We start from the raw sequence: 56,205 nt of genomic DNA, 5'->3' as shown, positions 1-56,205 counted from the left end.
CCCCGCGCCGGGCATGCTGGAGACCGTCGCCGGCGCGGCCGCGCAGCGCGGCCTGCACCAGGTGCGGACGCAGGCCGGCAGCGCCACGCGGCTGCCTTTCGACGACCGGCACTTCGACGCGGTCGCCACCCGCTACAGCGCCCACCACTGGCCCGACCTGCCGGCCGCGCTGCAGGAGATGCGGCGCGTGCTGAAGCCCGGGGGCTGGCTGCTGGTGATCGACGTCATGGGGGCCGACGAACCGCTGGTGGATACGCACCTGCAGGCGATCGAGCTGCTGCGCGACGCCTCGCACGTGCGCAACCGCGACCTGGCGCAATGGCGCGCCCTGCTCGCCGCCGAAGGCTTCACGCTCGCGCACGAAGCCCGCTGGCCGCTGCGCCTGCAGTTCACGACGTGGATCGAACGCATGCGCACGCCGGCCGCGAAGGCCGAGGTGATCCGCACGCTGCAGCGCGAGGCGCCGGCGGAGGTGAAGGCCGCGTTACGCATCGAGGGCGACGGCTCGTTCACCGCCACCACCGGCCTGCTGCTGGCTACTTGACGGGGATCACCGTGCCGCGATCCACCGGCACGGCGGTCACGCTGTTCTGCGGCGAGCCTTCGATCACGCGGTCGGAGTAGGTCAGGTAGACCAGCGTGTTGCGCGCCTTGTCGACCATGCGCACCACGCGCAGCTTCTTGAAGACGAGGGAGATGCGCTCGCTGAACATTTCCTGTTGCTGCGGGATCGGCTTCGGGAAGCTGATGGGCCCCGTCTGGCGGCAGGCGATCGAGGCCTCGGCCTTGTCTTCCGCCAGGCCCAGCGCACCCTTCACGCCGCCTGTCTTGGCGCGCGACACATAGCAGGTGACCCCGACGACGCCGGGATCGTCGTAGGCGTCGACCACGATCTTGTGGTCGGGGCCGATCCATTTGAAGACCGTGTCCACCTCGCCCACCGGCTCGGCGTGCACGGTGGCGCTGGAAAACAGGCAGGCGGCGGCCAGCACGGCGGCAGCGGGTCGGAGCAGCATCGGAATCGTTCCTCGGCGATCGGGTGCATGCAGCTTAACGAGTCGCGCGGCACGCCTGCGCGGGAGGCGGTCTACGGTGCGTGTTTCGGCGACGATCCGGCCCAGGGTGCCGGTGCGTAGACGGCCTCCTCGCGCCAACCCATCGCCCGCATCTCGGGCACCCGCAGGTGGGCTTCGCTGGGCAGGAGGAATTCATCGAGCTGCGGTGGCGCGACGGCGGTGCCCGAAAGCATCGCGTGCGCCTGGCCGCGGTGGTGGGTCTGGTGCATGAAGAGGTGCGCCAGCACGTGCCCCGTGCGGTCGCGCTGCACGCGGTCGCCGCGGTCCATCACCACCTCGGCATCGCAGCCCGCTTCGTCGAGCCGGTCGCAGAAGGCGACGAGCCGCGCGTCGCTGGCCGCCTGGCGCTGCTGCAGTTCGGCCACCGTATCGGCGGGCACGAAGCGATGGAAGACCGCCGCGCCCTCCGGCTCGCCATGCAGCGCACCGAGGTAGTACAGGTCCACGGCCAGCAGGTGGTTCAGCGTGGCGGCCAGGCTGGGGAAGAAGCCGACGCGCGGCGCGTGGAAGGCCGAGCGGTCAAGCACCTTCATCGCCTCGTGCAGCCGCAGGTTCGCCAACCGGTTGGCGTGCGCCTGGATAGACAAGTACCCAACCAATGTCATGTCAGCGCCTCCTCATGCTCTGCGGGACGTCGGATGCGCGAACGAGATCAGGCAGCAACCGCGGAACCGGCTCCGCCGGGCCGCTGGTTGCGCCCCCTTGAGGGGGTGCGCCGAAGGCGCTGCGGGGGTGGGTCATCAAAAGCGGTCACCGGCCAGCCAGCGCTCGACCTGCGGCTTGCGGTCGTTGCCCCAGAACGGCTCGCCGTCCACCACGAACCAGGGCGCGCCGAACACGCCGGCGGCCAGCGCCTCCTCGTTCGCCTGCTTGAGCCGCAGCTTCCACTGCGGATCGGCCCAGGCCGCCTCCGCGTCGTTGGCATCGATGCCGGCACGTTCGGCCAGCTTGCGCAACGCCGCGGCGTCGTCGAGCCGCACGCCGCCGGTGAAGTAGGCCCGCAGCGCGGCATGCGCCCACGCGGTGGCGCGATCGGCATCCTGCGCATGCAGCCACCAGAAGATGCGCGCCGCGTTCTGCGTCGCGATCGGGAACGGCACCGGCTGCTGGTACGGGATGCCTTCCAGCCGCGCCGAACGCGCGAAATCACGCAGGGCGTACTCGCGCTTCAGCGGAAAGTCGACCGGCGGCCGCAGCCCCGTCGCCTGGAAGGTGGCACCGAGCAGGATGGCCTGCCAGCGCACCGTGCGCCCATGGCGCGCGGCCAGCGCCTCGATCCACTCGGAGGCGATGTACGAATACGGCGACGAGAAGTCGAAATAGAAGGAGACCGGTGACTGCATGGTGGATTCACCGTATCACGCAGGGCTGGCGATGCGCCCCCGCAAAATCCCTGGCGATCCGGCCCGCGGCCGCGGGCCGCGCCTTGCTCAGCCCAACGCACGCCCGATCAGGATCTTCTGCACGTCCGACGTGCCTTCGTAGATCTGCGTGACACGCACGTCGCGGTAGATGCGCTCCAGCGGGAAGTCGCTCACGTAGCCGTAGCCGCCCAGCGTCTGGAGGGCCGCGCTGCACACGCGCTCGGCCATCTCGCTGGCGAAGAGCTTGGCCATCGCGGCTTCCTTCAGGCAGGGCTGGCCGGCGTCCTTCAGGCTCGCGGCATGCCAGATCAGCTGGCGCGCGGCCTCGATCTGCGTGGCCATGTCGGCCAGCCGGAACTGCACCGCCTGGTGCTCGAAGATCGGCTGGCCGAAGGCCACGCGCTCCTTGCTGTAGGCCAGCGCCACCTCGAACGCCGCGCGCGCCATGCCGACGCTCTGCGAGGCGATGCCGATGCGCCCGCCCTCCAGGCCCGACAGCGCGATCTTCAGGCCCTGGCCTTCGTCGCCGATGCGGTTCGCCGCCGGCACGCGGCAGTGCTCGAACAGGATCTGCGCGGTGTCGCTGCTGTGCTGGCCGAGCTTGTCCTCCAGCCGCGCGACGGTGTAGCCGGGCGTGTTTGTCGGCACGATGAAGGCGCTGATGCCCTTCTTCCCGGCAGCCTTGTCGGTCACGGCCATCACGATGGCCACGTCGCCGTGCTGGCCGCTGGTGATGAACTGCTTGACCCCGTTGATCACGTAATGGTCGCCGTCGCGCACGGCGGTGGTGCGCAGCCCGTCGGCCTGCGAGCCGACGTGCGGCTCGGTCAGGCAGAAGGCACCCAGCATCTCGCCGCTGGCCAGCGGCTTCAGCCACTGCTGCTTCTGCGCCTCGCTCGCCCACGCCAGCAGCAGCGAACAGACCGGGCAGTTGTTGACGCTGACCACGGTGGACGTGCCGCCGTCGCCCGCGCCGATCTCTTCGAGGATGATGGCCAGCGCCAGGTAGTCGAGCCCCGCGCCGCCGTACTCCGGCGGCACCGCCACGCCGTAACAGCCCAGCTCGGCCAGGCCGCGCAGTTCGGCCGCGGGAAAGTGGTGCGCCTTGTCCCACTGCGCGGCCTGCGGCGCGATGCGGTCCTGCACGTAGGCGCGCACGGCGTCCTGCACGGCGCGGTGGTCTTCCGACAGCAGCATGGGTCTCGTCTCCGGATCGTTAGGGTCAGCTCACCACGCGATCGGTGTGCCGTCGTGGTCGAAGAAGCCGCCGCTCTGTTCGGGCTTCAGCGCACCGACGGTGCGGCGCAGGTCGGCGGCGCTGCGCTCGGGCGTCAGGTCGGCCTGCGCGCCGCCCATCTCGGTCTGCACCCAGCCCGGGTGCAGCGCCACGCAGGTGGCATGGCCGGCCCAGGCCAGCGACACGTCCTTCAGCACCGAATTGAGCGCCGCCTTGGAGGCACGGTACAGCCAGCCTGCGGTGGCGGTGCGCGAGCCGATGGAGCCCATGCGCGACGACAGCACCGCCACGCGCGCGCCGGGCGCCAGCGCGTCGGCCAGCTGCGGCAGCACGCGCATCGCGCCCAGCACGTTGGTGTGCATCACGGCGTCGAAATCGGCTTCGCTCGGCGACTCGAGCCCCTGCGTGCGCGGGCCGTAGACGCCGGCCACCAGCCACACCTGGTCGAAGCCCGCGCCGTCGATGCGCCAGGCCAGGCCCGCGGCGCTGGTGGCATCGGCCACGTCGAGCGCAAACGCCTGCGCGCCGGCCTGCTGCAGCGCGGCCACGTCTTGCGGGCGCCGCGCGGTGGCGGTGACCTGGTCGCCCGCGGCCAGGCATTGCCGCACCAGCTCGCGGCCCACGCCGCGCGAGGCGCCGATGATCAGGATCTTCATGGTTTCTCCGTCAAGGCCAATCGGGCCGCCAGGCCCAGGAACAGCACGCCGCCCACGCCCTGCAGGCCGCGCCGCACGACCGGCCGGGGCCGGGCGCTGCGCAGCCGCGACGCCAGCGCGACCAGCGCCAGCAGGAAGAGCGCCGACTGCAGCAGCACCACGCCGCCGAGGCACAGGAAGGCCAGCGTCTTGTGCGCCGAGCCGGCGGCGATGAACTGCGGCAGCAGCGCCAGGAAGAAGAGCGCCACCTTCGGGTTCAGCACGTTGCTCAGCAAGCCCTGGCGGAACAGGTGCGCGCCGGTCGCCGAGGCCGCGGCAACGGGCGCCACGGCCGTGTGGGCCCCATCGGCGTCGACGCGCTGCAGCGATGCCCGCAGCATGCCGACCGCCAGCCAGGCCAGGTACGCCGCGCCGATCCACTTGACGACCGAGAACGCCGCCGCCGACCCGCCGAGCACCGCCGCCAACCCGAACGCCGCGGCCACCGCGTGCACCGCGCAACCGGCGACGATGCCTGCCGCCGCGAGCAGCCCGCCGCGCGCGCCGTGCTGCAGCGTGCGGCTGACGGTGAGCACCATGTCGACGCCGGGCGTCGCGTTGAGCACGAACACCGTGGCCATGAAGAGCCACAGGTCGTGGATGCCCAGCGCAGCGATCACAGCAACTCCAGCGCCAGCGCCGTGGCTTCGCCGCCGCCGATGCACAGCGATGCGACGCCGCGCCGCTTGCCCTGCTTGCGCAGCGCGCCCAGCAGCGTGACGACAATGCGCGCGCCCGACGCGCCGATGGGATGGCCCAGCGCCACCGCGCCGCCGTGCACGTTGACGATCTCGTGCGGCAGCTTGAACTCGGCCATGGCTGCCATCGTCACCGCGGCGAAGGCCTCGTTCACCTCCCACAGGTCGACCTGGCCGGCCTGCCAGCCGGCCTTCTTCAGCACCTTCTCGATCGCGCCGGCGGGCGCGGTGGAGAACCACTCGGGCGCCTGTGCGTGCACGCTGTGCGCGACGATGCGCGCCAGCGGCTTGGCGCCGCGGCGGACGGCGTCGCTCTCACGCATCAGCACCAGCGCCGCGGCGCCATCGGAAATGCTGGACGAAGTGGCGGCGGTGATGGTGCCGTCCTTCTTGAACGCGGGCTTCAGGCCCGGGATCTTGTCGAGCTTGGCCTTGAAGGGCTGCTCGTCGCGCGCCACCTTCACGTCGCCGCCCTTGCCGGCCAGCGTGACCGGGGCGATCTCCCAGTCGAAGCTGCCGTCTTCGTTGGCGCGCTTGGCGCGTTCGGTGGAGGCGATCGCGAAGGCGTCCATCGCCTCGCGCGTGAACTGGTACTTGGCCGCGCACGATTCGGCGAACACGCCCATCGCCTTGCCGCGCTCGTAGGCGTCTTCCAGGCCGTCCATCGCCATGTGGTCGTACACGGCGGAGGCGCCGTACTTGATGCCCTTGCGCGCGAACAGCAGGTGCGGCGCGTTGGTCATGCTCTCCATCCCGCCGGCCACCACCACCTCGGCGCTGCCCGCGGCCAGCATGTCGTGGCCGAACATCAGCGCGCGCATGCCGGAGCCGCACATCTTGCTGAGCGTGACGGCACCGGCGGCATCGGGCAGGCCCGCCTTGCGAGCGGCCTGGCGCGCGGGCGCCTGGCCCTGGCCGGCCATCAGGCAGTTGCCGAACAGCACCTCGTCGACGGCGTCGCCCGGCACGCCGGCGCGCTCGACCGCGGCCTGGATCGCGACGGCGCCCAGTTCCCAGGCAGACAGCGCGGCGAAGTCGCCCAGCAGGCCGCCGATCGGCGTGCGGGCGGCGGAGACGATGACGATGGGATCGTGGCTCATGGTCGGGGTCCTTTCTTCAGGCGGGGGAGAGCGCGGCAGCGGCCCGGCGATGGAAGCGCCGCTCGGGTTCATAAGGGAAGACGTCGTGCACATGCCCGGCGGCGATGCGCTCCTTGTGCGACTGCCAGAACGCGGCGTCGAGCAGGTCGGCGTGGTGCTGCATGAACACCTCGCGCACCGCCGGGTTGCCGAGCAGGAAGGGCTCGAACGTCTCGGGGAACACGTCCTTCGGGCCGACGGCGTACCAGACCTCGCCGGACATCTCGTCCTCCTCGTTTCGCGGCGCGGGCACGCGGCGGAAGTTGCAGTCGGTCAGGTACTCGATCTCGTCGTAGTCGTAGAACACCACCTTGCCGTGGCGGGTGACGCCGAAGTTCTTCCACAGCATGTCGCCGGGGAAGATGTTGGCGGCCACCAGGTCCTTGATGGCGTTGCCGTACTCGACGACCGCGTGCTGCAGCTGCTGCGGCGTGGCTTCCTGCAGGAAGATGTTCAGCGGGATCATGCGCCGCTCGATGTACACGTGGCGGATCACCAGCCAGTCGCCGTCCTCCTCGATCAGGCTCGGGCAGAAGTGCTTCAGCTCGGCGACGAGTTCGTCCTCGAAGCGCGCGCGCGGGAAGGCGACGTTGCTGTACTCCAGCGTGTCGGCCATGCGGCCCACACGGTCGTGCGTCTTCACCAGCAGGTACTTGCTCTTGATCAGCTCGCGCGTGGTGTCCTTCTGCAGCGGGTAGAAGTCCTTGATGACCTTGAACACGTAGGGGAACGAGGGCAGGTCGAACACCAGCATCACCATGCCCTTGATGCCGGGCGCGATGCGGTAGCGGTCGGAGCTGTGGCGCTGGTGGTAGAGCAGGTCGCGGTAGAACATGTTCTTGCCCTGCTTCTGCAGGCCGAGCGCGCTGTAGAGCTCGGAGCGGGGCTTGCGCGGCATCAGCGAGCGCAGGAACTGCACGTAGGCGCTCGGGATCTCCATGTCGACCATGAAATAGGCGCGTGCGAAGCTGAACAGCATCTGCAGGTCGTCGTCGCCGAAGAGCGCGGTGTCGATCACCAGGCGCCCTTCGGCGGTGTGCAGGATGGGCAGCGCGAAGCCCAGCTCGCTGAAGCCGTTGATCACCTTGCCGACCAGGTACGCGCCCTTGTTGCGGTAGAAGAGCGACGCCAGCACCTGGATCTGGAAGTTGGCGCGCAGCCGCGCGGTGCTCATCTCGCCTTCCAGCGCATGCACCACGCAGCCGACGTCGCGCGGCAGGTCCTCGAACGGGCGCTGGAGCTGGAAGTTGTCGACGATGCGCGTGAGCGTCTCGTGCAGCGTCTCGCGCGTGGGGTAGTAGGCGCGGTAGGTGGGCGCGGCGGCGGGCTCGTCGTTCTCGATGTACTCGGTGCTGAGCGCCGGCCGCACGAAGATGAAGTCGTTGCGGAAGTAGCTGCGGTGCAGCACCTTCGTGGTGACCGAATTGAAGAAGGTTTCCGCCAGCTCGGGCTGGTGGTGGTCGGTCAGCAGGCCGATGAAGTGCAGCTTGACCTGCTGCCACACGTCCATCGGCAGCGTGTTGGCGTCGAACTCGGTGCGCAGCCGCTCGACGGCCTCGTCCACGCGCATGTCGTAGAACTCGATGCGCTCGCGCTGCGCCCGCTGCTGGCCGTGCCAGTCGGCGGCCTCGAAGCGCTGCTTCGCCTCGGCGCTGGTCCGGCGGAACAGCGTGTAGTGGCGGTCGAAGCCGTCCCGCAACGCCTGCGCGATGTGGAACGCGCGGCCGTCGGTGAGCTGGTGCGGGAACATGGCGCCGGGCGCTCAGTTCATGGCGCGGGGGTGTAGCGCCGGTGGAGGGCCTCGAGCGCTGCTTCGTAGGCGGCCACCACCTCGTCCGGGCCCCCCACGCTGATGCGCAGGTCCTGCAGGATGCCGTTGTGCAGGCCGTAGAACCAGCCGTGGATCACCACCTGCTGGCCGCGGTACCAGGCATCCTTGACGACGGTGGTCTCGCAGACGTTGCGTGCCTGCTCGAGCACGTTCAACTCGCACAGCGCATTGACGCGGTGCTCCTCGGGCACGGTGTCGAGCCAGGCCTGGTGGCGGCTCTTGACGTCGTGCACGTGGCGCAGCCAGTTGTCGACCAGCCCGACACGCAGGTTGTACAGCGCCGCCTTCACGCCACCGCAGTTGGAGTGGCCGACGATCATGATGTGCTTGACCTTGAGCTGGTCGACCGCGAACTGCACGACCGACAGGCAGTTGAGGTCGGCGTGCGAGACCACGTTGGCCACGTTGCGGTGCACGAACAGCTCGCCGGGCGCGAGGCCCACCAGCTCGTTGGCGGGCACGCGGCTGTCGGCGCAGCCGATCCACAGGTACTGCGGCTCCTGCTGCTTCAGCAGGCTGGAGAAGAAACCGGGCTGCCGCTGCTCGACGTCGTGGGCCCAGTTGCGGTTCTTGTCGAGGAGGTCGTCGAGGGGTTCGGTGCTCATGGGAATGGGCTGTGGCTGTGGATGCGAAGAGAAAAGCGGTAACGGGCCTAAGGCCGGTAGATGGCGTACTGCACGCGGTCGATCACGCGGCCGTCCTTGATGGCGCTGCGCGGCATGTCGGCCTCCTTGAGGTAGCCGCATTTGCGCGCCACGGCCTGCGAGCCGGTGTTCCACGCGAAGATCGGGGCGTACAGCCGGGTGATGTCGGGCAGCGCACGCCAGGTCCAGGCGGTGACGAGGCCGAGCGCCTCGGTGGCGATGCCGTGCCGCCAGTGGGGCTGGCCGATCCAGTAGCCCACTTCGGCGTTGCAGCGCAGCGGCCCCTCCTGCGGGGTGACGTTCGCGCAGCCGATCACCTGGCCGCCCACGTCGATCCCCCACACCAGCCCGTAGCGGGACTCGCGCGCGCCGCCGTCGCACCAGGTGATGGCGTCGACCATCGTGTACGGATGCGGGAACCCCTCGAACATGTTGCGCCACACGTCGACGTCGTTGGCGTTGCGCTGCAGGCTGGGCGCATCGGCCACGGTCAGCTCGCGCAGCGAACACCGCTCGCCGGTCAGCGTGGGCAGGGGCTGTCGGTCGATCATGGGGTCTCCCGCAGGCCGGGCGCTTCCGAGCGGCCCGGCTGGTAAGGCGTTGGTCATGCAATGTCCTTCGCGGCCGCCTTGGGCCCGGCCGCCCGGCGGCGGCGCGGGGGCGGCGGCGCCGCGAGCAGGTGCCGGCAACGTGCCTCGTGCTGCTCGATCTCGGCCAGCGTGACCTGCAGGTCCTCGAGCTGGCGTTCGAGCTGCCGGCGGTGCGACGCCAGCATGCCGAGGAAGGTCTCGAGCTGCTGCGTGGTGTCGGACGGCGACTCGTACATGTCGACGAGCTGCTTCACCTCCGACAGGCTCAGCCCCAGCCGCTTGCCGCGCAGCGTGAGCTTGAGCCGCGTGCGGTCGCGGTGCGTGTACACACGCGCCTGTCCCCGCCGCGCCGGCTCCAGCAGGCCCTTGTCCTCGTAGAAGCGGATGGCACGCGGGGTGACATCGAACTCCTGGGAAAGCTCGGTGATGCTGAAGGTCTTGCCTTCAGGGGTAGGACGCTGGGCGGCAGGCATGTCTACACTGACGTTGACGTAAACGTAAATGTAGCTGCCCCGCACGCTTCCTCCAAGCCATGGCCAACCACCTCGAACAGCAACTTGTCTATCCCCTCGGCGACACGTTACCCGAGCCCGGCGAGACCCTCGAGGTGGCGCCCGGCGTGCGCTGGCTGCGCATGCCGCTGCCCTTCGCGCTGGACCACATCAACCTGTGGCTGCTGCGTGACCGGCTCGACGGCCGGGAGGGCTGGGCCATCGTCGACTGCGGCGTCGACAACGCCGACATCCGCGGCCTGTGGGAACAGGTGTTCGCCACACAGCTGCAGGGCCGGCCGGTGCTGCGCGTGATCGTCACCCACATGCACCCGGACCACATCGGCCTGGCGCACTGGCTCACGGCGCGCTGGCAGTGCCGGCTGTGGATCAGCGCGACCGACTACGGCGTCGCCCGGCTGGCGCGCGACACGCGCGGCCAGGGCGGCGACGAGAGCGCCGAGTTCTTCGCCGCACACGGCCTGCGCGACGCCGAGACGCTGGACATCCTCGCGCGCCGGGGCAACCACTTCGCGCAGCTCGTGCCCGCCCTGCCCGACAGCTACCGCCGCCTGCTCGACGGCCAGCTTCTGGCGATTGGCGACGCCCGCTGGCGCTGCATCGCCGGCTACGGCCACGCGCCGGAGCACATCTCGCTGCACGACGCCGCCGCCGGCGTGCTGGTGGCCGGCGACATGGTGCTGCCCCGCATCAGCACCAACGTGGGCGTCAGCAGCAGCGAGCCGGAGGGCGACCCGCTGCCCCTCTACCTGGACTCGATCGCCCGGGTGGCGGCCGAGCTGCCGGCCGGCACGCTGGTGCTGCCGTCCCACGGCCGGCCCTTCCGGGGCCTGCACACCCGCGTGGCCCAGCTGCGCCAGCACCATGACGAGCGCCTGGCCGACGTGCTGGCGGCGCTGCAGGCAGCGCCCGCCACCGCGGCCGAGATGCTGCCGGTGCTGTTCCGGCGGCCGCTCGACGCGCACCAGACCACCTTCGCAATGGCGGAAGCGCTGGCGCACCTGCACATGCTGTGGCACGGCGGCCGGCTGGAGCGCGGGCGCGGGGCCGACGGGGTGTACCGGTTCGCCCGCAGAATGCCGGCATGACGCCCCCTGACGACCCGCACGCCATCCGGGACCTGGCCGCCCTCGAGGCGCTGTTCGGCACCCCCAGCGAGGCCGCGCTGCGCAAGGAAGCCAGCCACCTCCACCCGGTCTACCGGCAGTGGATCGAGGCCTCGCCCTTCGCCGTGCTGGCCACGATCGGCCCCGGTGGGCTGGATGCCTCGCCGCGCGGCGATCCGGCGCCGCTGGTGGCGGTGCAGGACGAGCGCACCTTGCTGCTGCCCGAGCGCCGCGGCAACCACCGGATCGACAGCCTGCGCAACATCCTGGCCGATCCGCGCGTGGCGCTGCTGTTCCTGATCCCCGGCGTGGGCGAGACGCTGCGCGTCAACGGCCGCGCACGCATCACCGTGGAGCCGGTGCTGATGCAGCGCCTGGCGATGGCCGGCAAGCCGCCGCAATGCGTGATCGAGATCGCCATCGACACGGTGTTCTTCCAGTGCGCGCGGGCGATGCAGCGTTCATCGCTGTGGGCCCCGGCCGCCGCCGGGCGCCGGGCCGACGTGCCGAGCGCGGGCGCGATGCTGGCCGCCCTCACCGAGTCGGCCATCGACGGCGCCGCCTACGATCGCGAGCTGCCGGCGCGCCAGCGCACGACGTTGTACTGACGGTCCGCCAGGCCGTCCGCGCCGCCGCGCCGCGCCGCGCCGCGCTTCAGTGCGGCCGCCAGCGGCCGACAACCCTCGAAGCCGTAGCCATCACCCCCTTCCGACGTGAACCGACACCCCGCCCCGACCCTGCTGGTCCTGCTGCTGGCCTGCGCGACAGAGGCCGGCGCAGGCCGGCCGATGCTGCTGGAGGACGCGGATGTCGACGACGCCGGCAGCGCGCAGGTGGAGGCCTGGCATGCAAGAGAGGCCGGCGGCAGCCGCAGCTGGACCGTGGCGCCCTCCTTCACGCCGTGGCGCGGGGTGGAACTGGGCCTGGCCCGCAGCCGCGACACGACGGACCGCACCGACACCACCGAGCTGCAGGCCAAGTTCGGCCTCCCCGGCAGACGCCCGGACGGCGCCTGCCGCCACGCGGTGGTGATCGGCGCCTCGCACACCGGCGGCGAGCGGGGCGCGACGTACCTCGTCAACGGCGCCGCGAGCTGCGATGCCGGGCCGGGAACACTGCACCTCAACCTGGGCGCGAGCCGCGGCCGTTCGGGGCCGACGCTGCCCGGCGCCGGCGTGGCGTGGGAACACGCATTGGGCGCCACCACCGCGCACGCCGAGTGGCTGGTCCAGCGCCATGCCAAGCCCACCGCCAACCTCGGCCTGCGCCGCGAGATCGCCGAAGGCCTGCAGATCGACGGCAGCGTGGGCCGCAGCGGCGGCACGACGCTGTTCAGCCTCGGCCTGGCCTACGGCTTCTGACGGCCGCGGCGCCCCGGGTGCTCAGCGCCCGGCCGCTTCCGTCGTCCGCCACAGGCCCGAGGGCAACGGCGGCCCGCTGCGCAGCTCGGCCAGGAAGATCTGCTCGACCTGCGCGACGATGCGGTCCCAGCCGTGTTCGCAGACCGCCTCGCGCGCCCGCCGCCCGAGGCCCCGCGCGGCCGGCAGGTCGTTCACCAGCCGCAGGGCCTGGCGCACGAAGCTGTCGGCATCGCCCGGCGGCGCCAGCAGGCCGTTGTCGCCGTGGCGGATCAGCCGGCCCGCGGCCGCCTCGTCGAAGGCCAGCACCGGCAGGGCGCTGGCCATCGCCTCCGGCGTCACGTTGCCGTAGGTCTCTGTGAGGCTCGGAAACAGGAACAGGTCGCCCGACGCATAGTGCGCCGCGAGGTCGTCGCCGCGGCGCTCGCCAACGAAGACGGCCCCGGGCAGGCGATGCTGCAGCTCGCGGCGCATCGGGCCGTCGCCCACCAGCACCAGCCGCAGCGCGGGGGCGTCGCGGCGCATCGCCTCGAAGGCACGCGCCAGCAGGTCGAGGTTCTTCTCCGGCGCCAGCCGGCCCACGTACAGCGCGACCGGCTGGCCGGGCCGCACGCCCCAGGTGGCGCGCAGGGCCTCGCTGCGGCAGGCCGGATCGAAGCGCTGCGTATCGACGCCCCGCGGCACCACGCGCAGGCCGCGGAAGCCGGCGGCCTCGAGCGCGCCGCGCAGCGCCTCGGTCGGCACCATCGTGCACCGGGTGCGGTTATGGAACCGGCGCAGGTAGGCCATGATGGGCCGGTGCAGCCAGCCCACGCCGTAGTGCCTGCTGTAGGCGTGGAAGTTGGTGCGGAAGTCCGAGCACACCGGCAGCCCGAGTCGCCGCGCCGCCTGCAGGGCCGACCAGCCGAGCGGCCCCTCGGTGGCGATGTGCACGATGTCGGGCCGCTTCAGCGCCCACAGCGCGGCCAGCGCCTTCCTCGACGGCACGCCCATCTTCAGGTGCGGGTAGCGCGGGATGGGCAGGCCGCGCATCAGCACCTGCTCGCAGCGCGGCTCGGCCTGCGCCTCGCCCGGCGCATCGGCAGCCTGCCGGGGCCGCACGAGCTGCACGGCGTGCTGGCGCGCCCGCAGCCCCTCGACCACCTGCGCGATCGTGCTCGCCACGCCGTTGACCTCTGGCGGGTAGGTCTCGGTGACGACCGCGATGCGCAGCAGGCGCCGCGCAGGCAGGAACTCGTCGACGGCGAGGGCGGATGCGGCTTGCTCGAAGCCTTCGGGGGCGGCGGCCATGCCCGGCATGCTGACGGCGCAGCGCAACAGTTCGATGACGGTTGTGCGGCAGCCCCGTGGCAGTGCCCTGCGGTGACGCGATTCCGACGCGAAGCCGTCACGGTGCGTTCATGGGCGCTGTCCACCATGCGGCCACCTTGTGATCCTGAGGAGGACCTCGCATGAACGGCCTGAACGGTTTCCTGCAAGAGCTGGCCAAGCAGCGCTGGGACGACCACCGCTACTACCACCACAGCCGCATCAACCAGACGCTGCACCTCGTCAGCGCCATCAGCTTCGTGTGCGCCTACGCGTTGCTGTTCGTCGATCCGGCGATGGCCGCGCTGCTGGGCTGGACGGTGTCGATGACGACGCGCCAGGCCGGCCACTTCTTCTTCGAGCCCAGGGGCTACGACCACGTCAACCGGGCGACCCACGCGCACAAGGAAGACATCAAGGTCGGCTACAACCTGCGCCGCAAGGTCGTGCTGATGGCGCTGTGGGTGGTGCTGCCGTTGCTGCTGTGGGTGCAGCCCTCGGTGTTCGGCCTGATCGCGCCGGCCACCGACTTCGGCGGCTACCTGCACGACCTCGGCCTGGCGTGGCTCGCGCTCGGTGCCGGCGGCCTCGTGTTCCGCACGCTGCACCTCTTCGTCATCGCCGACATGCGCACCGGGCTGGTGTGGATGACCAAGATCCTCACCGATCCCTTCCACGACATCTGGCTCTACCACAAGGCCCCGCTGGCGCTGCTGCGCGGCGAGCGCATCGACCCGATGCACCACGTCTGAGGCCGGCGCGGCGCGCCGCCGCGGGGCGGGCGCCGCCGGTTCAGGCCCCGCCGAAACGCCGCGCGAGCATCTCGCGCAGCAGCCCACGGCGGATCGCGCGGTTGGTCAGCTTCTCGTCATGCCACCACCATCCATCGGCCTGCATCGCCGTCGCGGCAGCCACGAAGCGCTGCACCACCGCATCGAAGTCGGCGTCGCCGTAGTTGAGGCTGAAGATCAGACGCCCGCTGCCCACCCAGCTCAGCGCCAGGCCGTGCGCCCGCAGGTAGAACTGCAGCATCCAGTTGTAGCGCGAGGGCTCGGTGTAGGTCACCGTCCAGATCGACGACAGGTGGGCCACGCGCACCGGCACGCCGGCCGCCTCGAGCTGCGTGTTCATTGTCGCGGCGCGCCGGTGCCAGCGCTCGTCCAGGCCTTCGTAGATCGCCTGCACCTCGGGCGTCTCGATCTGTTCCAGGAACACCTGCATCGCGCCCATCACGTAGGGGTGCGTGTTGAAGGTACCGCGGGCGAAGCAGATGTCGGCCGGGCGGTCGTCGCGGTAGCGGCGCATCAGCGCCGCGCGGCCGCAGACCACGCCCACCGGCAGGCCGCCGCCCAGCGTCTTGCCGTAGGTGACCATGTCGGCCTTCACGCCGAAGTATTCCTGCGCGCCGCCGGGCGCCAGGCGGAAGCCGACGAACACCTCGTCGAAGATCAGCACGATGCCGCGCTCGGTGCACACCTCGCGCAGCCGTTTCAGCCAGCTCGTATAGGCGATGCGATCAAAGTGCGCGCGCCGGCCGCTGTCGACCAGCGACGAATCGCCCGGCGCACCGCTGTTCGGGTGCAGGCCCTGCAGCGGGTTGACCAGCACGCAGGCGATGTCGCGGCGCGTGCGCAGCACCTGCAGCGTGCGCTCGTCCATGTCCTTCAGCGTGTAGGTCTGTCGCGGCGGCAGCGGGTTGCCGGGGCCGGGCTGCACGTCTTCCCACCAGCCGTGGTACGCGCCGCAGAAACGCACCAGGTGCGAGCGGCCCGTGTGGTAGCGCGCCAGGCGCACGGCCTGCATCACGGCCTCGGTGCCCGACATGTGGAACGACACCTCGTCGAGCCCGGAGATCTCGCGCAGCCGCTGCACGTTGGCGGCCACGCAGGGGTGGTAGGCGCCCAGCACCGGGCCGAGCGCCTGCACGCGCGCGCTGCCTTCGGCGATGCAGTGCTTGTAGAAGTCGACGCCGAACACGTTGACGCCGTAGGAGCCGGTCAGGTCGAAGAAGGTGTTGCCGTCGAGGTCGGTCACGGTCACGCCGTCGGCACGCTGCACGAAGCTGCCGATCTCCAGGTGCTCGCGCAGGAACGCGCCGTACTGGAACGGCACGCGGTACGCCGAGGTGAACTGCATGTCCGAGATGCCGGGCTTGGCCTGCGCGGTGAGCGCCGCGGTGCGGGGGTGGCGCTGGCGGTACAGCGCCGACAGCGCCGCGAAGCCCGCACGCCGGCGGGCCACCACCTCGGGCGGCGCGTCGTCGGAGCCAAAGAAGCGCACCTCGTCGTACGCGTAGCCCGGCACCCACGACGCGATGCGCTTGGCCATGCGCGAGTGCCCCGCCAGCGAGCGGTGCTTGGCCTTCGACAACGCCAGCCGCTGCTTGGCGCGCGGCAGCACAGCCAGCGCCGCGAGGGCGGCGGCCGCCAGGGTGGTCATCACAAATGTTTCGTTCATGGGCTCGCCGAAGAGTGAAGCCCGCTGTCTAACCGTCTGCTTTGACAACCTCATGAACATGAAGACCCTGAGAGACCGCGTGCTGATGCAGGAGGACCTCAATTTCCTGCTCACCAACCGCGTGCCGCGCATCGCGCTCACCCGCTTCATGGGCTGGTTCAGCCAGCTGCGCAGCCCGCTGGTGCGCGACACCTCCATCGCCATATGGAAGCTCTTCGCCGACCTCGACCTGAGCGATGCGAAGAAGCAGCGCTTCGAGAGCCTGCACGACTGCTTCATCCGCGAGCTGCGGCCCGGCGCGCGCCGCGTCGACGCCGACCCGGCGGTGATGACGAGCCCGAGCGACGGCATCGTCGGCGCCTGCGGCCCGGTGGAGGGCACGCGCGTGTTCCAGGCCAAGGGCTTCCCGTATGAGCTGGAGGAGCTGTTCGGCGGCGGCCCCGGCGGCGGCAACGTGCAGGCCCGCGAACTGGCCGAGCGCTACCGCGACGGGTGCTACGTCACGCTGCGGCTCACGTCGAGCATGTACCACCGCTTCCATGCGCCGCACGACGGCACGGTGGAGCACGTCACCTACCTGTCGGGCGACACCTGGAACGTGAACCCGATCGCGCTGAAGCGCGTGGAAAGGCTCTTTTGCCGCAACGAGCGCGCGCTGATCCGGCTGCGGCTGGATGCCGGGCAGCACCTCGTCACGCTGGTGCCGGTGGCGGCCATCCTGGTCGCCAGCATCCGGCTGCATGTGCTCGATGTGCTGCTGCGCATGAAGGCGCCCGGCCCGCACCACTGGCGCTGCCATGCGCCGCAGGCCAAGGGGCAGGAGATGGGCTGGTTCCAGCATGGCTCGACGATCCTCGTGTTCGCGCCCCGGGGCTTCAGGCTGGCCGAGGGCATCGAGAACGGACGCACGATCCGCATGGGCGAGCCGCTGATGCGGCTGCCGGAGGCGGCGTGGTGAAGACGGTCGACCTCGTCTACTTCGACGCCGGCGGCGGCCACCGCGCCGCGGCCCATGCGCTGGAAGCCGTGATGCGCGAGCAGCAGCGGCCGTGGAATGTGCGCCTGGTGCACCTGCGCGAGGTGCTCGATCCGCAAGGCCACTTCCGCAAGGTCATGGGCTTCGACCCGGAGGACTTCTACAACCAGCGGCTGGCGCGCGGCTGGACGATCGGCCTCGCGCAGGAGCTGAAGCTGCTGCAGGGCCTGATCCGCATGGGCCACGGGCCGATGCTGCGGCTGCTGCAGCCGCACTGGGCCCGCACCGAGCCGGACCTCGTCGTCTCGCTGGTGCCGAACTTCAACCGCGTGCTGTGCGAGAGCGTCGCGCGGGCGCTGCCCGGCGTGCCCTACCTCACCGTGATGACCGACCTGGCCGACCATCCGCCGCACTTCTGGGTGGAGCCCACGGTGCCGCAGCACCTGGCCTGCGGCACCGCGCACGCGCTGGCGCAGGCCCGTGCGCAGGGCGTACCGGCGGCGCGGCTGCACGCGGTGTCGGGCATGCTGCTGCGCCCGGGCTTCTACGCAGCGCCGCCCGCCGACCGCGTGGCGGCGCGGGCCGCGGCCGGGCTCGATGCCGATCGACCCGTGGGCGTGGTGATGTTCGGCGGCCACGGCTCGAAGGCGATGCTGTCGATCGCGCGGCGGCTGCCCGACACGCCGCTGATCCTGATGTGCGGCCACAACGCGGCGCTGGCGCAGCGGCTGCGCGACCAGCCGGCGCGGGCACCCCGGGTGGTGGTCGGGTTCACGCGCGACGTGCCGCACTGGCTGGACCTGGCCGACTTCTTCATCGGCAAGCCGGGCCCGGGCAGCCTGAGCGAAGCGGTGCAGCGCGGCCTGCCGGTGATCACGGTGCGCAATGCCTTCACGATGCCGCAGGAGCGCTTCAACACCGACTGGGTGCGGGCGCAGGGGCTGGGGCTGGTGATCGAGCGCTTCGGGCAGGTGGCCGGCGCCGTCGAGGCACTGACAGCCCGGCTGCCGGCGCTGCGCGCCGCGGTGCAGCAGGTGGAGAACCGGGCGCTGTTCGAGGTGACCGATCTGGTGGCGCACCTGCTGGGCGAGGCAGATGGGGCGGTGGGGTCGGTGGACGGGCTGTTGGGGGCCGGGGCTGTGTCGTCGGGCGTGGTGTGAGGTTGGGTTTGGGTTTGCGTTTGGGTTGGTCGGGCAGGGCGCGGCAGGCGGAGCCCGGTGGGGGCTCATGCTGGGGTGGTCGGCCCGCTGGGCCGACTCCGCTGCGATGCTCGAGCCGAGGTCGTGCCGCAGAACTCGCTTCGTTCACTGACGTTCACTGCGCTCAAACAGGCTGCGGCCAGTCAGAGGTTGAAGCGCGCTGCGCGCGCCGACCTCGGCCCTGCGCTTCTCGCCACCCCAGAAATCGCCCCACCGGGCACCGCCTGCCGCGCCGGCACCGGCGGTTCTGATGGCGGAGAACCCCCTTCGTGCGCTCTGGGGTATACGAGGCGCAGCGAGTTCGCCAGCCGCCCAGGCGACCGAGCAACGCAGGGCAGTCGGCGCTTTGCGCCGACCGCCTCGGTCGCACGCCCCGCCCAGCCCGCACACCCCGCAGCACCCGCCGAGCACAACCAGAAGCACCCTAACCAACCCACCCTCGCACAGCAGCGACAATCCCGCGGATGTACGCCCTGTTTGAAGAATCCGGCAAGTTCCTGGCCGGCCGTGTGATGTCCGAAGCCGAAAGCTCGATGCAGATCGAGCTCGACTCGGGCAAGCGTGTCAAGGCCAAGGCCGCCAACGTGCTGCTGAAGTTCGACAAGCCCGCACCGGCCGAGCTGATGGCCGCGGCCCAGCGCCTGGCGCCCGACATCGATCTCGACCTCGCCTGGGAGTTCGCGCCCGAAGGCGAGTTCGGCTTCGCGGACCTGGCACGCGACTACTTCGATGCCAAGGCCGGCGTCGAGCAGCAGGCCGCGGCGCTGTTCCGGCTGTTCGAAGCGCCGCACTACTTCCGCCGCCTCGGCAAGGGCCTGTTCAAGAAGGCGCCCGAGGAGACGGTGAAGGCCGCCCTGCTCGGCATCGAGCGCAAGAAGCAGCAGGCCGCGCAGATCGAGGCCTGGGCCGCCGAGCTGGCCGAAGGCGGCTGCCCGCAGCCGATCCAGGAGCAGCTCTACAAGATCCTCTTCAAGCCCGACAAGAACGGCCCCGAGTACAAGGCCGTGGTCGAGGCCTCGCGCCGCTCGCAGCGCGCGCCGCTCGACCTGCTGAAGGCGGCCGGCGCGATCCGCAGCCCCTACCAGTTCCACTGGCGGCGCTTCCTGTTCGAGCAGTTCCCCAAGGGCACCGGCTTCCCCGCGCTGGAGGCGCCGGCCATCGCCGAGCCGCTGCCGCTGGCGCCGGTGCAGGCGTTCTCGATCGACGATTCGGCCACGACCGAGATCGACGACGCGCTGTCGGTGCAGGGCCTGGGCACGGGCACCGTGGTGTTCGGCATCCACATCGCCGCGCCGGGCCTGGCCATCGCGCCGGGCGGCGCGATCGACAAGGTGGCCGCCGAGCGCCTGTCCACCGTCTACATGCCGGGCTGGAAGCTGACGATGCTGCCGGACGAGGTGGTGCAGCGCTACACGCTCACCGAAGGCCAGGACTGCCCGGCCGTGAGCCTGTACGTGACGATGGACGAGGCCACGCTGGAAGTGCGCGGCAGCGAGACGAAGCTGGAGCGCGTGCCCATCGCCGCCAACCTGCGCCACGACCAGCTCGACGACGTCGTCACCGAGGCCTCCCTCACCGGCGAGGCTCCCGCGGGCTATGCGTTCGCGCCCGAGCTGGCCTTCGGCTTCCGGCTCGCCCGGCACCTGAAGGCGCAGCGCGAGGTGGTGCGCGGCAAGCCGGAAACCTTCAACCGTCCCGACTACAACTTCAGGCTGGAGGGCAACACCGCCGAGCCCGAGGGCAGCGAGACGGTGAAGATCAGCACCCGCCGCCGCGGCGCGCCGCTCGACCTGATCGTGGCCGAGGCAATGATCCTCGCCAACAGCACCTGGGGCGGCTGGCTGTCGTCGTGCGGCGTGCCGGGCATCTACCGCAGCCAGGCCAGCCTGGCGCCCGGCATCAAGGTGCGCATGGGCACCAAGCCGGCACCGCACGCGGGCATGGGCGTCGCGCAGTACACCTGGGCCACCTCGCCGCTGCGGCGCTACGTCGACCTGGTGAACCAGTGGCAGATCATCGCGTGCGCCCGCCACGGCCGCACCGCCGCGCTGGCCGCGCCGTTCAAGCCGAAGGACTCGCAGCTCTTCTCGGTCATCTCGTCGTTCGACGCGGCCTACGCCGCCTACAACGACTTCCAGCACGGCATCGAGCGCTACTGGACGCTGCGCTGGCTGGAACAGAACGGCATCACCGAGCTCGACGCTGCGGTGATGAAGGACGGCCTGGTGCGCGCCGACACGCTGCCGCTGGTCTTCCGCGCGCTGGGCTGCGAGAACCTGCCCCGCGGCGCGCACGTGCGCGTACGGCTCACCGGCACCGACCTGCTCACCCTCGACCTGCACGCCACGCTGGTGGCCCGCCTCGACGACACCGTGCCTGGCGTGGCCGCCGAATCGGAAGCCGAGGTCGACGAGGAACTGGCCGAGGCCGCGCCGCTGTCGCTCGCGATCGACATGGCCGACGGCGAGGCCGGCGACGCAGCGTCGGGCCGTTCGGAGGACGCCGCCTCGCCGGCGGCATGAGTGCACCGTGGCGGCGCAGCGCGATCGCGGCGGCCGCCGCTGGCGTGCCCGGTGGGGCGCCCTCCACTGGGCCCTGCTGGCCTCGGTCGGCGTGCACGCCGGGCTGCTCGGCGTGCAGGTGGCGCAGCCCTCGGCGTGGCTGCAGCGCATGGGCGATTCGCCGCTGGAAGTGATCCTCGTGAACGCCCGCGCGCCCGAGCCGCCGGCGCAGGTCCAGGCCCTCGCGCAGGCCTCGCTGGCCGGCGGCGGCGACGCGGCCCGGGGCCGCGCCACGTCGCCGCTGCCGCCGACGCTGCAGGTGGAGCCGGGCGACGCCTCGGACACCCGCCAGCGCCGCATCCAGCAGATGCAGACGCAGCAGCAGCAACTGCTCGCCGAGGTGCGGCGTGAACTCGCGCTGCTGCCGCCGCCCGACCCGCGCCGCGATGCCGGGACGCAGGACGGCGACGCGCAGGACGAACGGCGGCGCCAGATGCTGCGGCTGCTGGCCGAGATCGAAACCCGCATCAACCAGCAGAACGCGGAACCGCGCCGCCGCTACATCAGCCCCGCCACGCGCGAGGTGACCTACGCCACCTACTACGACCGGCTGCGCCGCCGCATCGAGGAACGCGGCACGCGCAACTTCCCCCGCTACCAGGGCCGCAAGCTGTACGGCGAGCTGACGATGAACGTGACCGTCGACGCGCTCGGCCGCGTGGTCGACGCCGAGGTGCTGCGCTCCTCGGGCAACCGGCAGCTCGACCAGCGCGCCGTGGCGATCGTGCACGCCGCCGCGCCCTTCGGCCGCTTCAACCCCGCCATGCAGCGCGAGGCCGACGAGATCGTCGTCACCTCCCGCTTCCGATTCACCCGCGACGACGGGCTGGAAACGACACTCTCCGCCAAGGAGCCGTCGAACCGCGCGCCCGCCACCCGACCATGACCGCACCCGCCTTCGACCTCTACGCCGTGATCGGCAACCCGATCCAGCACAGCCAGTCGCCCTTCATCCACGCCGCCTTCGCCCGGCAGACCGGCGAACGCCTTGAGTACACCCGCGTGCTGAGCCCGTTCGACGGCTTCCGCGCGACCGTGGAGGCCTTCGCCGCCCAAGGCGGGCGCGGCTGCAACGTGACGGTGCCCTTCAAGCTCGAAGCGCCGGGGCTGGCCGCCCGCGTGAGCGACCGCGCGGCCCTGGCAGGCGCCGCCAACGTGCTGGACCTGCGCGCCGACGGCTGGCTCGCGGACAACACCGACGGCGTCGGGCTGGTGCGCGACATTGACACCGCCGGCATGCCGATCGCCGGCCGTCGCGTGCTGCTGATCGGCGCCGGCGGCGCCGCGGCCGGGGTGCTGGGTCCGCTGATCGAGGCCCGCCCGCACGAGATCGTGGTGGCCAACCGCACGCCTGCGAACGCGGTGTCGCTGGCCGGCCGGCATGCAGGCTGGGCCACCCGCCACGGCGTGGCGCTGCAGGCGGGCGGCCTGTCCGATCCGCAGGGCCGGTTCGACATCGTGCTCAACAGCAGCGCCAGCAGCCTGCAGGGCGCCCCGGTCCCGGTGAGCGCCGGCGTGCTGGCACCGGGCGCGCTGGCCATCGACCTGATGTACGGCGCGGCGGCGCAGCCCTTCCTCGACTGGGCCCGGGCCCACGGGGCGCAGGCGCGCGACGGGCTGGGCATGCTGGTGGAACAGGCTGCCGAGGCCTTCCACTTCTGGCGCGGCGTGCGACCGCAGACGGCGCCGGTGCTCGCCGCGCTGCGCGACGCGCTGAACGCCGCCGCCAAGCCATGAAGCACCTGGGCCGGCTGCTGGGGCTGGCAGTGGTCTGCCTGATCGCGCTGCAGCTCTACTTCGTGCTGCGCATCGCGCTGATGGCCGTGGTCGACCCGCAGTCCACCAGCTTCCAGCGCAGCGAGGCGCGGCGGCTGCTGGGCGAGACGGGCCGCATCGAGTGGAGCCAGCAGTGGGTGCCGTACGACCGCATCGCGCCGTCGCTCAAGCGCGCGGTGATCGCGAGCGAGGACGCCAGCTTCGTCGACCACGGCGGCGTCGACTGGGACGCGATCGAGAAGGCCTGGGACCGCAACCTGCGCGCCGAGGCCCGTGCCGAGAAGCTCAACCAGCAGTTGCAGCGCCAGGGCAAGGCCGCCGCGCGCACGGCGGCGCCCGCCCCGCAGCCGCGCATCGTCGGCGGCTCGACCATCACCCAGCAGCTCGCGAAGAACCTGTTCCTCTCGCCCGAGCGCACCACGCTGCGCAAGGGCCAGGAACTGGCCATCACCTACATGCTGGAGACCTTGCTCGGCAAGCAGCGCATCCTGGAGATCTACCTCAACAACGTCGAGTGGGGCGAGGGCGTCTTCGGGGCGCAGGCCGCGGCGCGGCACTACTTCCGCGTCGACGCCTCCCAGCTGGGCACCCTGCCGGCGGCGCGCCTGGCGGTGATGCTGCCGGCGCCCAAGCGCTTCGAGAAGCGGCCCGGCTCGCCGTACATCGTCGGCCGGGCGGGGACGGTCGCCGCACGCATGGGCGCGGTGGATCTGCCCTGACGGGCGCAGCCGCGGCACCGTCCCTATGATGCGCGGTCGCCGACCCGGCACGAGGAAACGCACGCGATGAACGAATCCCTGTCCGCCGACATCGCGGCCACCGCCGCCCGCCTCGTCGTCGAGGAGGGCATGGAGTACGGCCCGGCCAAGCGCAAGGCAGCCCGCACGCTCGGGCGCAGCCGCCCGTCCGACCTGCCGAGCAACGACGCGGTGGAAGACGCGGTGCGCGAATACATCTCGGTGTTCTGCGCCGACACCCAGCCCGCGGAACTCGCGGCGCTGCGCGGCCTGGCGCTGCGCTGGATGGAGCGGCTGGCCGAGTTCCGCCCACACCTCTCGGGCGCCGCCTGGCGCGGCACGGCGACGCGGCTGTCGGCGCTGCACATCGACCTCTACTGCGACGACCCGAAGGCCGCGGAGATCGCTCTGGTCAACCAGGGCGTGGACTACGACGTGGGCAGCCTGCCCTCGCCGCGCGGCGGGCAGATCGACGTGCTGTCCGTCGCCAGCTTCTGCCCCGTGCTGCGCGAGCAGGTGACGCTCTTCCTCGCGGTGCGCGACCTGGACGACGTGCGCGGCGCCCTGAAGCCCGACGCCACCGGCCGCACGCTGCGGGGCGACCTGGGCGCGCTGCGCCGGCGCATGGCCGAGGACGCCGGGGAGCCTGCGGCCGGGGGGACAATCACCGGATGAACCGACGCACTACCTTGTTCGCCGGCGTGGCGGCCGCCGCCGCGGCGGCCGGCGCCGGCTTCGCCTGGTGGCGGCTGCAGCCGGGGCCGGTCTCGGCCGAGGCCGGCGCCCTGTGGAACCTGCGCTTCGCCCAGCCCGACGGCGGCGAGCTGGTGATGGCCTCGCTGCGCGGCCAGCCGCTGGTGCTCAACTTCTGGGCCACCTGGTGCCCGCCCTGCGTGAAGGAGCTGCCGCAGATCGACCGCTTCCATCGCGACTTCTCCGGCCAGGGCTGGCGGGTGGTGGGGCTGGCGGTGGACGGCCCCACACCGGTCCGGGAGTTCCTGCGCCGCCAGCCGCTGGGCTTCCCGGTGGGGCTGGCCGGGCTCGAAGGCACCGACCTCTCCCGGCAGCTCGGCAACAGCACCGGCGCCCTGCCCTTCACGGTCGTCTTCGACCGCCAGGGCCGCCCGACGCGCCGCAAGCTCGGCGAAACCAGCTACGAAGAGCTTGCAGCCTGGGCCAACGCCTAACATCCTTTTATTTTTCGTCAACACCAGGCAACAGTGGATAAAGCGCGTAAAGTTCGCTCCCCGCGTCCTGTTCCCGGCCCTGTTGTGCCGATGCCACGCGGAAGGGCCGAACGCCGGTGATGCCGGCCAGATCGCCTCACAACCCGACTTGATCGCGCGTGAAGCCGGCAAACGTGCTGGATGTCGCTGCAGGAGAACAAACACATGGATCTGCGCAAGCTGAAGACGCTCATCGACCTCGTGTCCGAGTCGAACATCTCGGAGCTGGAGATCACCGAAGCCGATGGCAAGGTGCGCATCGTCAAGGCCGACCCGCGCGCCGCCGCGGCAGCCGCCGTGCCGCTCGCCGCGGCACCGGCACCCGCACCGGCCGCCGCCCCTGCTGCGGCCACCGCGGCCGCGCCGGCCCCGGCCGAAGCACCGGCCGAGCCGGCGGGCCACGTCGTGAAGTCGCCGATGGTGGGCACCTTTTATTCCGCGTCGAGCCCGGGCGCCAAGCCGATGGCCGAGGTCGGCCAGCAGATCAAGGAGGGCGAGGCCCTCTGCATCATCGAGGCGATGAAGATCATGAACGAGATCGAGGCCGACAAGAGCGGCACGATCACCAAGATCCTGGTCGAGAACGGCCAGGCCGTCGAGTTCGGCCAGCCGCTGTTCATCATCGAGTAAGGCTCGCTCGATGTTCAAGAAACTGCTCATAGCCAATCGCGGGGAGATCGCCCTGCGCATCCAGCGCGCCTGCCGCGAGATGGGCGTGAAGTCGGTCGTCGTCTACTCCGAGGCCGACCGCGACGCCAAGTACGTGAAGCTGGCCGACGAGGCGGTGTGCATCGGCCCGGCGCCCTCGGCGCAGAGCTACCTCAACATGCCGGCGATCATCTCGACCGCCGAAGTCACCGACGCGGAAGCGATCCATCCCGGCTACGGCTTCCTGTCGGAGAACGCCGATTTCGCCGAGCGCGTCGAGAAGAGCGGCTTCGTGTTCATCGGCCCGACGCCGGAATCGATCCGCATCATGGGTGACAAGGTCTCGGCCAAGCAGGCCATGATCAAGTCGGGCGTGCCCTGCGTGCCGGGCTCGGAGGGCGCCCTGCCCGACGACCCGAAGGAGATCATCAAGATCGCCCGTGCGGTCGGCTACCCGGTGATCATCAAGGCCGCCGGCGGCGGCGGCGGCCGCGGCATGCGGGTGGTGCACACCGAGGCGGCGCTGATCCATGCGGTGCAGACGACGCGCAGCGAGGCGGGCGCGGCCTTCGGCAACCCGGCGGTGTACATGGAGAAGTTCCTCCAGAACCCCCGCCACATCGAGATCCAGGTGCTCGCCGACTCGCACCGCAACGCAGTGTGGCTGGGCGAGCGCGACTGCTCCATGCAGCGCCGCCACCAGAAGATCATCGAGGAGGCGCCGGCGCCGGGCATCCCGCGCCGCACGATCGAGCGCATCGGCGAGCGCTGCGCCGCGGCCTGCAAGAAGATCGGCTACCGCGGCGCCGGCACGTTCGAGTTCCTGTACGAGAACGGCGAGTTCTACTTCATCGAGATGAACACACGGGTGCAGGTCGAGCACCCGGTGACCGAGATGGTGTCCGGCGTCGACATCGTGCAGATGCAGATCCGCGTGGCCGCTGGCGAGAAGCTGCCGTTCGCGCAGCGCCAGATCCAGATGCGCGGCCATGCGATCGAAGTGCGCCTGAACGCCGAGAACCCCTACAACTTCGTGCCCTCGCCGGGCCGCATCACCGCCTGGCACGCCCCCGGCGGCCCCGGCGTGCGGGTCGACACGCACATCTACACGAACTACTTCGTGCCGCCGAACTACGACTCGATGGTCGGCAAGATCATCGTGCACGGCGATACGCGCGAGCAGGCCCTGGCCCGCATGCGCACCGCGCTCGACGAGACCGTGGTCGAAGGCATCCAGACCAACATCCCGCTGCACCGCGAGCTGATGGTCGACGCAAAGTTCGTCGAGGGCGGCACCAGCATCCACTACCTCGAAGGCTGGCTCGAGGCGCACAAGCGCTGAGCGCCGCGGGAATCCTGCGATGCATGAACTCGTCCTGCGTGCGCCGGAAGCGTTGGTGGAAACCGTCTCCGACGCCCTGATGCTGGAGCTGGAGGCGCTGTCGGTCTCGGTGGAGGACGCGGACGCCGACAGCGATGCCGAACAGGCCCTCTTCGGCGAGCCCGGCATGCCCGCGCCCCGGCCCGGCTGGCAGCGCTCGACGCTGCGCGTGCTGTTCCCCGACGAGGCGCAGGCCACCGAAGCCGCGACGCTGCTGCTGGCGCAGGACTGGGCCGCCGGGGTCCATGTGCAGGGCCTGCAGCCCGTGCCCGACGAAGACTGGGTGCGGCTGACACAGTCGCAGTTCACGCCCGTCGAGATCACGCCGGCGTTCTGGATCGTCCCCAGCTGGCACGAGCCGCCGGCCGGAGCGCAGCAGGTCATCCGGCTCGACCCGGGCCTCGCCTTCGGCACCGGCACCCATCCCACCACGCGCATGTGCCTGCGGTGGATCGCACGGCAGGCGCACGGGCGCAGCGCCGGCTGGACGCGCGTGCTCGACTACGGCTGCGGCTCGGGCATCCTCGCCATCGGCGCCGCCCTCCATGGCGCCCGCGGGATCGACGCGTGCGACATCGACCCGGCGGCCGTGGTGTCCACCGAGGCCAACGCGCAGGCCAACGGCGTGGCGCTCCAAGCCGGCCTGCCCGACGTGGCCCGGGGCAGTTATCCGCTGGTGCTGGCCAACATCCTCGCCACGCCGCTGAAGCTGCTGGCGCCGCTGCTGTGCGGCCATGTCGCGCCGGGCGGCGACCTGGTGCTCGCCGGCATCCTCGAACGCCAGGCCGACGAGCTGACCGAGGCCTACCGCCCCTGGTGCACGCTGGCGGTGCAAGACCACGAAGACGGCTGGGTGCTGATGACCGCCCGGTTCGACCGTTAGATGAGCCACCGGAGCTAGCCGATGAGCCTCGCAACGCGCTGCGGCCAGTGCGGCACGGTCTTCCGTGTCGTCGAGGACCAGCTCAAGGTCTCCGAGGGCTGGGTGCGTTGCGGACGCTGCGAGGCGGTGTTCAACGCACTCGAGTCCCTGTTCGATCTGGACCAGGAGGCGCCGCCGCCGTGGCCGGGCGCCGCGGAAGAGCAGGCGCCGCAGGTGCCGACTGCGGCGCCACCGGCCGTGCCGGCGTGGGCCGGCGAGCCGCCGCGCAGCGCGGCGGTGTCGCCGCTCGAGCCACCGCCCTTCGCGCCCTCCGACATGCCGGACGACGGACTGCCGGCGTCGGCCCGCCTCGACCACCGCCCGCTGCTGCACGAGCCTGACGACGACGCCTTGCACGGCGATCCGCGCTTCGAGCCGACGCATGTGCCGCAGGACGACGCCTACGGCGAACTGGACGAGCCGCCGCTGCCGCCGCGCTCGGCTGCGCTGCCGCTGCGCGAGTCGCGCCCGGATGTGCCGCCCGCGCCGCCGCGCCCGCCCGCCTCCGTGCCGGACCCCGCACCCGCCATGCGTGCGCCCGCCGCGGCGCCGGCAGCCGCTGCGGCCTCGTCGCCGCACTTCGTCCGCCAGGCCGATCAGGCCGCGCGCTGGCGGCGCCCCGGGGTGCGCACCGCCCTGGCCGTCGCCGCAGCGCTGCTGGCGCTGCTGCTGGCAGGCCAGATGGCCGTGCGCTGGCGCGACACGCTGGCGGTGCGCTGGCCCGAATCGGCGCCGATGCTGCGGGCGCTGTGCGGCATGGCCGGCTGCGCGGTCGAGCCGCTGCGCCGCGTCGACAGCCTGGCGGTCGACAGCAGCGGCCTGGTGAAGCTCGAAGGCACCGGCAACCACTACCAATTCAGCGTCGCCCTGCGCAACCATGACCGCGTGCCGGTGATGGTGCCGGCCCTGGAGCTGACGCTCACCGATGCCCAGGGGCAGGTCGTGTCGCGCAAGGTGATGCAGGCGGCCGAGATGGGCAGCACGCGGTCGACGCTGCCGGCCGGCGCTGCGATGAACCTGCGGGGCGTGCTGGCGGCCGGCGATCGCAAGCTGTCGGGCTACACCGTCGAGATCTTCTACCCCTAACCGTCAGGAACCCCATGGCCGCCCTCATCTGCGGATCGCTCGCGTTCGACACCATCACCAACTTCCCCGGCCGCTTCGCACAGCAGATCCTGCCGGAACAGGTGCACATCCTCAACGTCTCGTTCCTCGTGCCCACGCTGCGGCGCGAGTTCGGCGGCTGCGCCGGCAACATCGGCTACACGCTGCGTGCACTGGGCGGCGACGCGGTCGTGATGGCGGCCGTCGGCACGGACGGCCAGGACTACGTGGAGCGCCTGCAGCGCCTGGGCATCGACACCTCCTGCATCCGCACCGAGGCCGAGACCTACACCGCGCAGGGCATCTGCATCACCGACCAGGACAACAACCAGATCTGGGCCTTCCACCCGGGCGCGATGAGCTTTGCGCACCGCACGGCGGTGCCGGCCCGTGCCGACCTGAAGATCGGCATCATCGCGCCCGACGGCCGCGACGCGATGCTGCAGCATGCCGAGCAGATGCATGCGGCCGGCATCCCCTTCGTGTTCGATCCCGGCCAGGGCCTGCCGATGTTCGACGGCGCCGAGTTGCGCCGCTTCGTCGACCAGGCATCGTGGGTGACCGTGAACGACTACGAAGCCCGCATGCTGTGCGAGCGCATGGGCACCGACGTGGCGGCGCTGTCGCGCTCGCACCTGAAGGGCATCGTCGTCACGCTGGCGGACCAGGGCTGCGAAGTCTGGCAGCAGGGCGAACGCACCCATGTGCCGGGCGTCGCGGCAGCGGCGGTGCTCGATCCCACCGGCTGCGGCGACGCGTTCCGCGGCGGCCTGCTGTACGGGCTGGAGCGCGGCTGGGCGCTCGACCGCTGCGCGGCGCTGGGCAATCGCGTGGGCGCGCTGAAGATCGGCAGCCAGGGCGGCCAGAACCACACCATCGACCGGTCGACGCTGGACCTCTGAGTCGGGCGGACGAAGAAAAGCCCGGCACGGGGCCGGGCTTCATGGTGTCGGGGCAGCGGCCCGAAGGCCGCCGACCTCAGGGCTTGTTGCCGGTCGGGAACGGCCAGGCGGCCGCAGGGCTCAGTGCCGTCTTGGCCGCAGGGGCAGCAGGGGCAGTGGGCGCGGCGGGCTTCTTCGCAGCCTTCTTCGCGGCGGCCTTCTTCGCAGGCGCAGCGGCGGCCTTCTTGGCGGGCGCCTTCTTGGCGGCAGCGGCCTTCTTCGCCGGAGCGGCCTTCTTGGCCGGTGCCGCCTTCTTCGCAGGCGCCGCCTTCTTGGCCGGTGCCGCCTTCTTCGCGGGCGCTGCCTTCTTGGCCGGTGCCGCCTTCTTCGCAGGCGCGGCCTTCTTGGCCGGTGCCGCCTTCTTCGCAGGCGCGGCCTTCTTGGCCGGTGCCGCCTTCTTCGCGGGCGCCGCCTTCTTGGCCGGTGCCGCCTTCTTCGCGGGTGCAGCCTTCTTCGCCGGGGCCTTCTTGGCCGCAGCCTTCTTCGCAGTTGCCATTTCAATCTCCTTGATCAAGTTGCAAACAGCACCATGCCGCTCGAGTTACAGCACGGTGGCCCACCGTCCGGAGTCTTCCAGCCTCAGGCTGGCCGCCCCGGTTCGGTGAACGGGGTGGCGACCCGTGAGCCCGGCTTCTGTGGCCTGGCTTCCCGTGTCGCGGATCTTGATCTCTTCACACCATGGAACTGTCTGCCGATCGAGGCGACGTTCAGTCCCAGCTCAATGCGCCACCGGATTGGTACTCGATGACGCGGGTTTCGAAAAAGTTTCGCTCCTTCTTCAGGTCGATCATTTCGCTCATCCACGGGAACGGGTTCTCCTCGTTCGGGAAGAGCGCATCGAGGCCGATCTGCACCGCACGCCGGTTGGCGATGTAGCGCAGGTAGCCCTTGAACATGGACGCGTTCAGACCCAGCACGCCGCGCGGCATGGTGTCTTCGGCATAGCGGTATTCGAGGTCGACGGCCTTGTTGAACAGGGCGGTGATCTCGGCCTTGAACTCCGGTGTCCAGAGGTGCGGGTTCTCGAGCTTGAGCTGGTTGATCAGGTCGATGCCGAAATTGCAGTGCATCGACTCGTCGCGCAGGATGTACTGGTACTGCTCGGCGGCGCCGGTCATCTTGTTCTGGCGGCCCAGCGCGAGGATCTGCGTGAAGCCGACGTAGAAGAAGAGGCCTTCCATCAGGCAGGCGAAGACGATCAGGCTCTTCAGCAGGGTCTGGTCGGCCTCGGGCGTGCCGGTGACGAAGTTGGGGTCCATGATCGCGTCGATGAACGGGATCAGGAACTCGTCCTTGTCGCGGATCGACTTCACCTCGTTGTAGGCGTTGAAGATCTCGCTCTCGTCGAGGCCCAGCGACTCGACGATGTATTGGTACGCGTGCGTGTGGATCGCTTCCTCGAACGCCTGGCGCAGCAGGAACTGCCGGCACTCGGGCGCCGTGATGTGGCGGTACGTGCCCAGCACGATGTTGTTGGCGGCCAGCGAATCGGCGGTGACGAAGAAGCCGAGGTTGCGCTTGATGATGCGGCGCTCGTCTTCGGTCAGGCCGTTGGGATCCTTCCATGTCGCGATGTCGCGCGACATGTTCACCTCTTGCGGCATCCAGTGGTTGGCGCACGTGGCGAGGTACTTCTCCCATGCCCACTTGTACTTGAAGGGGACGAGCTGGTTGACGTCGGTCTGGCCGTTGATGATGCGCTTGTCTGCAACATTGACACGGCGCTTGGCGGCAACCTCCGTGCCCGCGGCAGAGGCTGCTGCGGTGCGTGGGGTGGTGGTTGCGGTGGTGGAGGCTTGCACGGTTTGCAGGGCCGGCGATGCCATTGCTGCGCGGCTTGATGGAGCCATCGCGTCAGCAGTGTTCAGGGCTCTTGCGGGAGCCTTGGCTTCAACCGGTTTGTCGTCTTCCCAGACCAGCATGTAGGTACATCCTCAGGAGTTGAAATTATCCGAGTGTTGTGTTCAAACACCAAGCACTTATTGACACCGAAGCGATGACGATGTTGCCGACTTGCATCGACTTCATCGCATCGCGTTCGATACCGAAGCGTCTTATTGGCAGGCTTCGCAGGTCGGGTCGTCGATTGCGCAGAACTTGATGTCGGTGGCGGGCTCGCTGGCAGCCTGCGCGCGGGCTTGTGCAGCGGCCGCATCGAGGGCCGACATGCCGCCCTGGCTGCCCGAGCTCACCGCGTTCATCGAGCCGGCCTTCACCGTCGACTTCTCGGCATGCGTGGCCCCCATCGTGCGCAGGTAGTACGTGGTCTTGAGGCCGCGCACCCAGGCGAGCTTGTAGGTCTCGTCGAGCTTCTTGCCCGACGCACCGGCCATGTAGATGTTGAGCGACTGCGCCTGGTCGATCCACTTCTGGCGGCGTGCCGCGGCCTCGACCAGCCATTGCGTCTCGACCTCGAAGGCCGTGGCGTAGAGCTGCTTCAGGTCCTCGGGCACGCGGTCGATGCGGCGCAGCGAACCGTCGAAGTGCTTGAGGTCCATCACCATCACGTCGTCCCACAGGCCGAGCTGCTTCAGGTCACGCACGAGGTACTCGTTGATGACCGTGAACTCGCCCGACAGGTTCGACTTGACCGACAGGTTGCCGAAGCAGGGCTCGATCGATGCATCGACACCGACGATGTTGGAGATCGTCGCGGTCGGGGCGATGGCCACGCAGTTGCTGTTGCGCATGCCGTGCTGGGCGATGCGGGCGCGCAGCGCGTCCCAGTCGAGCGTGGCGGTGGTGTCGGCCTCGACGTAGCCGCCGCGCTCTTCGGCCAGCAGCTTCAGCGAGTCGAGCGGCAGCACGCCGCGGTCCCACAGCGAGCCGCGGTAGCTCGAGTAGCGGCCGCGCTCGGCCGCCAGCTCGGTCGACGCCCAGTACGCGTGGTAGCAGATGGCTTCCATCGAACGATCGGCGAACTCGACGGCCGCTTCGCTGGCGTAGGGCACGCGCAGCTGGTACAGCGCATCCTGGAAGCCCATCAGGCCCAGGCCCACCGGACGGTGGCGCAGGTTGGAGTCACGCGCCTTCTTGACCGCGTAGTAGTTGATGTCGATCACGTTGTCGAGCATGCGCATCGCGGTCGACACGGTCTTCTTCAGCTTGTCATGGTCGACGGCACCGTCCTTCAGGTGCTGTGCCAGGTTGACCGAGCCGAGGTTGCAGACCGCGATCTCGCTGTCGTTGGTGTTCAGCGTGATCTCGGTGCAAAGGTTCGACGAGTGCACCACGCCCACGTGCTGCTGCGGCGAGCGCACGTTGCAGGCGTCCTTGAACGTGATCCAGGGATGGCCGGTCTCGAACAGCATCGAGAGCATCTTGCGCCACAGGTCCTTGGCCGGCATGCGCTTGAAGAGCTTGATCTCGCCGCGGTCGACCTTGGCTTCATACGCCGAATAGGCTTCCTCGAACGCCTTGCCGATCTTGTCGTGAAGGTCGGGGCAGGTGCTGGGCGAGAACAGCGTCCACTGGCCGTCCTCCATCACGCGCTTCATGAACAGGTCGGGAATCCAGTTCGCCGTGTTCATGTCGTGCGTGCGGCGGCGGTCGTCGCCGGTGTTCTTGCGCAGTTCGAGGAACTCCTCGATGTCCAGGTGCCACGTCTCGAGGTACGCGCACACCGCGCCCTTGCGCTTGCCGCCCTGGTTGACGGCCACGGCCGTGTCGTTGACGACCTTCAGGAACGGCACCACGCCCTGGCTCTTGCCGTTGGTGCCCTTGATGTAGGAGCCCAACGCGCGGACGTTGGTCCAGTCGTTGCCCAGGCCGCCGGCGAACTTGGACAGCAGCGCGTTTTCCTTCAGCGCCTCGTAGATGCCGTCGAGGTCGTCGGCCACGGTCGTGAGGTAGCAGCTCGACAGCTGCGAGCGGCGCGTGCCGGCGTTGAACAGGGTGGGCGTGCTCGACATGAAGTCGAAGGTCGACAGCACGTTGTAGAACTCGATCGCACGCGCCTCGCGGTCGATCTCGTTCAGCGACAGGCCCATCGCCACGCGCATGAAGAACGCCTGCGGCAGCTCGATGCGCTGTTCGTCGATGTGCAGGAAGTAGCGGTCGTACAGCGTCTGCAGGCCGAGGTAGTCGAACTGCAGGTCGCGGTCGGCGTTCAGCGCGGCGCCCAGCTTGGCCAGGTCGAACTGCTGCAGCTTCTCGTCGAGCAGCTCGGCCTGCACGCCCTTCTTGATGAAGGCCGGGAAGTAGTCGGCGTACTGCGTGGCCATGTCTTCCTGCATCGCCTCGAAGCCCAGCACTTCCTTGCGGATGGTGTGCAGCAGCAGGCGTGCGGTGGCGCGGGTGTAGCCCGGGTCCTTCTCGATCAGCGTGCGCGCGGCCAGGATGGCGGCCTTGTGCACTTCTTCGAGCGGCACGCCGTCGTACAGGTTGCGGCGGGTCTCGGCCAGGATGGGTTCGGGGCGGATGTCGGCGCCCAGGCCGGCACAGGCCGACACGGCCAGCGCCTGCAGCTTGGCATCGTCCAGCGGCACGCGCACGCCGCCCTCGGTGACGAAGAACTGATGCTGCGCGGCCGATTCGGCCGCCACGCCCTGGCGCGCACGCTCCTGCGAACGGCGCTCGCGGTACAGCACGTAGGCGCGCGCCACTTCATGGTGGCCGCCGCGCATGAGGCCCAGCTCGACCTGGTCCTGCACGTCCTCGATGTGGAACGTGCCGCCGCCCGGGCGTGAGCGCAGCAGCCCGCGCACGACGTTCTCGGTGAGGCCGTCGACGGTCTCGCGCACGCTGGCCGAGGCCGCGCCTTGCGTGCCATGCACGGCCAGGAAGGCCTTCATCAGCGCCACGGCGATCTTGTTGGGCTCGAAGGCGACCACCGCGCCGTTGCGGCGCAGGATCTGGTAACCCTGGTAGGCCGAGGCGGCAGCGCCGGCAACGGGGGGGCGGGACGTCGGCAACACCGGGGACGACGCCGGGGTACTGGCAGTGGCGTGCATAACAACCTTCTCCTGTCTTGTGGTGTTCGTGGAAAACGCGGCAAAAAGGAAGCCCTGGCAAGGTGCGGTCGCATTCCTTGCCGAGACTACGTGCATTCGGAAACCGATACGGGTAACGGAGAAAATATGCGGCTGCAGGAGCCGTGTTCAACCGTGCGGTGCCTGAAGCATAGCACTAGATCTAGCGCTTGCCAGCCCCTTTGCACACTATCCGTAGAGCTATGGCTGCGGATCTCCCGGGCCCGCCGGCCACCGCAGCACAGCCCCTGCCCGGCGTGCCAGGCGCGCCCCGCGCTGCCAGTCGAAGCCGGCGCCGGGATCGTGCTTGCGGCCCGGGGCCACGTGCTCGTGGCCGGCCACGTCGGCCAGCGGATAGGCCTTGCACAGCCCACCCAGCAGCCCGCCGAGCATCTCGTACTGCGGCGTCTCGAAGGGCCCGCCCTCCAGCCCTTCGAGCTCGATGCCGATCGACCAATCGTTGCAATTGTCGCGGCCCTGCCAGCACGACTGGCCGGCGTGCCAGGCGCGGTCGTCGCACGACACGAACTGCAGCAATTCCCCATCGCGCCGGATCACAAAATGCGCCGAGACGGTCGCGCCGCGGATCAGGCCGAAGTACGGATGGGCCGCCCAGTCGAGCCGGTTGGTGAAGAGCCGCTCGATCTCGTCGCCGCCGTACTGGCCGGGCGGCAGGCTGATCGAGTGGACCACCGCCAGCGTGATCGCGGTGCCTGCCGGACGGGGGCCGAAATTGGGCGAGTCGATGCGCCGCGCCGGCGTCCACCAGCCCGACTGCCAGGCCGCGCTCACGCTTCCTCGTGGCGGTCGGGGCCATCGCCGACCTGCACGCCCAGGCGCGCCATGCGGTAGCGCATCTGGCGCAGCGACAGGCCCAGGCTCGCCCCGGCCGCCGTGCGGTTGTAGCGGTGGCGCTCCAGTGCGCGGGCGAGGATGTCGCGCTCCACGTCGTCCAGGTAGGCGACGAGGTCGGCAGGCAGCGGCGCCTCCGTGCGGGCGGGCGGCAGCTCGGGCATGGGCGCGAGGACGTCGTGGCGATCCGGGTCCGACAGCTCCGTGTCGCCGAACGCCGCGTCGGGCAGCCCGAGGTCGGCGCGCTCGATCACGTCGGTGCCGGCCATCGCGACGGCACGCTGCAGCAGGTTCTCCAACTCGCGCACGTTGCCCGGGAAGACGTAGCGGGTTAGGTGCTCGAAGGCATCGCGGCTCAGCCGCGGCGGCGACGAGACCCCGGCATCGCGCGCGATGCGCTCGAGCACGGCGGCGCTGATCGGCGCCAGGTCGTCGAGCCGTTCGCGCAGCGGGGGCACGCGGATCTGGATCACGTTGAGCCGGTAGAACAGATCCTGCCGGAAGCGTCCGGCCTGCACCTCCGCCGCCAGGTCCTTGTGCGTCGCGCTGACCAGGCGCACGTTGACCTGCGCCTCGTTGACCGCGCCCACCGGCCGCACGGCGCGCTCCTGGATCGCCCGCAGCAGCTTGCTTTGCATCGACAGCGGCAGGTCGCCGATCTCGTCGAGGAACAACGTCCCGCCGTGCGCAGCCTGGAAAAACCCCTCGCGGTCCTCGGTCGCGCCGGTGAACGCGCCCTTGCGATAGCCGAAGAACTCGGCCTCCAGCAACTGCTCCGGGATCGCGCCGCAGTTGACGGCGATGAAGGGGCCCGTGCCGCGCGCGCTCACCTTGTGGATCGCCCCGGCCACCAGCTCCTTGCCGGTGCCGGACTCGCCCTGCACCAGCACCGGCGCCATGCTGCGGGACACCTTCTCGATCAGCGCGCGGACCTGGCGCATCGCGGCGGAATCACCGACCAGGCGGGCCAGCGCCGGCGGCAGCGCGCCCTCGCCCGCGGCCGCGGCGGACACGGCCGCGGCGACCGGGACGGTGCGGCTGCGGCCGCCCGCCGGCGCAGGCGCCTCCACGGCCGCCGGCGGCAGCTGGGCCGGCACCACGGTGGGCAGCGGCTGCGCGCTGCGGCCCAGCGCCGAGCCCACCACGGCGCGGAACTGCCGCAGGTCCACCGGCTTGGTGAGGTAGTCGTAGGCGCCGGACTTCAATGCCTCCACCGCGTTCTCGGCCGAACCGTACGCGGTGATCACGATCGCCTTCTCGGGCCGGCCGTGCTGCTCGATGTGGCGCAGCAGGTCGAGGCCGCAGCCGTCGGGCAGGCGCATGTCGGTGATCACCGCGCTGTAGCGGCGCCCTGCCAGGCGGGCGAGCGCGTCTTCGACCGAGCCCGCCGTCTCGACGTCATAGCCCTCGCGCAGCAGGGTCAGCTCGTAGAGGGTCCGGAGGTCGGGCTCGTCGTCCACCACGAGCAGGCTGAAGGGCGTAGCGGTCGTCATGGCGGGGGCCCATTCGAAGGATCGGCGACGACCAGCGGCATCGTGACCGAGAACTCGTTGCGGTTGGGCTCGTCGGCAGCGCGCAACCGGTACTCGATGCTCGCGCCGTAGCGCTCGCACAGTTCGCGGCAAATATACAAGCCCAGCCCCGTGCCCCGGCTGCGCGTCGAGAAGAACGGCTCGAAGAGATGGCGCTCGACGTCCGCGGCGATCGGCGTGCCGTCGCTGGCCACCGACAGCTGCACCTGCGCCTCGCCCAGCCGCGCCAGCGCGAGCGTGATCGCACCCGGCCGCTCGACGGCATGGCGGTGCGCGTTGTCGAGCAGGTTCACGAGGACGCGGCGCAGGTGGTCGGGGTCGAACCGCACCAGCAACGGCGCCGGTGCGGCCAGCAGCGGCGGTGCGTCCGGCTGCGTATCGAACCGCACCTCCAGCCGGCTGCTGGCGCCCAGCCCGAGCTGCACCGACCGGGCCCACTCGGCCACCACCGCGGCCACTTCGGTGGCCAGGTCGATCACGCGGGCGTTCGGCGCGCCGCCCGGCGCCACGTCGAGCACGTCGTCGACGATGCGCTTCAGGCGGTCGACGTTGTCCGCGACGATGCGCGTCAGGCGCCGCTGGTCGGGCGCGACGGCGTCCTCCTCCATCAGCGCATTGGCCTGCGCGATGGCGGCGAGCGGATTGCGGATCTCGTGGGCGATGCCCGCCGACACGCGCCCCATCGCCGCCAGCTTCTCCTGGCGCGTGCGGGCCTGCAGCGTGCGCAGGTCCTCGAGGAACAGCACGCACAGCTCCTCGCTCATGCCGGGGCCCGAGCCCCCCAGGCCGTCCCCGGCACGCCGTCCGGTGAAACCTGCGCGCAGCCGCAGCGTGCGCTCGGTGCCGCCCTCGAACGGCAGCACCACGTCGCGCAGCCGCTCACCCCGGCCGTTGGCTCCGAAGGCTTCGGCGACGGCCTGGGCCAGCGCCGCCCACTGCGGCAGGGCGCCGAGGTCGAAGGGCGCCGGCCGCGCCATGCCCTCATCGCACAGCAGGCGCCGCGCCGCGGGGTTGGCGGCACGCACGCGCATGCGGCGATCGACCACCAGCACGCCGTCGGCCATCTGCTCGATCACCAGGCGGTTGAGCTGCGCCTGCTGGCGCGCCAGTTCCAGGCTGCCGCGCGCCGAGGCCTCCTCGCGGGCCAGCCGGCCGGCCAGCTCGCCGGCCAGCAGCGCGATGAGGAAGAGGCCGATGCCCGCGAGGCCGGCCTGCGTCATCAGCAGCGTGGCATCGCCCTCGCGCAGCCCACCACGCCAGGCGCCGGCCAGCAGCACCAGCGCGGCCACCGCCGCCGTCCCGAGCGAGGTGATGCGCGGCGTCAGCACCGCCGCCATCAGCACCGGCAGCACCAGCAGCGCGACGTAGTTGAAGCCAGACGCCGGGTCGATGAGGTGCAGCACCGAGAACACGGCCACGTCGACGCCGATCGTCGCGGCGGTGGCCGGCGGCGACAGCGCGATGCCTGCCGGCGCCGCCCGGAATCGCGGCAGCAGCCAGACCACGAGGGCCTGCACCGCATAGCCCAGGCTGAGCCCCATCGCCAGCGACACCGAGCGCACGCCCAGCACGCTGCCCGTCACCTGGGCCACCACCAGCGCCAGGCCCACCACGGCGCGTGCGCCCAGGAACAACCGGTAGAAGCGCTGGAAGGCCGGCATGCCGGCCGCGGCCGGCCTTGTCCGCATCGCCGGCTGGCCGAACGGGTCCAGCCAGGCCTCGGTGGCAGCCCCGCCATCGGTGCTGCGGCGGCCGCTGCGGCGCCGCTCCGCCTCGCCGCCGGCACGCCGCTCGGTGCCGTGCTCCGCCGCGCGGCTCACCCGCGCGGCCCCGCGTCCCGGTGCGTACCGCTGCAGTAGGTGTCGCCCGCCGCATCGGCGACGGCTTCGCTGCGCGGCAGGTGCAGACCGCAGTGGCGGCAGGAGACCATGCCCTCCAGCCGCGGCGGCGGCGCCGGCGGGCGGGGCATCGGCGGGCGCTGCCGGCGGCCCGACATCAGCCACAGCACCAGGACGACCACCAGCACGAGCACCAGGTACTTCATGCCATGCGCCCCAGCAACACCTCGAGCACAAAACGGGAGCCGATGTACGCCAGCAGCAGCAGGGCCGCGCCCGCATACAGCCAGCGTGTGGCGTGCCGACCGCGCCAGCCGCGCACATGGCGGCCGACCATCAGCACCGCCACGGTGCCCCAGCCCAGCAGCGAGAAGACGGTCTTGTGGTCCCACTTCCACAGCGAAGGCGTCTGCAGCGCACTGCCGACGCCCAGCAGCAGCGCCGCGCTGAGCACCACGAAGCCGGCATCGACGAAGCGGAAGGTCAGCCGTTCGAGCCGCATCAGCGGCAGGCCCAGTGCCGCAGGCCGTGCGCCGGACGCTGGCATCGGCGGGCGCCCGGCCTTCGGGCGCATCTGGCGCTCGGCGGCATCGAGCAGCGTCGCGTGCAGCACGGCCGCACCGAACAGGCCGTACGACGCGACGCCCAGCAGCCAATGCAGCGGCACCCAGGGCGATGCGACCTGCACCCACATATCGCCGGGGAACAGCATCGTCAGCAGCACCACCGCGCTGCCGGCGACCGCCAGCAGCCGGCGCACGCCGGGCAACGGCACAAAGCGGCTTTCGACCGCATGCACGGCCAGCACCAGCCATACCGTGACGGAGAGCGCCGGCGCGAAGCCGAAGCGGGCGCCGCGGTGGGCCAGCCCCAGCCCCCCGATGTCGACCAGCAGCACCAGGCCGTGGGCCACCCACGCCACGGCCAGCGCCACCGCCGGCCAGCGCGAGCGGACTTCGAGGGGCCAGGCGGCGGCGGCATAACCCAGCAGCGCCAGCAGCCCGAGGCCCCAGGCCAGGGCCGCCGCGTCCGCGGAACCGGACAGAAAGTTCATCCGGAAAGTGTACCGACCGCCTGCTAGCATTTGCGCCCTCCTGCCGCGCCCGCGGCCCGCCCCCTGCCGGAACCCCCATGGCCTCCACCCTCGCCGACCGCCTGTCGCAACTCGTCAAGACGATGCGCGGCCAGGCCCGCATCACCGAAGACAACGTCAAGGACATGCTGCGCGAAGTGCGCATGGCCCTGCTGGAAGCCGACGTGGCGCTGCCCGTGGTGCGCGACTTCATCGAACGGGTGAAGGTCAAGGCCCTGGGGCAGGAGGTGGCCGGCTCGCTGAACCCGGGCCAGGCGCTGGTCGGCATCGTGCACAAGGAGCTGGCCGCGACGATGGGCGAGGGCATCAGCGACCTCGACCTCGCGACGCAGCCGCCCGCCATCATCCTGATGGCCGGCCTGCAGGGCGCGGGCAAGACCACCACCGTCGCCAAGCTGGCCAAGCACCTGATCGAGAAGCGCAAGAAGAAGGTGCTGACGGTATCGGCCGACGTGTACCGCCCCGCCGCCATCGAGCAGTTGAAGACGGTGACGAAGCAGGCCGGTGCCGAATGGTTCGCGAGCACGCCCGACCAGAAGCCACACGACATCGCGCTGGCCGCGCTCGATTACGCCCGCAAGCACTACATCGACGTGCTGCTGGTCGATACGGCCGGCCGCCTCGCGATCGACGAGGCGTTGATGGCCGAGATCCGCGACCTGCACGCCACGCTGAAGCCGGTCGAAACGCTCTTCGTCGTCGACGCGATGCAGGGGCAGGACGCGGTCAACACCGCCAAGGCCTTCAAGGAAGCGCTGCCGCTCACCGGCATCGTGCTGACCAAGCTCGACGGCGATTCGCGCGGCGGCGCGGCGCTGTCGGTGCGGCAGATCACCGGCGCGCCCATCAAGTTCGCGGGCGTCTCCGAGAAGATCGACGGCCTCGAAGTGTTCGATGCCGAACGCCATGCCGGCCGTGTGCTGGGCATGGGCGACATCGTCGCGCTGGTCGAGGAAGTGCAGAAGGGCGTGGACATCGAGTCCGCGCAGAAGCTGGCCGCCAAGCTCAAGAGCGGCGACGGCTTCGACCTGAACGACTTCCTGGCCCAGATCAGCCAGATGAAGAAGATGGGCGGCCTGTCGGGCCTGATGGACAAGCTGCCCACGCAGATGGCCGCGAAGGCCGGCCAGGCCGACATGGACCGCGCCGAACGCGACGTGCGGCGCATGGAAGGCATCATCAACTCGATGACCCCCCTAGAACGACGTAAGCCGGAGTTGCTGAAGGCCAGCCGCAAGCGGCGCGTGGCCGCGGGCGCCGGCGTGCACGTCCAGGAGGTCAACCGCCTGCTCAACCAGTTCGAGCAGATGCAGGGGATGATGAAGAAGATGAAGGGCGGCGGCCTCATGAAGATGATGAAGCGCATGGGCGGCATGAAGGGCATGGGCGGCCTGGGCGGCGGCGGCTTCGGCGGGCTGGGCGGTCCGCGCTGAAACGCTTGGTCACCCTTGATGGGTTGCCCGCTGCCCCGTGCAGCGATAGGGTCGCAGGCTGTATATCTCCGCATACGCCTCAGGCATGGACCCTTGGAGCTGGATCGCGATCGGCATTGCCGGGACGCTAGCAGTATTGATGCCGTGGTGGTTGCGCGCGCGCCGCAGTACGTCGGCGGCCCGGGCCCTCGACGGCATGGACACCCTGGCCACCTGGCCGCCCGAGCCGATGCGGGTGATGGACATCCACGAGCGGCTGGCCTACCAGGCCTTGTCGCGTGCCTTGCCCGATCACCTGCTGCTGGCCGGCGTACCGCTGGCCGGCTTTCTCAACGTGCCGCGCCGGCACTCGTACGCCGAGTGGCTCAAGCGCGTCGGCCACCTCAGCGCCGACTTGATGGTGTGCGACTCGTCGTCGCATGTCGTCGCGGTCGTGCTGCTGCGCAAGCCCAACGACACCGCCAAGCGCCTGCGCCGGCTGCAGCGCCTGACACGCGTGCTGGAAGCGGCGCGCGTGCGTGTGCTCGTGTGGACGGCGGGCAACCTGCCCTCCGCCAATGAGATCCAGGAGTCGATGAAGCCGCCCGAGCGGCCCGCACCGCTGCCCAGCCGCCAGGCAGCGCGCGGCCACTATGCGCAGGCCGCCGACCTCCCGGTCGGCAGCCTGCCGGTGCCGCTGGTGGTCGAGTCGCACGGCAGGCCGCCGGACACCGGCCGCGAGACGCCGGCCTCGACCTGGTTCGACGACCTGGAGCCCGACACGCACAGACGGCGGCCGGGCTGAACCGGCCAGCCGTCAGTCGAGCAGCGCCCGCGCGAACTCGCGCGCGTTGAAGGTCTCCAGGTCGGCGAGCTGCTCGCCGACCCCGATGAAGTACACGACCAGCGGACGCAGGCCAGGCTGCTTGGCGCTGCGCTCCCGCGCCCACAGCGCGATGGCCGCCAGCACGCCGCCCTTGGCGGTGCCGTCGAGCTTCGTGATGATCAGCCCGCTGACTTGCAGCGCATCGTCGAACGCCTTCACCTGCGCCAGCGCGTTCTGGCCGGTGTTGCCGTCGACGACCAGCAGCACCTCGTGTGGCGCATCGGGCTGCGCCTTCGTGATCACGCGCTTGATCTTCTTCAGCTCCTCCATCAGGTGGAGCTGCGTCGGCAGGCGGCCGGCGGTGTCGGCGATGACGACGTCGCACGCGCGCGCCTTGCCGGCCACCACGGCGTCGAAGGTCACCGCCGCCGGATCACCGCCCTCCTGGCTCACGACCTCGACCCGGTTGCGTCCCGCCCACACGGTGAGCTGCTCGCGCGCGGCCGCGCGGAAGGTGTCGGCCGCGGCCAGCAGCACCTTCTGGTCCTCGTCGGCCAGGTGGCGGGTGAGCTTGCCGATGCTGGTGGTCTTGCCGGCGCCGTTGACGCCCACGACCATCATCACGGTCGGCGTCGCCTCGCCGATGACCAGCGGCCGCTCCAGGGGGGCGAGCAGCGCCGCGATCGCATCGGCGAGCAGGCCCTTGACGGCCGTGGGCTCGGTGGCCCGTGCTTCCTTGACCCGGCGCTTCAGGTCGTCCAGCAGCCACTGCGTGGCCTTGACGCCGGTGTCGGCCATCAGCAGCGCGCTTTCGAGTTCCTCGTACAGCGCGTCGTCGATGCGGGCCGTGGAGAACACCTGCGCGATGTTCGAGCCGGTCTTGCGCAAGCCCGTCCGGAGCTTGCCGAGCCACTCGGCGCGCTCCGGCGGGGCCGACACCGCGGCCATCGCGCCGCGAAGGTCGGCATGCACCGCCGGTGCGGGTGCGGGCGGAGGCGGCATGGCGACCGGCGCTGCCGCGGGCATCGCCGGCACAGGCGGCGCCGCGGGCATGGCACGGGGCGGCTCCGCCGGTGCCGCGGCGGGCCGCAGGGTCCGGATGTCGACGCCGGGCGGTGCCCATGCCTGGGGCGCCGGCGCGGTCGGCGCAGGGGCCACCGCAGGCGCGGGCGCAGGAGGCAGCGTGCGCAGGTCGACGGCGGGCGGCGGCTCCGGCGACTTCTTTCGCTTGAAGAAACTGAACATGAAATCCTGGGGTGACGGGTCTGTACAGAACGAAAAAACGCAGGCTATAATGCGCGGCTTAGGCGCTTTAGCTCAGCCGGTTAGAGCGACGGAATCATAATCCGCAGGTCCGGGGTTCGAATCCCTGAAGCGCCACCAAACGAATCAACGGGCTGCATCGCCAGGTGCAACCCGTTTTTATTTGCCTTGCAGGCAGCGGCGCGGCAACGCTCGCCGCCCAGGGTAGCCGACAGCACGCCGGACGCGCGGTGCAGGCCGCGAAAGGCCTGGACGCCGCCGCGCCCGGTTCAACGCGGGCGCCGCACGCGCAGGCCCACGCCGGCCAGGCCCGCGAGCAGCAGCGCCCAGGGCCCTGGCTCGGGCACCGCGGACACCGTGGCGGTGAAGGCGGCGGCGGTGAAGGCCGCGGTCGCATAGCCATAGCTGATGGCGGTGCCGTCCTCGCCTTCCAGATAGGCCGCGCTGATGACGAACTCCGCGTGCACCGATCCGTCGTCCGGGTTGAGGGGGCCGCTCCCGGCGAAGTTGTCGCCCTCGAACGCCACCCCGACCGGAAGCCCCAAGGCGAACGATGCATCGCCGACGGCGCTGCCGTAGCCGGCCACGTGGAACCACAGCGCATCGAGCCGGTAGCCCGGCTTGGCCTGGAACGAGAGCCCGGTGAAGTCGAAATACCCGCGCAACTGGTTGTAGCCGTTCTTGCCGCTGCCACCCACGGCCCCGTACACGATGGGCGTGAACGAGAAGCCTTCGGTCGCCCCGGCGTGCTGCAGCGCCAGGCTCGAGAAGAAGTCGGGCACGGCTTGGAACGACGCATCGTCGCCGCTGATCAGTTCCGCGTTGGCGAAGTAGCTGGCGGCGCCCTGGTCGAAGTGGACGACGACGCGGCCGAGGTCGAGCGTGCAGGGGTCGCTCGAGCCGTCGCACGCCGCACCCCATGCCGCGGCAGACGCCGCGCACAGGGCCAGGGAGGCCATCGTCTTGGCACGCAAACCAGCGGTCATCCCGTTCTCCTCGAGGTGGTTCTGCACGAATTTTGTGCAGCCGGATCATGCAGCGGCCCGTCCGGCCCGCGCACCTCTGCTTCCCTAGGAAGGCAGAGGCGTCACGCCGAGTTCGGCCGGGATGAGCGCACCACGCCACCGGTCTGCGGCGCCCGCCCCGTCCTGGTGTGGGGCGCACCAGATCCACCCGCGCGGCGCGCTGGCGGGCCCGCGGCGGTGCACCGGGCCGCCCTCCGGCACCACTTTCCCATCCTAAAAGCCGGCACGGTCCTTGCGTTCTCGAATGCGAGCGCCCCCGGTATCGCTGCCGCGGCCCGCTCCTCTCTCCGCTGATGACGGCGGAACCCGAACGAGCCTGCAGCGCACCCCGTGCACTGCGCGCTCCGGTTGTTCCAACCCGTGTTCCGGCGGAGGTGCGCACGTCTGCATGCCCCGCCCCAGGCAGGACTCCAGACATGAAGATCGTCGTCATCGGCCACGGCATGGTGGGCCACAAGTTCCTCGAAGCACTCGCCCAGACCGGCCTCGCCGGCGCCGAGGTCACCGTGTTGTGCGAGGAACCGCGTGCCGCCTACGACCGCGTGCACCTCTCCGAATTCTTCAGCGGCAGGACCGCCGAGGACCTCTCGCTCGTCGAACCCGGCTTCTTCGAACGCACCGGCTTCTCGCTGCGACTGAAGGCCCAGGCAGTGCACATCGAGCGCCGCACCCGCACCGTCACCACCGCCAGCGGCGAGCAGGTGCCCTACGACAAGCTCGTGATCGCCACCGGCTCGGTGCCCTTCGTGCCGCCGGTGCCCGGACGCGACCGGCCCAACTGCTTCGTCTACCGCACCATCGAGGACCTGGAGGCCATGCAGGCCGCCGGCGCGAAGAGCGAGCGTGGGGTCGTCGTCGGCGGCGGCCTGCTGGGCCTCGAATGCGCGAAGGCGCTGCGCGACATGGGGCTGGAGACGCACGTCGTCGAGTTCGCGCCGCGGCTGATGGCGGTGCAGGTCGACGAAGGCGGCGGCCACATGCTGCGCGACAAGATCGAACGCCTCGGCGTGCAGGTGCACACCAGCCGCAACACCACCGAGATCACCGACGGCCAGTTCGCGCGCCACCGCATGGTCTTCACCGACGGCACGCACCTGGAGACCGACATGATCGTGTTCTCCGCCGGCATCCGCCCGCGCGACGAGCTGGCGCGCCAGTGCCTGCTCGCGCTCGGCGCGCGGGGCGGCATCGCCGTCGACAGCGCCTGCCGCACCAGCGACCCCGACGTGTACGCCATCGGCGAATGCGCGTCGTGGAACGAACAGGTCTTCGGCCTGGTGGCGCCGGGCTACGACATGGCCCGCGTGGCCGCCGCCCACATCGCCGGCCGCAGCGATGCCGCCTTCGTCGGCGCCGACATGAGCACCAAGCTCAAGCTGATGGGCGTGGACGTCGCAAGCATCGGCGACGCCCACGGCCGCACCGCCGGCAGCCGCAGCTTCCAGGTCGTCGACGAACTGAAGCAGGTCTACAAGAAGATCGTCGTCTCCGGCGACGGCAAGCAGCTGCTCGGGGCGGTGCTGGTGGGCGACGCGGCCGAGTACGGCACGCTGCTGCAGCTGGCCCTCAACGGGATCCCGCTCCCGGCCGACCCGGCCTTCCTGATCCTGCCGGCAAGCGACGGCCAGCCGCGCGCCGGCATCGGCGTCGACGCGCTGCCCGACACCGCGCAGATCTGCTCGTGCAACAACGTCAGCAAGGGCGCGATCTGCGCGGCCGTCGGCGAGGGCTGCGACACCGTCGCCAAGCTGAAGGCCTGCACCCAGGCCGGCGCCACCTGCGGCGGCTGCGTGCCGCTGGTCACGCAGGTGATGAAGGTCGAGATGGCGCGCCGCGGCATGGCGGTCAACAACCACCTGTGCGAGCACTTCGCGTACTCGCGACAGGAGCTCTACCACCTGGTGCGCGTCGGCGGCATCAAGACCTTCGCCGAGCTGCTCGCCCAGCACGGCAAGGGCCTGGGCTGCGACGTCTGCAAGCCCGCGGCGGCGAGCATCCTCGCGTCGTGCTGGAACGAGTTCGTGCTGAAGCAGGACCTGGCCGCGCTGCAGGACAGCAACGACTACTTCCTCGGCAACATCCAGAAGGACGGCAGCTACTCCGTCGTGCCGCGCATGCCCGGCGGCGAAGTGACGCCCGACGGGCTGATCGCCGTCGGCCAGGTGGCCAAGAAGTACGGCCTCTACACCAAGGTGACGGGCGGCGCACGCGTCGACATGTTCGGCGCTCGGCTGGAGCAGCTGCCGCTGATCTGGGAGGAGCTGATCGCGGCCGGCTTCGAGAGCGGCCACGCCTACGGCAAGTCGCTGCGCACGGTGAAGAGCTGCGTCGGCTCGACCTGGTGCCGCTACGGCGTCGACGACTCGGTCGGCCTCGCGGTCGAGCTGGAGAACCGCTACAAGGGGCTGCGCGCGCCGCACAAGATCAAGTTCGGCGTCTCCGGCTGCACGCGCGAATGCGCCGAGGCGCAGGGCAAGGACGTCGGCGTGATCGCCACCGACAAGGGCTGGAACCTCTACGTGTGCGGCAACGGCGGCATGAAGCCGCGGCACGCAGAGCTGATCGCGTCCGACCTCTCCAAGCCCGAGCTGATCCAGCTGATCGACCGCTTCCTGATGTTCTACGTGCGCACCGCCGACCGGCTGCAGCGCACCAGCACCTGGCGCGACAACCTCGAGGGCGGGCTCGACTACCTGAAGGACGTGCTGATCCGCGACAGCCTCGGCCTCGCTGCCGAGCTGGAGACGCAGATGCAGCACGTGGTCGACACCTACCAGTGCGAATGGAAGACCGCGGTGACCGACCCCGCCGTGCGCCAGCGCTTCCGCAGCTTCGTCAACAGCGACCGGCCCGACGAGCGCATCGTGTTCGTCAACGAGCGCGGGCAGATCCGCCCGGCGCGGCCCGAGGAGCGCAGCGCCGACGCATCGGCCCCCGCCACCGCCTGAACACGACCCCGAGGAACCGCCCCATGAGCACCGACACCCTGGCCTGGACCGACGTCTGCACGGTCGACGACATCCTGCCCGACGCGGGCGTCTGCGCGCTCGTCGACGGGCGCCACGTCGCCGTCTTCCGCGTCGGCGCCGACGGCTTCCACGCGATCGACAACGTCGACCCGAAGAGCGGCGCGAGCGTGCTCTCGCGCGGGCTCGTCGGCAGCCTCGGCGAGCACGTCGTCGTCGCATCGCCGCTCTACAAGAACCACTTCGACCTGCGCACCGGCGAATGCCTGGAGGCGCCCGAGCATTCGGTGAAGGCGCATGCGGTGCGCGTCGAGGCCGGCCGCGTGCTGGTGGCGCTGAACGCCTGAGCCGCCGGGCCCAGCCGGCCGGCCCGACCGGTCGGCAAGACCAGCCGCACCGGCGGCCCCCGGCGGCACGGACAATGCTCGACCTTGTCCGCCGCCAACCTCCGGGAGTAGTTCGATGATCCAGCCGGCCGTCTCCGCCTCGCAGCTCGTGCTGCAGGCCAAGCAGTCGGAGATCGACGCCATGCACCAGCTCGCCCGCCGGGCCGAGCTGGTGGAGGCGGTGGGCCGCCTGATCCACGCGCTGCAGCGCGAGCGCGGCGCCTCCAGCGTGTTCCTCGCGTCGCAGGGCCAGCGCTTTGCCGGGCAGCGGCGCGAGACGGCCGAGGCCACCGCGCCGGCCGAGGCGCGCGTGCGCGCGCTGTTCGCCCCCGGCGAAGCCGCGGCCGCCGGCGCGATGGCGCCGATGCTGTCGCTGATGGCCTGGGTGCTGCTCGGGCTCGACGCCCTGCCGGCGCTGCGCGAGAAGGTCGAGCGCCAGGCGATCGATGCGCACGAGGCGGTCGCGGCCTACAGCCGGCTGATCGCCGGGCCGGTCGAGCTGATCTTCCACGTCGCCGACGCGGCGGCGCTTCCGGCGGTGTCGAGGCTGCTGGTCGCGCTGCTGCACCTGGTGCAGGCCAACGAGGCCGCAGGCCAGGAGCGTGCGGTCGGCGCGCTGCTGTTCGCCTCCGGCACCTGCAGCGAGGCGCAGCAGCAGCGCGTGCTCCACCTGATCGACGCGCAGGAACGCAGCCTTCAGGTCTTCGCCGAATTCGCCGAACCGCCGCTGCGTGCGCGGTGGAACGAGGCGCAGTTCTCGCCGCTGGGCGTGCGGCTGGAGCGGCTGCGCCGCACGCTGTGCGCCGCGCGTGACGGCGCCCCGCTCGACAGCGAGCACAGCGGCGACTGGTTCGACGTGACCAGTACCCGCATCGACACGCTGTGGACGCTGGAGGGCGAGCTGGTCGAGCGGCTGCGCGCCGAGTGCGATGCCCAGATCGCCCAGGCGCAGCGGGCATTGCAGGACTCGGAAGGCCTGCTGCTGCAGCTGCGCACGAGCGCGCCGCCGCAGGCGCACGCCGTCGAGCGCTTCTTCGACGCGGCCATGCCGCCGGAGCGGGTCACGGACCTGGCCGGCGGCGCAGCGCGCGGCAGCGAACCGGCCGCGCTGATGGCGCTGCTGCAGGCGCAGTCCGCCCGCCTCGCCAGCACCGAGGCCGAGCTTGCTTCGGCGCGCCGGGCGCTGAACGAGCGCAAGACGATCGAGCGCGCGAAAGGCGTGCTGATGGCGCGCCTCAAGCTCAGCGAGGAAGCGGCCTTCCGCGCGCTGCAAAAGACCTCGATGGACCAGAACCGGCGGCTGCTCGATGTCGCCGAGGCCACGCTCGCACTGCCCGACTTGGCCTTCGCCGCGCTGGCCGAAGCGCCGCCGGCTCCCGGCCCGGCGCCCGCCGCCCGCAGGCGCGGCCGCTGACCGGCCCGCACCGCGAAGCGGCGCGTCCGCGCACCGCCGCGGGTCGCGCACCTCGCGGGGCGCCAGCCGGGCGCAGGCTTTTGGTGCCGAAAGCACAGGGCCCGGGGCGTATCGAGCGCCAGGCGCATGGCATGGATCGTGCTGATCCGGTGCTTCGAGCTGACGACGGCTCGCCGGCCAGCAGCCCGCTCCCGCGAGCGGCGCCCCGGCCCCACGGATGACGGCGTCCGTTGCCTCCACCTGCCCAGCAGGTGCGAGGCGACGGACGCCGTTTTTGTTTTTCCGCCCTGCCTTTGCCGCTCCAGAAGGAACCCCGATGGCCTACCTCGCCCCTGCCGAGTTCGTCACCAAGATGGTCGACGCCGGCGAATCGAAGCTGCTGATGTCGACCCGCGACACGCTGATCCGAGCCTACATGGCCGGCGCCATCCTGGCGCTGGCCGCCGCCTTCGCGGTGTCGGTCAGCGTGAACACCGGCAACCCGCTGATCGGCGCGCTGCTGTTCCCGGTCGGCTTCTGCCTGCTGTACCTGCTGGGCTTCGACCTGCTGACCGGCGTGTTCACGCTCGCGCCGCTGGCCGTGCTCGACAAGCGCCCCGGGGCCACCTGGGGCGGCGTGATGCGCAACTGGACGCTCGTCTTCCTCGGCAACTTCGCCGGCGCGCTGACCGTGGCGGTGTTCATGGCCATCATCTTCACCAACGGCTTCACCGAGGCGCCGAACGCCATCGGCCAGAAGATCGGCCACATCGGCGAAGGCCGCACGCTGGGCTATGCCTCGCACGGCGCGGCCGGCCTGCTCACGCTCTTCGTGCGCGCGGTGATGTGCAACTGGATGGTCTCCACCGGCGTCGTCGCCGCAATGATGTCCACCAGCGTCTCGGGCAAGGTCATCGCGATGTGGATGCCGATCCTCGTGTTCTTCTACATGGGCTTCGAGCACAGCATCGTCAACATGTACCTGTTCCCGTCGGGCCTGATGCTCGGCGGCCAGTTCACGTTCATGGACTACATGCTCTGGAACGAGATCCCGACGGTGCTGGGCAACCTCGTCGGCGGGCTCACCTTCGTCGGCGCGACGCTGTACTCAACGCACTACAAGACCGCGCCCAAACGGCTGGCGAACGTGAGCCCCCAAGCTCGCTGACGCTCGCTACCCCCCGAGGGGGCCGCCCGCCGACGGACCGGCAAAGCCGGTTCCGTGGCGGGAGCTTGCGCAATCCACTCCTCTGATGTCCAGCTCTTACCGCGCGACGATGGCTGCAGTACATGGTCTCTCGGTCACGGTCGGCCAGCATTCGCGGGCCGGGCGGGGCAAGGCGGTCAACCAGGACTTCCACGGGGCGGTGCTGCCGCCCGAGCCGCTGCGCTCGCGCAAGGGCATCGCCGTGGCGCTGGCCGACGGCGTCGGCACCAGCGCCGTCGGCCACGTCGCGAGCGCGGCCGCGGTGCGCGGCTTCCTCGACGACTACTACGCCACCGCCGAGAGCTGGACGGTGCGCCGCGCGGCCGAGCGCGTGCTGGCCGCCACCAACGGCTGGCTGCATGCGCAGACGATGCACGGCGACGCCCGCTTCGACAAGGACCGCGGCCACGTCTGCACCTTCAGCGCGCTGGTGCTGAAGGGACGCGACGCGCACCTGCTGCACGTGGGCGATGCACGCGTGTGCCGGCTGCATCCGCGTGCGCTGGAGCCGCTCACCGATGACCACCGCGTGCCGGCGCCCGAAGGCGGCCACTGGCTGGCGCGCGCGCTGGGCGCGGGCCCGCGTGTCGAGATCGACTACCGGCGCTGGCCGCTGGAAGCCGGCGAGGTGTACCTGCTGGCGACCGACGGCGCCCATGCGCACCTCGACGCCGCCGCGGTGCATGCCGCCCTCGCCCGCCACGGCGACGACCTCGATGCCGCGGCCGAGGCGCTCACGGCCGCGGCGCACGCTGCTTGCAGCGACGACGACGCGACGGTGCAGCTCGTGCGCATCGACGCGCTGCCCGGTGCGCACGCCCCGTCCCTCGCCGACGCCCTGCCCCTGCCGCCCCCGCTGGCGCCACGCCAGCGCTTCGAGGGCTTCACGATCGTGCGGCCGCTGCACACCAGCGCCCGCAGCCACGTGCACCTGGCGATCGACGATGCCAGCGGCACGCCGGTCGCGCTGAAGACGCCGGCCGTGGCGCTGCGCGACGACGCGGCCGCGCTCGACCGCTTCCTGCTGGAGGACTGGGTCGCGCAGCGCGTCGCGAGCCCGCACCTCGCACGGCCGTTCGACCCCGGCCGGCCCCGCACGCACCTGTACGTCGCGATGGAGTACGTCGAAGGCCAGACGCTGGCGCAGTGGATGACCGACCACCCGCGGCCCGGCCTCGACGAGGTGCGCGGACTGGTCGAGCAGATCGGCCGCGGCGTGCAGGCGCTGCACGGCCGCGAGATGCTGCACCAGGACCTGCGGCCCGAGAACGTGATGATCGACCGGCACGGCACCGCGAAGCTGATCGACTTCGGCGCGGTGCACGTGGCCGGCCTGGCCGAGGGCAGCATGCAGCCGCGGGCCGACACCATCGAGGGCACGCTGCAGTACGCCGCGCCCGAATACTTCACCGGCGACGGCGGCAGCGAGCGCTCCGACCTCTTTTCGATGGGCGTGCTCGCCTACCAGATGCTGACAGGGCACCTGCCCTACGGCCTGCAGGTCGCGCAGCTGCGCTCGCGCACCGACCTGCGCCGGCTGCGCTGGGTGCCGCTGCGCCACCACCGGCCCGACCTGCCGCCGTGGCTCGAGGCCGTGCTGCGCCGGGCGCTGCAGCCGGAACCGTCGAAGCGGCAGGAAGCCGTGTCGGAGCTGCTGCACGACCTGCGTGCGCCGGGGCCGCGCTACCGCCACGAGCGTGCGGTGCCCCTGGTGGAACGCGACCCGGTGCGCTTCTGGCAAGCCGTCTCGCTGGGCCTGGGCATCCTCCTGGCCGGGCTCTCGGGGTGGCTGGTGCGCATGCACTGACCCCGCACCGGCAACCAAAGCGCAACGCGATGGTTTGTTTGTTGGGCTCTCGGCATCCTGCGGCTGGCAGGGCGAGGCCGTGCACCCCACCCGCGAACGGGTGGGCGCACCAAACGGCGACCCCCCAGCACCTTTGTTGGCTGCATGGCATCGTCACCGGGCCCCTTCAAGCACTTTGAACGGACCGAAGGGCGCGATGCGGGCCCGGCGACGGGTCCGGCATCGCGCTCGAAACGAACCGCCGGATGAAGCGTCCGGCAGCAACTTGAGTTAGGAGACACAGTGAAGAACTCCCCTGTCTGGCGGACCTCCCTGCTGGGCGCGGCGATCGCCCTGTCCTGCACGGCGACGGCCCATGCGGCAGCGAACGTGACGTCCATGGCCGACGGCTCCCCGGCCTCGGCCAGCGCCCTCGTCGACCTGCTGCTCAGCCCCACCAGCGGCCTGTCCGTCGTCGCCGGCAGCGCCCAGTACACCGGCGCCGCCTCCGCCTCCGGCACCTTCACCAACGGCGGCGCTGCCATCGGCTTCGATAGCGGCGTCGTCCTCACCACCGGCGACGCCCGCTTCATCGGCAGCTCCGCCGCGTTCCCGGGCGACTCCGCGAACAAGTCCGGCACCTTCACCGCCGGCTTCGGCAACGATCTCACCGAGAACACCTCCCCCGGCAACGCCCTGTTCAACGGCCTCACGTCCGACGGCTCGGCCAACGCCTCCATCCTCTCGTTCCAGTTCATCCCCCAGCAGGCCACGCTGACCCTCAGCCTCGTCTTCGGCTCGGAGGACTACAACGGCCTGATCGGCGCCGGCTTCCCGACCGACGCGCTCGGCGTGTTCGTCAACGGCGTCAACCTCGCGCTGGTGCCGGGCTCGCTGCTGCCCATCTCGGCGTCGTCCGTCAACTGCGTCGGCTCCGCGCACTGCAACCTGTACCGCGACAACCCGGCCTTCTCCGACGCCATCGACACCGAGCTCAACGGCCTCACCTTCGCCTTCAACCTGTCCATGCCCGTCAACGTCGGGCAGGTCAACTCGATCTCCATCGGCATCGCCGACAGCCTCGACTCCTTCGGGGACTCCGCCGTCATGCTCCAGGCCGGCAGCATCGCCGCCGTCCCCGAGCCCTCCACCTATGCCCTGATGCTCGCCGGCATCGCCGCCGTCGGCTTCTCCGCCCGCCGCCGCCAGGCCGGCACCGCCCCCCGGTAGCGCGCCACAGGCGGCCCGCGTGCTGGCCGCCCCCCGAACCAAAACCAACTGGAGACACAACCATGGAACGACGCAGTTTTCTTTCGGCCGCCGCCGCGGCCGCCACGGCCTTCACGGCCAAGGAAGTGGCCTTCCCCACCGAGGCCCTGGCCCAGGCACAGCCCGCCCAGCAGCTGGTGACGCAGATCTGGTCGCGCCACCTGCAGTGGGTCGGCACGCAGGCCCAGCAGGTGGCCGATCCCTACGGCACGGGCGTCAAGGTCGGTGAGGCCTGCCGCGCGGCGGGTTATGCCGCCGTGGACCTGACCGTGCGCAACGACGGGCACGTGCATCCGAGCAACGTGGCCACCCACCTGCCGGCCATGCTCAACGGCATCCGCAGCACGGGCGCCATCTGCGACCACATCGGCGTGAACTTCGCGCCCCCCGCCGATCCGGCGAACACGGCCTGGATCGCGAGCCAGTTCGTGCACGAGATCCTGTCCGTCGCCGGCGCGCACGGCATCAAGAAGTACCGCTTCAACAACTCGGGCGCGGCCACCTTCCCGGCCAACACCTTCGGCAACCAGATCACCGCGGTGCTCGACGGCGTGCGGCTGAACCACCGCCGCCTCGCGGCCATCAACGCCCAGTACGGCAAGCTCTGCGGCGTCGCCCACACGCACGGCAACAACATCGGCACCACGGTGTCGACCTATGCCTATGCGATGCAGGGCATCGACCCCAACCTGATCGGCATCAACCTGGCGATCGGCCACGTGGCCACCGCCGCGCCCGGCAGCGCATGGCAGATGGCGATCCGCCAGAACATGCCGTACATCAAGTGCACCGCCGTGGAGGACCTGCGCGCGACGATCAACGAGACCACCGGCGCGCTGAGCATCGGCCGCGTGCAGCCCCCGGGCGCCACCGGCACCGGCGGCGGCGTGATCAACTGGGCCACCTTCTACTCGCTGCTGCGCCTGGGCGGCTACAGCGGCGCGGCCGAGTCCCAGATCGAATACACCATCACCGGCGCCAACGGCACCTCGGTCAGCCTGAACAGCGCGTTCTTCGCGGACCACGCGCAGTTCACCTCGGGCAACCTGACGCCGGCGGTGATGATCGCCGCGATGAAGCAGGACTCCGACTTCATCCGCCAGCGCGCCCTGGCCGGCGGCTGGACCGCCGAGCAGATCATCTGACCCGCACCCCGGGGTAGCGCCAGCAGCCACCGCGGCACCGGCCAGGCCGGGCCGCCGGTGGCGCCCCGTTCCTCAAGCGCTGAACTTGATGCCGTAGCCCCAGGAGTCCAGCGCGCCCGGGATGGCGTTGAACGCCATCGTGATGCGGCGCTCGCCGGCGTTGGGCGGCACGGCATGCATCACGTAGCTCGGGAACAGCACCAGGTCGCCCGGTGCCGGCTCGGGGCCGACCCAGCGGTCGGCATTGAACGCATTCGGCGCGACCTGCGCGTGGTCGTTCTTGAAGACGAAGTCGGTGCCGCCGGGCGCCTTCATGAACACCGTCTGCGAGCCCGGGTGCGTGGGCGTCAGGTAGACGACGCCGGAGACGAAGCTGTTGGCGTGGTTGTGCATCGCCTGGTGGCCGCCGGTATCGAGCAGGTTGACCCACATCTCCTTGATCGACCAGCCCAGCCGCTGCCCGAAGAGCAGCGCGCCCATGTCGACGATCTTGGGCGTGATCAGCATGGCCGCCTCGACCAGCAGCTCGCTGTCGGCGGGGCTCAGCATGGCCGTGTGCGACAGGCTGCCGGACTCCTTGTTCTCGGTCCGCGCGGCGCTGCTGAAGTGGCGCACCAGGCCATCCACCAAACGCGGGTTCAGCACGCCCGGCGCACGCAGCACCGGCGTGGGGAACAGGCCGAAGACTTCATCCATGGGTCAGATCCTCACGGTGGCGGCCGGCGCGCGCGCAGGACGGCGGCCTGGTCCAGGATGCGGCGCGCGCGCACTTCATGCGCCGCGTCGACCATGCGCCCGTCGAGCGACGCGGCGCCCCGGCCGGCGCGGCGCGCCTCCTCGAGCGCCGACACGACACGCTGCGCCTGCGCCACCTCGTCCTCCGAGGCCGAGAACAGCGCATTGAGCGCCGGCACGTGGCGCGGGTGGATGCAGCTCGCACCCACGAAGCCGAACTGGCGGGAGCGCCGCACCACCGCGCGGAAGCCCTCGTCGTCGGCCATGTCGGACATGCTGCCGATCAGCCCCAGCGGCATCAGCCCGGCCGCGCGGGCCGCGATGACGAGCTGCTGCTTCGGTGCGAGCAGCGCCTCGGGCAGCGGCTCCATGCCGCAGTCGAACGCAAAGTCCTCGCTGCCGAGGTTCATCGCGACGAGGCGCGGGCTGGCCTTCGCGATCGCGGCCATGTCCTGCCAGCCCGCGGCCGTCTCGATCAGCGCGATCAGCCGCGTGCGGCCCACCGGCAGGCCCTTCTGCTGCTCCACCTCGCCGACCAGCTCGTCCAGCAACCGCAGGTGGCCGGCGCCGTCCACCTTGGGCACCGAGAAGGCGTCGACGTCGGGGCCCACCGCGGCCTCGATGTCGCGCACCGCCAGCGACAGCGGCCGGTTGATGCGCACGACCACGTCGGCGCCGGCGGCCTTCATCAGGCGGGCGGCCGCGGCCACCCGGGTGCGCGCCTCGGCCTTGTGGGCATCGGGCACGCTGTCTTCGAGGTCGAGCTGGATGCAGTCGGCGCCGCTCTTCTGCGCCGACGCGACGAAGCGCTCGACGTGCACGGGCACGTAGAGCATCGAGCGCCACACGGGCATGGCGGCCGTCACTTGCCCACCTCCGCGTAGACGGCGCCCACCGGCGCGGGCGCCGGCGATGCGGCCGGCTCGCAGACCACCCCGGCCTCCACCAGCGCGCGGTAGCCGCCGTCGTCGACGCCGAGCTCGCGCAGCAGCTCGCGGTTGTGCTCGCCCAGCTTGGGCGC

Annotated in this window: 52 protein-coding genes and 1 tRNA gene (1 of these 53 only partly in view); 28 read left to right on the top strand and 25 right to left on the bottom strand. The window is 70.9% G+C overall.

Going from position 1 to position 56,205, the window contains the following annotated elements; genetic code table 11:
- Positions 1-544: the 3' portion of a class I SAM-dependent methyltransferase gene (locus tag V4F39_RS10375; RefSeq protein ID WP_332289286.1), read on the top strand. 218 nt of this gene lie to the left of the window's left edge; the window shows 544 of its 762 coding nt (coding positions 219-762); its start codon lies beyond the left edge, outside the window; it ends in the stop codon at positions 542-544.
- On the opposite strand, the gene V4F39_RS10370 is transcribed toward V4F39_RS10375, so the two are convergent.
- From V4F39_RS10370 to V4F39_RS10320, 11 genes are all read right to left on the bottom strand, one after another.
- The gene (locus V4F39_RS10370; RefSeq protein WP_332289285.1) at positions 537-1,016 is read right to left on the bottom strand and encodes a CreA family protein; all 480 of its coding nucleotides are present in this window, start codon (positions 1,014-1,016) and stop codon (positions 537-539) included. The genes V4F39_RS10375 and V4F39_RS10370 overlap by 8 nt on opposite strands.
- 71 nt (positions 1,017-1,087) lie before the next feature.
- Positions 1,088-1,681, bottom strand: a complete 594-nt coding sequence (locus V4F39_RS10365; RefSeq protein ID WP_332289283.1) for a DinB family protein — start codon at positions 1,679-1,681, stop codon at positions 1,088-1,090.
- A gap of 135 nt (positions 1,682-1,816) precedes the next feature.
- Positions 1,817-2,419, bottom strand: coding sequence for a 2-hydroxychromene-2-carboxylate isomerase (locus V4F39_RS10360; protein WP_332289281.1), 603 nt, complete (start codon positions 2,417-2,419; stop codon positions 1,817-1,819).
- A gap of 87 nt (positions 2,420-2,506) precedes the next feature.
- Entirely contained in the window at positions 2,507-3,637 is a 1,131-nt protein-coding gene (locus V4F39_RS10355; RefSeq protein ID WP_332289280.1) for an acyl-CoA dehydrogenase family protein, read from the bottom strand.
- 30 nt (positions 3,638-3,667) lie between these two features.
- Positions 3,668-4,333, bottom strand: coding sequence for an SDR family oxidoreductase (locus V4F39_RS10350; protein WP_332289279.1), 666 nt, complete (start codon positions 4,331-4,333; stop codon positions 3,668-3,670).
- Positions 4,330-4,992: a LysE family translocator gene (locus V4F39_RS10345; protein ID WP_332289278.1), complete on the bottom strand. Its 663-nt coding sequence runs from the start codon at positions 4,990-4,992 to the stop codon at positions 4,330-4,332. Before V4F39_RS10345 ends, V4F39_RS10350 begins: the two co-directional genes overlap by 4 nt.
- Positions 4,989-6,170, bottom strand: a complete 1,182-nt coding sequence (locus tag V4F39_RS10340; protein WP_332289277.1) for an acetyl-CoA C-acyltransferase — start codon at positions 6,168-6,170, stop codon at positions 4,989-4,991. Before V4F39_RS10340 ends, V4F39_RS10345 begins: the two co-directional genes overlap by 4 nt.
- Before the next feature lie 16 nt (positions 6,171-6,186).
- Entirely contained in the window at positions 6,187-7,959 is a 1,773-nt protein-coding gene (aceK, locus tag V4F39_RS10335; protein ID WP_332289276.1) for a bifunctional isocitrate dehydrogenase kinase/phosphatase, read from the bottom strand.
- Positions 7,960-7,976: 17 nt separating this feature from the next.
- Positions 7,977-8,645: a carbonate dehydratase gene (gene can / locus V4F39_RS10330; protein ID WP_332289274.1), complete on the bottom strand. Its 669-nt coding sequence runs from the start codon at positions 8,643-8,645 to the stop codon at positions 7,977-7,979.
- A 47-nt stretch (positions 8,646-8,692) separates the two neighbouring features.
- Positions 8,693-9,235, bottom strand: coding sequence for a GNAT family N-acetyltransferase (locus V4F39_RS10325; RefSeq protein WP_332289273.1), 543 nt, complete (start codon positions 9,233-9,235; stop codon positions 8,693-8,695).
- Between the two features lie 53 nt (positions 9,236-9,288).
- Positions 9,289-9,747, bottom strand: coding sequence for a MerR family transcriptional regulator (locus V4F39_RS10320; protein WP_332289272.1), 459 nt, complete (start codon positions 9,745-9,747; stop codon positions 9,289-9,291).
- A 59-nt stretch (positions 9,748-9,806) separates the two neighbouring features.
- Between V4F39_RS10320 and V4F39_RS10315 the strand changes: the two genes are divergently transcribed.
- The 3 genes from V4F39_RS10315 to V4F39_RS10305 all read left to right on the top strand — a co-directional run bounded on the left by V4F39_RS10315 (position 9,807) and on the right by V4F39_RS10305 (position 12,253).
- Complete coding sequence (locus tag V4F39_RS10315) at positions 9,807-10,874, top strand: MBL fold metallo-hydrolase (RefSeq protein ID WP_332289271.1); 1,068 nt, start codon at positions 9,807-9,809, stop codon at positions 10,872-10,874.
- A complete protein-coding gene (locus V4F39_RS10310; RefSeq protein ID WP_332289270.1) occupies positions 10,871-11,500 on the top strand; it encodes a pyridoxamine 5'-phosphate oxidase family protein in 630 nt (209 codons plus the stop codon). Before V4F39_RS10315 ends, V4F39_RS10310 begins: the two co-directional genes overlap by 4 nt.
- 105 nt (positions 11,501-11,605) lie before the next feature.
- Positions 11,606-12,253, top strand: coding sequence for a hypothetical protein (locus V4F39_RS10305; RefSeq protein WP_332289269.1), 648 nt, complete (start codon positions 11,606-11,608; stop codon positions 12,251-12,253).
- A gap of 21 nt (positions 12,254-12,274) precedes the next feature.
- Here V4F39_RS10305 and V4F39_RS10300 read toward each other — a convergent pair whose 3' ends face one another.
- Positions 12,275-13,540 carry a glycosyltransferase family 4 protein gene (locus V4F39_RS10300; RefSeq protein WP_332289268.1) on the bottom strand — a complete coding sequence of 422 codons (1,266 nt, stop codon included), beginning with the start codon at positions 13,538-13,540 and terminating at the stop codon, positions 12,275-12,277.
- Positions 13,541-13,701: 161 nt separating this feature from the next.
- Between V4F39_RS10300 and V4F39_RS10295 the strand changes: the two genes are divergently transcribed.
- A complete protein-coding gene (locus V4F39_RS10295; protein WP_332289267.1) occupies positions 13,702-14,310 on the top strand; it encodes a hypothetical protein in 609 nt (202 codons plus the stop codon).
- Positions 14,311-14,350: 40 nt separating this feature from the next.
- Here the strand turns inward: V4F39_RS10295 and V4F39_RS10290 are convergent, their stop codons facing one another.
- Positions 14,351-16,015, bottom strand: coding sequence for an aminotransferase class III-fold pyridoxal phosphate-dependent enzyme (locus tag V4F39_RS10290; RefSeq protein WP_332289266.1), 1,665 nt, complete (start codon positions 16,013-16,015; stop codon positions 14,351-14,353).
- 58 nt (positions 16,016-16,073) lie between these two features.
- On the opposite strand from V4F39_RS10290, the gene asd reads away from it, so the two are divergent.
- The 13 genes from asd (at position 16,074) to V4F39_RS10225 (ending at position 29,447) form a co-directional block, all read left to right on the top strand.
- The gene (asd, locus tag V4F39_RS10285) at positions 16,074-16,973 is read left to right on the top strand and encodes an archaetidylserine decarboxylase (RefSeq protein WP_332289265.1); all 900 of its coding nucleotides are present in this window, start codon (positions 16,074-16,076) and stop codon (positions 16,971-16,973) included.
- Positions 16,970-18,151 carry a glycosyltransferase family protein gene (locus tag V4F39_RS10280; RefSeq protein ID WP_332289264.1) on the top strand — a complete coding sequence of 394 codons (1,182 nt, stop codon included), beginning with the start codon at positions 16,970-16,972 and terminating at the stop codon, positions 18,149-18,151. Before asd ends, V4F39_RS10280 begins: the two co-directional genes overlap by 4 nt.
- Before the next feature lie 503 nt (positions 18,152-18,654).
- Positions 18,655-20,712 carry a ribonuclease catalytic domain-containing protein gene (locus tag V4F39_RS10275; RefSeq protein ID WP_332289263.1) on the top strand — a complete coding sequence of 686 codons (2,058 nt, stop codon included), beginning with the start codon at positions 18,655-18,657 and terminating at the stop codon, positions 20,710-20,712.
- A gap of 7 nt (positions 20,713-20,719) precedes the next feature.
- The gene (locus tag V4F39_RS10270) at positions 20,720-21,637 is read left to right on the top strand and encodes an energy transducer TonB (RefSeq protein ID WP_332289262.1); all 918 of its coding nucleotides are present in this window, start codon (positions 20,720-20,722) and stop codon (positions 21,635-21,637) included.
- On the top strand, positions 21,634-22,488 hold the full coding sequence (gene aroE / locus V4F39_RS10265) for a shikimate dehydrogenase (RefSeq protein WP_332289261.1): 855 nt from the start codon (positions 21,634-21,636) through the stop codon (positions 22,486-22,488). The genes V4F39_RS10270 and aroE overlap by 4 nt, the downstream gene beginning before the upstream one ends.
- Positions 22,485-23,246 (top strand): transglycosylase domain-containing protein, encoded by a 762-nt coding sequence (locus tag V4F39_RS10260; RefSeq protein ID WP_378235103.1) that lies wholly within the window; start codon positions 22,485-22,487, stop codon positions 23,244-23,246. The genes aroE and V4F39_RS10260 overlap by 4 nt, the downstream gene beginning before the upstream one ends.
- 66 nt (positions 23,247-23,312) lie before the next feature.
- Positions 23,313-23,939 (top strand): hypothetical protein, encoded by a 627-nt coding sequence (locus tag V4F39_RS10255; RefSeq protein ID WP_332289260.1) that lies wholly within the window; start codon positions 23,313-23,315, stop codon positions 23,937-23,939.
- The gene (locus V4F39_RS10250) at positions 23,936-24,451 is read left to right on the top strand and encodes a TlpA family protein disulfide reductase (protein ID WP_332289259.1); all 516 of its coding nucleotides are present in this window, start codon (positions 23,936-23,938) and stop codon (positions 24,449-24,451) included. The genes V4F39_RS10255 and V4F39_RS10250 overlap by 4 nt, the downstream gene beginning before the upstream one ends.
- A gap of 204 nt (positions 24,452-24,655) precedes the next feature.
- Complete coding sequence (accB, locus tag V4F39_RS10245) at positions 24,656-25,120, top strand: acetyl-CoA carboxylase biotin carboxyl carrier protein (RefSeq protein ID WP_332289258.1); 465 nt, start codon at positions 24,656-24,658, stop codon at positions 25,118-25,120.
- Positions 25,121-25,130: 10 nt separating this feature from the next.
- Positions 25,131-26,480 carry an acetyl-CoA carboxylase biotin carboxylase subunit gene (gene accC, locus V4F39_RS10240; protein ID WP_332289257.1) on the top strand — a complete coding sequence of 450 codons (1,350 nt, stop codon included), beginning with the start codon at positions 25,131-25,133 and terminating at the stop codon, positions 26,478-26,480.
- A gap of 19 nt (positions 26,481-26,499) precedes the next feature.
- Positions 26,500-27,402, top strand: a complete 903-nt coding sequence (gene prmA, locus V4F39_RS10235) for a 50S ribosomal protein L11 methyltransferase (RefSeq protein ID WP_332289256.1) — start codon at positions 26,500-26,502, stop codon at positions 27,400-27,402.
- 21 nt (positions 27,403-27,423) lie between these two features.
- Positions 27,424-28,527 (top strand): zinc-ribbon and DUF3426 domain-containing protein, encoded by a 1,104-nt coding sequence (locus V4F39_RS10230; RefSeq protein ID WP_332289255.1) that lies wholly within the window; start codon positions 27,424-27,426, stop codon positions 28,525-28,527.
- Between the two features lie 14 nt (positions 28,528-28,541).
- Complete coding sequence (locus V4F39_RS10225; RefSeq protein WP_332289254.1) at positions 28,542-29,447, top strand: carbohydrate kinase family protein; 906 nt, start codon at positions 28,542-28,544, stop codon at positions 29,445-29,447.
- A 76-nt stretch (positions 29,448-29,523) separates the two neighbouring features.
- On the opposite strand, the gene V4F39_RS10220 is transcribed toward V4F39_RS10225, so the two are convergent.
- From V4F39_RS10220 to V4F39_RS10185, 8 genes are all read right to left on the bottom strand, one after another.
- Positions 29,524-29,982 (bottom strand): histone, encoded by a 459-nt coding sequence (locus tag V4F39_RS10220; protein WP_332289253.1) that lies wholly within the window; start codon positions 29,980-29,982, stop codon positions 29,524-29,526.
- A 211-nt stretch (positions 29,983-30,193) separates the two neighbouring features.
- Entirely contained in the window at positions 30,194-31,408 is a 1,215-nt protein-coding gene (locus tag V4F39_RS10215; protein ID WP_378235102.1) for a ribonucleotide-diphosphate reductase subunit beta, read from the bottom strand.
- Positions 31,409-31,540: 132 nt separating this feature from the next.
- Positions 31,541-34,438: a ribonucleoside-diphosphate reductase subunit alpha gene (locus V4F39_RS10210; RefSeq protein WP_332289251.1), complete on the bottom strand. Its 2,898-nt coding sequence runs from the start codon at positions 34,436-34,438 to the stop codon at positions 31,541-31,543.
- 219 nt (positions 34,439-34,657) lie between these two features.
- Positions 34,658-35,248 carry a 1,6-anhydro-N-acetylmuramyl-L-alanine amidase AmpD gene (gene ampD, locus V4F39_RS10205; protein WP_332289250.1) on the bottom strand — a complete coding sequence of 197 codons (591 nt, stop codon included), beginning with the start codon at positions 35,246-35,248 and terminating at the stop codon, positions 34,658-34,660.
- Positions 35,245-36,801 (bottom strand): sigma-54-dependent transcriptional regulator, encoded by a 1,557-nt coding sequence (locus tag V4F39_RS10200; protein WP_332289249.1) that lies wholly within the window; start codon positions 36,799-36,801, stop codon positions 35,245-35,247. Before V4F39_RS10200 ends, ampD begins: the two co-directional genes overlap by 4 nt.
- Positions 36,798-38,660, bottom strand: a complete 1,863-nt coding sequence (locus V4F39_RS10195) for a sensor histidine kinase (protein WP_332289248.1) — start codon at positions 38,658-38,660, stop codon at positions 36,798-36,800. The genes V4F39_RS10200 and V4F39_RS10195 overlap by 4 nt, the downstream gene beginning before the upstream one ends.
- Entirely contained in the window at positions 38,657-38,884 is a 228-nt protein-coding gene (locus tag V4F39_RS10190; RefSeq protein ID WP_332289247.1) for a PP0621 family protein, read from the bottom strand. The genes V4F39_RS10195 and V4F39_RS10190 overlap by 4 nt, the downstream gene beginning before the upstream one ends.
- Positions 38,881-39,732: a cytochrome C assembly family protein gene (locus V4F39_RS10185; RefSeq protein WP_332289246.1), complete on the bottom strand. Its 852-nt coding sequence runs from the start codon at positions 39,730-39,732 to the stop codon at positions 38,881-38,883. Before V4F39_RS10185 ends, V4F39_RS10190 begins: the two co-directional genes overlap by 4 nt.
- A gap of 77 nt (positions 39,733-39,809) precedes the next feature.
- Here V4F39_RS10185 and ffh point away from each other — a divergent pair, with 77 nt between their 5' ends.
- Complete coding sequence (gene ffh / locus V4F39_RS10180) at positions 39,810-41,204, top strand: signal recognition particle protein (RefSeq protein ID WP_332289245.1); 1,395 nt, start codon at positions 39,810-39,812, stop codon at positions 41,202-41,204.
- 139 nt (positions 41,205-41,343) lie between these two features.
- Positions 41,344-41,988 carry a DUF2726 domain-containing protein gene (locus tag V4F39_RS10175; RefSeq protein WP_332289244.1) on the top strand — a complete coding sequence of 215 codons (645 nt, stop codon included), beginning with the start codon at positions 41,344-41,346 and terminating at the stop codon, positions 41,986-41,988.
- 12 nt (positions 41,989-42,000) lie between these two features.
- Here the strand turns inward: V4F39_RS10175 and ftsY are convergent, their stop codons facing one another.
- Positions 42,001-43,254: a signal recognition particle-docking protein FtsY gene (gene ftsY, locus V4F39_RS10170; protein WP_332289243.1), complete on the bottom strand. Its 1,254-nt coding sequence runs from the start codon at positions 43,252-43,254 to the stop codon at positions 42,001-42,003.
- Positions 43,255-43,315: 61 nt separating this feature from the next.
- On the opposite strand from ftsY, the gene V4F39_RS10165 reads away from it, so the two are divergent.
- Positions 43,316-43,392: transfer RNA gene (locus V4F39_RS10165), tRNA-Met, on the top strand.
- Positions 43,393-43,541: 149 nt separating this feature from the next.
- Here the strand turns inward: V4F39_RS10165 and V4F39_RS10160 are convergent.
- Positions 43,542-44,258 carry a PEP-CTERM sorting domain-containing protein gene (locus tag V4F39_RS10160; protein ID WP_332289241.1) on the bottom strand — a complete coding sequence of 239 codons (717 nt, stop codon included), beginning with the start codon at positions 44,256-44,258 and terminating at the stop codon, positions 43,542-43,544.
- A gap of 455 nt (positions 44,259-44,713) precedes the next feature.
- On the opposite strand from V4F39_RS10160, the gene nirB reads away from it, so the two are divergent.
- The 7 genes from nirB to V4F39_RS10125 all read left to right on the top strand — a co-directional run bounded on the left by nirB (position 44,714) and on the right by V4F39_RS10125 (position 54,449).
- Positions 44,714-47,245: a nitrite reductase large subunit NirB gene (nirB, locus tag V4F39_RS10155; protein WP_332289240.1), complete on the top strand. Its 2,532-nt coding sequence runs from the start codon at positions 44,714-44,716 to the stop codon at positions 47,243-47,245.
- Between the two features lie 23 nt (positions 47,246-47,268).
- On the top strand, positions 47,269-47,610 hold the full coding sequence (gene nirD / locus V4F39_RS10150) for a nitrite reductase small subunit NirD (protein WP_332289239.1): 342 nt from the start codon (positions 47,269-47,271) through the stop codon (positions 47,608-47,610).
- A 115-nt stretch (positions 47,611-47,725) separates the two neighbouring features.
- Complete coding sequence (locus tag V4F39_RS10145; protein ID WP_332289238.1) at positions 47,726-49,063, top strand: nitrate- and nitrite sensing domain-containing protein; 1,338 nt, start codon at positions 47,726-47,728, stop codon at positions 49,061-49,063.
- Between the two features lie 316 nt (positions 49,064-49,379).
- Complete coding sequence (locus V4F39_RS10140) at positions 49,380-50,210, top strand: formate/nitrite transporter family protein (RefSeq protein ID WP_332289237.1); 831 nt, start codon at positions 49,380-49,382, stop codon at positions 50,208-50,210.
- Between the two features lie 109 nt (positions 50,211-50,319).
- Entirely contained in the window at positions 50,320-52,056 is a 1,737-nt protein-coding gene (locus V4F39_RS10135; protein WP_332289236.1) for a bifunctional protein-serine/threonine kinase/phosphatase, read from the top strand.
- A 282-nt stretch (positions 52,057-52,338) separates the two neighbouring features.
- A complete protein-coding gene (locus V4F39_RS10130; protein ID WP_332289235.1) occupies positions 52,339-53,265 on the top strand; it encodes a choice-of-anchor L family PEP-CTERM protein in 927 nt (308 codons plus the stop codon).
- 62 nt (positions 53,266-53,327) lie between these two features.
- On the top strand, positions 53,328-54,449 hold the full coding sequence (locus V4F39_RS10125) for a TIM barrel protein (protein WP_332289234.1): 1,122 nt from the start codon (positions 53,328-53,330) through the stop codon (positions 54,447-54,449).
- 72 nt (positions 54,450-54,521) lie between these two features.
- Here V4F39_RS10125 and V4F39_RS10120 read toward each other — a convergent pair whose 3' ends face one another.
- Together V4F39_RS10120 and V4F39_RS10115 are read right to left on the bottom strand one after the other, a co-directional pair.
- Positions 54,522-55,145, bottom strand: a complete 624-nt coding sequence (locus V4F39_RS10120) for a putative 2OG-Fe(II) oxygenase (protein WP_332289233.1) — start codon at positions 55,143-55,145, stop codon at positions 54,522-54,524.
- 11 nt (positions 55,146-55,156) lie between these two features.
- Positions 55,157-56,050: an HpcH/HpaI aldolase/citrate lyase family protein gene (locus V4F39_RS10115; protein WP_332289231.1), complete on the bottom strand. Its 894-nt coding sequence runs from the start codon at positions 56,048-56,050 to the stop codon at positions 55,157-55,159.
- Between the last annotated feature and the right edge of the window lie 155 nt (positions 56,051-56,205).

Origin of the sequence: Aquincola agrisoli, assembly GCF_036621135.1 — a bacterium.
Classification (GTDB): Bacteria; Pseudomonadota; Gammaproteobacteria; order Burkholderiales; family Burkholderiaceae_C; genus Aquincola; species Aquincola agrisoli.
This window is presented reverse-complemented; position numbering and strand designations above follow the sequence as displayed.

Bases quoted from the DNA above. Each gene is read 5' to 3' on its own strand.
- asd (WP_332289265.1), top strand. From the start codon at position 16,074: ATGAAGACCCTGAGAGACCGCGTGCTGATGCAGGAGGACCTCAATTTC.
- nirB (WP_332289240.1), top strand. From the start codon at position 44,714: ATGAAGATCGTCGTCATCGGCCACGGCATGGTGGGCCACAAGTTCCTC.
- aceK (WP_332289276.1), bottom strand. From the start codon at position 7,959: ATGTTCCCGCACCAGCTCACCGACGGCCGCGCGTTCCACATCGCGCAG.
- nirD (WP_332289239.1), top strand. From the start codon at position 47,269: ATGAGCACCGACACCCTGGCCTGGACCGACGTCTGCACGGTCGACGAC.
- V4F39_RS10290 (WP_332289266.1), bottom strand. From the start codon at position 16,015: ATGAACGAAACATTTGTGATGACCACCCTGGCGGCCGCCGCCCTCGCG.
- V4F39_RS10365 (WP_332289283.1), bottom strand. From the start codon at position 1,681: ATGACATTGGTTGGGTACTTGTCTATCCAGGCGCACGCCAACCGGTTG.
- aroE (WP_332289261.1), top strand. From the start codon at position 21,634: ATGACCGCACCCGCCTTCGACCTCTACGCCGTGATCGGCAACCCGATC.
- V4F39_RS10190 (WP_332289247.1), bottom strand. From the start codon at position 38,884: ATGAAGTACCTGGTGCTCGTGCTGGTGGTCGTCCTGGTGCTGTGGCTG.
- V4F39_RS10340 (WP_332289277.1), bottom strand. From the start codon at position 6,170: ATGAGCCACGATCCCATCGTCATCGTCTCCGCCGCCCGCACGCCGATC.
- V4F39_RS10135 (WP_332289236.1), top strand. From the start codon at position 50,320: ATGGCTGCAGTACATGGTCTCTCGGTCACGGTCGGCCAGCATTCGCGG.
- V4F39_RS10145 (WP_332289238.1), top strand. From the start codon at position 47,726: ATGATCCAGCCGGCCGTCTCCGCCTCGCAGCTCGTGCTGCAGGCCAAG.
- V4F39_RS10295 (WP_332289267.1), top strand. From the start codon at position 13,702: ATGAACGGCCTGAACGGTTTCCTGCAAGAGCTGGCCAAGCAGCGCTGG.
- V4F39_RS10160 (WP_332289241.1), bottom strand. From the start codon at position 44,258: ATGACCGCTGGTTTGCGTGCCAAGACGATGGCCTCCCTGGCCCTGTGC.
- V4F39_RS10230 (WP_332289255.1), top strand. From the start codon at position 27,424: ATGAGCCTCGCAACGCGCTGCGGCCAGTGCGGCACGGTCTTCCGTGTC.
- can (WP_332289274.1), bottom strand. From the start codon at position 8,645: ATGAGCACCGAACCCCTCGACGACCTCCTCGACAAGAACCGCAACTGG.
- V4F39_RS10350 (WP_332289279.1), bottom strand. From the start codon at position 4,333: ATGAAGATCCTGATCATCGGCGCCTCGCGCGGCGTGGGCCGCGAGCTG.
- V4F39_RS10300 (WP_332289268.1), bottom strand. From the start codon at position 13,540: ATGGCCGCCGCCCCCGAAGGCTTCGAGCAAGCCGCATCCGCCCTCGCC.
- V4F39_RS10325 (WP_332289273.1), bottom strand. From the start codon at position 9,235: ATGATCGACCGACAGCCCCTGCCCACGCTGACCGGCGAGCGGTGTTCG.
- V4F39_RS10125 (WP_332289234.1), top strand. From the start codon at position 53,328: ATGGAACGACGCAGTTTTCTTTCGGCCGCCGCCGCGGCCGCCACGGCC.
- V4F39_RS10120 (WP_332289233.1), bottom strand. From the start codon at position 55,145: ATGGATGAAGTCTTCGGCCTGTTCCCCACGCCGGTGCTGCGTGCGCCG.
- V4F39_RS10260 (WP_378235103.1), top strand. From the start codon at position 22,485: ATGAAGCACCTGGGCCGGCTGCTGGGGCTGGCAGTGGTCTGCCTGATC.
- V4F39_RS10315 (WP_332289271.1), top strand. From the start codon at position 9,807: ATGGCCAACCACCTCGAACAGCAACTTGTCTATCCCCTCGGCGACACG.
- V4F39_RS10370 (WP_332289285.1), bottom strand. From the start codon at position 1,016: ATGCTGCTCCGACCCGCTGCCGCCGTGCTGGCCGCCGCCTGCCTGTTT.
- V4F39_RS10215 (WP_378235102.1), bottom strand. From the start codon at position 31,408: ATGCTGGTCTGGGAAGACGACAAACCGGTTGAAGCCAAGGCTCCCGCA.
- V4F39_RS10255 (WP_332289260.1), top strand. From the start codon at position 23,313: ATGAACGAATCCCTGTCCGCCGACATCGCGGCCACCGCCGCCCGCCTC.
- accB (WP_332289258.1), top strand. From the start codon at position 24,656: ATGGATCTGCGCAAGCTGAAGACGCTCATCGACCTCGTGTCCGAGTCG.
- ftsY (WP_332289243.1), bottom strand. From the start codon at position 43,254: ATGTTCAGTTTCTTCAAGCGAAAGAAGTCGCCGGAGCCGCCGCCCGCC.
- V4F39_RS10310 (WP_332289270.1), top strand. From the start codon at position 10,871: ATGACGCCCCCTGACGACCCGCACGCCATCCGGGACCTGGCCGCCCTC.
- V4F39_RS10320 (WP_332289272.1), bottom strand. From the start codon at position 9,747: ATGCCTGCCGCCCAGCGTCCTACCCCTGAAGGCAAGACCTTCAGCATC.
- V4F39_RS10220 (WP_332289253.1), bottom strand. From the start codon at position 29,982: ATGGCAACTGCGAAGAAGGCTGCGGCCAAGAAGGCCCCGGCGAAGAAG.
- V4F39_RS10175 (WP_332289244.1), top strand. From the start codon at position 41,344: ATGCCGTGGTGGTTGCGCGCGCGCCGCAGTACGTCGGCGGCCCGGGCC.
- V4F39_RS10140 (WP_332289237.1), top strand. From the start codon at position 49,380: ATGGCCTACCTCGCCCCTGCCGAGTTCGTCACCAAGATGGTCGACGCC.
- V4F39_RS10355 (WP_332289280.1), bottom strand. From the start codon at position 3,637: ATGCTGCTGTCGGAAGACCACCGCGCCGTGCAGGACGCCGTGCGCGCC.
- accC (WP_332289257.1), top strand. From the start codon at position 25,131: ATGTTCAAGAAACTGCTCATAGCCAATCGCGGGGAGATCGCCCTGCGC.
- V4F39_RS10360 (WP_332289281.1), bottom strand. From the start codon at position 2,419: ATGCAGTCACCGGTCTCCTTCTATTTCGACTTCTCGTCGCCGTATTCG.
- prmA (WP_332289256.1), top strand. From the start codon at position 26,500: ATGCATGAACTCGTCCTGCGTGCGCCGGAAGCGTTGGTGGAAACCGTC.
- V4F39_RS10210 (WP_332289251.1), bottom strand. From the start codon at position 34,438: ATGCACGCCACTGCCAGTACCCCGGCGTCGTCCCCGGTGTTGCCGACG.
- V4F39_RS10275 (WP_332289263.1), top strand. From the start codon at position 18,655: ATGTACGCCCTGTTTGAAGAATCCGGCAAGTTCCTGGCCGGCCGTGTG.
- V4F39_RS10225 (WP_332289254.1), top strand. From the start codon at position 28,542: ATGGCCGCCCTCATCTGCGGATCGCTCGCGTTCGACACCATCACCAAC.
- V4F39_RS10185 (WP_332289246.1), bottom strand. From the start codon at position 39,732: ATGAACTTTCTGTCCGGTTCCGCGGACGCGGCGGCCCTGGCCTGGGGC.
- V4F39_RS10200 (WP_332289249.1), bottom strand. From the start codon at position 36,801: ATGACGACCGCTACGCCCTTCAGCCTGCTCGTGGTGGACGACGAGCCC.
- ffh (WP_332289245.1), top strand. From the start codon at position 39,810: ATGGCCTCCACCCTCGCCGACCGCCTGTCGCAACTCGTCAAGACGATG.
- V4F39_RS10250 (WP_332289259.1), top strand. From the start codon at position 23,936: ATGAACCGACGCACTACCTTGTTCGCCGGCGTGGCGGCCGCCGCCGCG.